At 63.6% G+C, this 57,671-nt stretch carries 50 protein-coding genes and 1 pseudogene (1 of these 51 running past the window's edge); 30 read left to right on the forward strand and 21 right to left on the reverse strand.

Annotation, left to right across the window (positions count from 1 at the left end; all coding sequences use genetic code 11):
* Positions 1-401: 401 nt before the first annotated feature.
* From cobA to BX591_RS24995, 6 genes are all read right to left on the reverse strand, one after another.
* A complete protein-coding gene (gene cobA / locus BX591_RS24970) occupies positions 402-1,157 on the reverse strand; it encodes a uroporphyrinogen-III C-methyltransferase (protein ID WP_111934109.1) in 756 nt (251 codons plus the stop codon).
* A gap of 80 nt (positions 1,158-1,237) precedes the next feature.
* On the reverse strand, positions 1,238-2,554 hold the full coding sequence (locus tag BX591_RS24975; protein WP_111934004.1) for a sulfate adenylyltransferase subunit 1: 1,317 nt from the start codon (positions 2,552-2,554) through the stop codon (positions 1,238-1,240).
* Between the two features lie 22 nt (positions 2,555-2,576).
* Complete coding sequence (gene cysD, locus BX591_RS24980) at positions 2,577-3,539, reverse strand: sulfate adenylyltransferase subunit CysD (RefSeq protein ID WP_111934005.1); 963 nt, start codon at positions 3,537-3,539, stop codon at positions 2,577-2,579.
* A gap of 113 nt (positions 3,540-3,652) precedes the next feature.
* Entirely contained in the window at positions 3,653-4,399 is a 747-nt protein-coding gene (locus tag BX591_RS24985) for a phosphoadenylyl-sulfate reductase (RefSeq protein ID WP_111934006.1), read from the reverse strand.
* On the reverse strand, positions 4,396-4,947 hold the full coding sequence (locus tag BX591_RS24990) for a DUF934 domain-containing protein (RefSeq protein WP_111934007.1): 552 nt from the start codon (positions 4,945-4,947) through the stop codon (positions 4,396-4,398). Before BX591_RS24990 ends, BX591_RS24985 begins: the two co-directional genes overlap by 4 nt.
* A 22-nt stretch (positions 4,948-4,969) precedes the next feature.
* Positions 4,970-6,649, reverse strand: coding sequence for a nitrite/sulfite reductase (locus tag BX591_RS24995; protein ID WP_111934008.1), 1,680 nt, complete (start codon positions 6,647-6,649; stop codon positions 4,970-4,972).
* A 219-nt stretch (positions 6,650-6,868) separates the two neighbouring features.
* On the opposite strand from BX591_RS24995, the gene BX591_RS25000 reads away from it, so the two are divergent.
* The 5 genes from BX591_RS25000 to BX591_RS25020 all read left to right on the forward strand — a co-directional run bounded on the left by BX591_RS25000 (position 6,869) and on the right by BX591_RS25020 (position 14,057).
* Positions 6,869-7,810 (forward strand): CysB family HTH-type transcriptional regulator, encoded by a 942-nt coding sequence (locus tag BX591_RS25000; protein ID WP_030101898.1) that lies wholly within the window; start codon positions 6,869-6,871, stop codon positions 7,808-7,810.
* Between the two features lie 46 nt (positions 7,811-7,856).
* A complete protein-coding gene (locus BX591_RS25005; protein ID WP_111934009.1) occupies positions 7,857-9,026 on the forward strand; it encodes an ABC transporter substrate-binding protein in 1,170 nt (389 codons plus the stop codon).
* A gap of 306 nt (positions 9,027-9,332) precedes the next feature.
* Positions 9,333-10,502 carry an efflux RND transporter periplasmic adaptor subunit gene (locus tag BX591_RS25010; protein WP_111934010.1) on the forward strand — a complete coding sequence of 390 codons (1,170 nt, stop codon included), beginning with the start codon at positions 9,333-9,335 and terminating at the stop codon, positions 10,500-10,502.
* A gap of 15 nt (positions 10,503-10,517) precedes the next feature.
* Positions 10,518-13,712, forward strand: coding sequence for an efflux RND transporter permease subunit (locus BX591_RS25015; protein WP_111934011.1), 3,195 nt, complete (start codon positions 10,518-10,520; stop codon positions 13,710-13,712).
* A gap of 84 nt (positions 13,713-13,796) precedes the next feature.
* Positions 13,797-14,057, forward strand: coding sequence for a hypothetical protein (locus BX591_RS25020; RefSeq protein ID WP_111934012.1), 261 nt, complete (start codon positions 13,797-13,799; stop codon positions 14,055-14,057).
* Positions 14,058-14,095: 38 nt separating this feature from the next.
* Here the strand turns inward: BX591_RS25020 and BX591_RS25025 are convergent, their stop codons facing one another.
* The 6 genes from BX591_RS25025 to BX591_RS25050 all read right to left on the reverse strand — a co-directional run bounded on the left by BX591_RS25025 (position 14,096) and on the right by BX591_RS25050 (position 21,088).
* Positions 14,096-15,247: a Gfo/Idh/MocA family protein gene (locus tag BX591_RS25025; protein ID WP_111934013.1), complete on the reverse strand. Its 1,152-nt coding sequence runs from the start codon at positions 15,245-15,247 to the stop codon at positions 14,096-14,098.
* A 51-nt stretch (positions 15,248-15,298) separates the two neighbouring features.
* Positions 15,299-16,348 (reverse strand): sugar phosphate isomerase/epimerase family protein, encoded by a 1,050-nt coding sequence (locus tag BX591_RS25030; RefSeq protein WP_111934014.1) that lies wholly within the window; start codon positions 16,346-16,348, stop codon positions 15,299-15,301.
* Positions 16,349-16,469: 121 nt separating this feature from the next.
* Positions 16,470-17,432 carry a substrate-binding domain-containing protein gene (locus BX591_RS25035; protein WP_111934015.1) on the reverse strand — a complete coding sequence of 321 codons (963 nt, stop codon included), beginning with the start codon at positions 17,430-17,432 and terminating at the stop codon, positions 16,470-16,472.
* 80 nt (positions 17,433-17,512) lie between these two features.
* Positions 17,513-18,526 (reverse strand): ABC transporter permease, encoded by a 1,014-nt coding sequence (locus BX591_RS25040; RefSeq protein ID WP_111934016.1) that lies wholly within the window; start codon positions 18,524-18,526, stop codon positions 17,513-17,515.
* Positions 18,507-19,994 (reverse strand): sugar ABC transporter ATP-binding protein, encoded by a 1,488-nt coding sequence (locus BX591_RS25045; protein WP_111934017.1) that lies wholly within the window; start codon positions 19,992-19,994, stop codon positions 18,507-18,509. Before BX591_RS25045 ends, BX591_RS25040 begins: the two co-directional genes overlap by 20 nt.
* Before the next feature lie 2 nt (positions 19,995-19,996).
* A complete protein-coding gene (locus BX591_RS25050; protein WP_111934018.1) occupies positions 19,997-21,088 on the reverse strand; it encodes a LacI family DNA-binding transcriptional regulator in 1,092 nt (363 codons plus the stop codon).
* 317 nt (positions 21,089-21,405) lie between these two features.
* Here BX591_RS25050 and BX591_RS25055 point away from each other — a divergent pair, with 317 nt between their 5' ends.
* The 4 genes from BX591_RS25055 to BX591_RS25070 all read left to right on the forward strand — a co-directional run bounded on the left by BX591_RS25055 (position 21,406) and on the right by BX591_RS25070 (position 24,597).
* Complete coding sequence (locus BX591_RS25055) at positions 21,406-22,059, forward strand: protein-L-isoaspartate O-methyltransferase family protein (protein WP_111934019.1); 654 nt, start codon at positions 21,406-21,408, stop codon at positions 22,057-22,059.
* A gap of 99 nt (positions 22,060-22,158) precedes the next feature.
* A complete protein-coding gene (locus BX591_RS25060) occupies positions 22,159-22,482 on the forward strand; it encodes a rhodanese-like domain-containing protein (protein ID WP_111934020.1) in 324 nt (107 codons plus the stop codon).
* Between the two features lie 13 nt (positions 22,483-22,495).
* A complete protein-coding gene (locus BX591_RS25065; RefSeq protein ID WP_111934021.1) occupies positions 22,496-24,025 on the forward strand; it encodes a TolC family outer membrane protein in 1,530 nt (509 codons plus the stop codon).
* 113 nt (positions 24,026-24,138) lie between these two features.
* Positions 24,139-24,597: a DUF2844 domain-containing protein gene (locus BX591_RS25070; RefSeq protein ID WP_111934022.1), complete on the forward strand. Its 459-nt coding sequence runs from the start codon at positions 24,139-24,141 to the stop codon at positions 24,595-24,597.
* 204 nt (positions 24,598-24,801) lie between these two features.
* On the opposite strand, the gene BX591_RS37005 is transcribed toward BX591_RS25070, so the two are convergent.
* The gene (locus BX591_RS37005; RefSeq protein WP_244147109.1) at positions 24,802-25,029 is read right to left on the reverse strand and encodes a hypothetical protein; all 228 of its coding nucleotides are present in this window, start codon (positions 25,027-25,029) and stop codon (positions 24,802-24,804) included.
* Between the two features lie 65 nt (positions 25,030-25,094).
* Between BX591_RS37005 and BX591_RS25075 the strand changes: the two are divergent.
* The 14 genes and pseudogenes from BX591_RS25075 to ureG form a co-directional block, all read left to right on the forward strand.
* Positions 25,095-26,186: pseudogene (locus tag BX591_RS25075) on the forward strand (DUF3443 domain-containing protein); the annotation flags it as partial.
* A gap of 399 nt (positions 26,187-26,585) precedes the next feature.
* Positions 26,586-27,884 (forward strand): urea ABC transporter substrate-binding protein, encoded by a 1,299-nt coding sequence (gene urtA, locus BX591_RS25080; protein ID WP_111934024.1) that lies wholly within the window; start codon positions 26,586-26,588, stop codon positions 27,882-27,884.
* Between the two features lie 246 nt (positions 27,885-28,130).
* On the forward strand, positions 28,131-29,759 hold the full coding sequence (urtB, locus tag BX591_RS25085; RefSeq protein WP_111934025.1) for an urea ABC transporter permease subunit UrtB: 1,629 nt from the start codon (positions 28,131-28,133) through the stop codon (positions 29,757-29,759).
* Positions 29,759-30,943, forward strand: a complete 1,185-nt coding sequence (urtC, locus tag BX591_RS25090) for an urea ABC transporter permease subunit UrtC (RefSeq protein ID WP_111934026.1) — start codon at positions 29,759-29,761, stop codon at positions 30,941-30,943. The genes urtB and urtC overlap by 1 nt, the downstream gene beginning before the upstream one ends.
* Positions 30,940-31,803, forward strand: a complete 864-nt coding sequence (gene urtD / locus BX591_RS25095) for an urea ABC transporter ATP-binding protein UrtD (RefSeq protein WP_111934027.1) — start codon at positions 30,940-30,942, stop codon at positions 31,801-31,803. Before urtC ends, urtD begins: the two co-directional genes overlap by 4 nt.
* A 55-nt stretch (positions 31,804-31,858) precedes the next feature.
* Positions 31,859-32,551 carry an urea ABC transporter ATP-binding subunit UrtE gene (gene urtE / locus BX591_RS25100; RefSeq protein ID WP_111934028.1) on the forward strand — a complete coding sequence of 231 codons (693 nt, stop codon included), beginning with the start codon at positions 31,859-31,861 and terminating at the stop codon, positions 32,549-32,551.
* Between the two features lie 131 nt (positions 32,552-32,682).
* The gene (locus BX591_RS25105) at positions 32,683-33,567 is read left to right on the forward strand and encodes an urease accessory protein UreD (protein WP_111934029.1); all 885 of its coding nucleotides are present in this window, start codon (positions 32,683-32,685) and stop codon (positions 33,565-33,567) included.
* 489 nt (positions 33,568-34,056) lie between these two features.
* Positions 34,057-34,860 carry a transporter substrate-binding domain-containing protein gene (locus BX591_RS25110; protein ID WP_111934030.1) on the forward strand — a complete coding sequence of 268 codons (804 nt, stop codon included), beginning with the start codon at positions 34,057-34,059 and terminating at the stop codon, positions 34,858-34,860.
* Positions 34,861-35,036: 176 nt separating this feature from the next.
* Positions 35,037-35,339: an urease subunit gamma gene (gene ureA, locus BX591_RS25115; RefSeq protein ID WP_011487082.1), complete on the forward strand. Its 303-nt coding sequence runs from the start codon at positions 35,037-35,039 to the stop codon at positions 35,337-35,339.
* A 16-nt stretch (positions 35,340-35,355) separates the two neighbouring features.
* Positions 35,356-35,661, forward strand: coding sequence for an urease subunit beta (locus BX591_RS25120; protein ID WP_111934031.1), 306 nt, complete (start codon positions 35,356-35,358; stop codon positions 35,659-35,661).
* A 55-nt stretch (positions 35,662-35,716) separates the two neighbouring features.
* Positions 35,717-37,423: an urease subunit alpha gene (gene ureC, locus BX591_RS25125; RefSeq protein WP_111934032.1), complete on the forward strand. Its 1,707-nt coding sequence runs from the start codon at positions 35,717-35,719 to the stop codon at positions 37,421-37,423.
* A gap of 3 nt (positions 37,424-37,426) precedes the next feature.
* A complete protein-coding gene (gene ureE / locus BX591_RS25130; RefSeq protein ID WP_111934033.1) occupies positions 37,427-38,140 on the forward strand; it encodes an urease accessory protein UreE in 714 nt (237 codons plus the stop codon).
* Positions 38,127-38,807 (forward strand): urease accessory protein UreF, encoded by a 681-nt coding sequence (locus tag BX591_RS25135; protein WP_111934034.1) that lies wholly within the window; start codon positions 38,127-38,129, stop codon positions 38,805-38,807. Before ureE ends, BX591_RS25135 begins: the two co-directional genes overlap by 14 nt.
* 11 nt (positions 38,808-38,818) lie before the next feature.
* Positions 38,819-39,463, forward strand: a complete 645-nt coding sequence (gene ureG / locus BX591_RS25140) for an urease accessory protein UreG (RefSeq protein WP_111934035.1) — start codon at positions 38,819-38,821, stop codon at positions 39,461-39,463.
* A gap of 37 nt (positions 39,464-39,500) precedes the next feature.
* Here the strand turns inward: ureG and waaA are convergent, their stop codons facing one another.
* From waaA to BX591_RS25160, 4 genes are all read right to left on the reverse strand, one after another.
* Complete coding sequence (gene waaA, locus BX591_RS25145; protein WP_111934036.1) at positions 39,501-40,814, reverse strand: lipid IV(A) 3-deoxy-D-manno-octulosonic acid transferase; 1,314 nt, start codon at positions 40,812-40,814, stop codon at positions 39,501-39,503.
* 85 nt (positions 40,815-40,899) lie between these two features.
* On the reverse strand, positions 40,900-41,784 hold the full coding sequence (locus BX591_RS25150; protein ID WP_111934037.1) for a Kdo hydroxylase KdoO: 885 nt from the start codon (positions 41,782-41,784) through the stop codon (positions 40,900-40,902).
* A gap of 49 nt (positions 41,785-41,833) precedes the next feature.
* A complete protein-coding gene (gene waaC / locus BX591_RS25155; RefSeq protein WP_111934038.1) occupies positions 41,834-42,835 on the reverse strand; it encodes a lipopolysaccharide heptosyltransferase I in 1,002 nt (333 codons plus the stop codon).
* A 221-nt stretch (positions 42,836-43,056) separates the two neighbouring features.
* Entirely contained in the window at positions 43,057-44,451 is a 1,395-nt protein-coding gene (locus tag BX591_RS25160) for a phosphomannomutase/phosphoglucomutase (RefSeq protein ID WP_111934039.1), read from the reverse strand.
* A gap of 302 nt (positions 44,452-44,753) precedes the next feature.
* Between BX591_RS25160 and BX591_RS25165 the strand changes: the two genes are divergently transcribed.
* The 4 genes from BX591_RS25165 to galE are packed head-to-tail and all read left to right on the forward strand — an operon-like array spanning position 44,754 to position 49,063.
* Positions 44,754-46,016, forward strand: a complete 1,263-nt coding sequence (locus BX591_RS25165; RefSeq protein ID WP_111934040.1) for an oligosaccharide flippase family protein — start codon at positions 44,754-44,756, stop codon at positions 46,014-46,016.
* A complete protein-coding gene (locus BX591_RS25170) occupies positions 46,013-46,843 on the forward strand; it encodes a glycosyltransferase (protein ID WP_111934041.1) in 831 nt (276 codons plus the stop codon). Before BX591_RS25165 ends, BX591_RS25170 begins: the two co-directional genes overlap by 4 nt.
* A 36-nt stretch (positions 46,844-46,879) precedes the next feature.
* The gene (locus BX591_RS25175) at positions 46,880-48,028 is read left to right on the forward strand and encodes a glycosyltransferase family 4 protein (protein WP_111934042.1); all 1,149 of its coding nucleotides are present in this window, start codon (positions 46,880-46,882) and stop codon (positions 48,026-48,028) included.
* Between the two features lie 12 nt (positions 48,029-48,040).
* A complete protein-coding gene (galE, locus tag BX591_RS25180; protein ID WP_111934043.1) occupies positions 48,041-49,063 on the forward strand; it encodes a UDP-glucose 4-epimerase GalE in 1,023 nt (340 codons plus the stop codon).
* Between the two features lies 1 nt (position 49,064).
* Here the strand turns inward: galE and BX591_RS25185 are convergent, their stop codons facing one another.
* Positions 49,065-50,624 (reverse strand): methyl-accepting chemotaxis protein, encoded by a 1,560-nt coding sequence (locus BX591_RS25185; RefSeq protein WP_111934044.1) that lies wholly within the window; start codon positions 50,622-50,624, stop codon positions 49,065-49,067.
* Positions 50,625-50,916: 292 nt separating this feature from the next.
* Between BX591_RS25185 and BX591_RS25190 the strand changes: the two genes are divergently transcribed.
* The 3 genes from BX591_RS25190 to BX591_RS25200 all read left to right on the forward strand — a co-directional run bounded on the left by BX591_RS25190 (position 50,917) and on the right by BX591_RS25200 (position 53,808).
* Positions 50,917-52,017, forward strand: coding sequence for an MraY family glycosyltransferase (locus BX591_RS25190; protein ID WP_111934045.1), 1,101 nt, complete (start codon positions 50,917-50,919; stop codon positions 52,015-52,017).
* Positions 52,018-52,105: 88 nt separating this feature from the next.
* A complete protein-coding gene (locus BX591_RS25195; protein WP_111934046.1) occupies positions 52,106-52,396 on the forward strand; it encodes a hypothetical protein in 291 nt (96 codons plus the stop codon).
* Between the two features lie 116 nt (positions 52,397-52,512).
* Entirely contained in the window at positions 52,513-53,808 is a 1,296-nt protein-coding gene (locus BX591_RS25200; protein WP_111934047.1) for an O-antigen ligase family protein, read from the forward strand.
* Between the two features lie 111 nt (positions 53,809-53,919).
* Here the strand turns inward: BX591_RS25200 and BX591_RS25205 are convergent, their stop codons facing one another.
* The 3 genes in view from BX591_RS25205 to BX591_RS25215 are tightly spaced (at most 5 nt apart) and all read right to left on the reverse strand, a layout consistent with a single transcriptional unit that may run on beyond the window.
* Positions 53,920-55,836, reverse strand: a complete 1,917-nt coding sequence (locus BX591_RS25205; protein ID WP_111934110.1) for a polysaccharide biosynthesis protein — start codon at positions 55,834-55,836, stop codon at positions 53,920-53,922.
* Between the two features lie 5 nt (positions 55,837-55,841).
* Positions 55,842-56,906: an MraY family glycosyltransferase gene (locus BX591_RS25210; protein ID WP_111934048.1), complete on the reverse strand. Its 1,065-nt coding sequence runs from the start codon at positions 56,904-56,906 to the stop codon at positions 55,842-55,844.
* Positions 56,873-57,671 carry the 3' portion of a UDP-glucose 4-epimerase family protein gene (locus BX591_RS25215; RefSeq protein WP_111934049.1) on the reverse strand. The gene runs 167 nt beyond the window's last position, so only the last 799 of its 966 coding nucleotides appear in the window; its start codon lies off the right edge, out of view; the stop codon is at positions 56,873-56,875. Before BX591_RS25215 ends, BX591_RS25210 begins: the two co-directional genes overlap by 34 nt.

Consider the following 57,671-nt stretch of genomic DNA (forward strand, 5'->3'; position numbering starts at 1 on the left):
GAGAGGCCACAGTACGTTTCTTTTTCATGATCGGCATATCCATGATATTCATCCTTCATGATATGCCTCGCCCACAAAATCACGGATAGGTCCCTTAGCAGGGGCGGTGCGTGAACAACCGCCGCGGCGCGCGCAGCGCCGCCGGAAGAATGACTGCTGTGTCACGAGCGTGGAGTGTGCGAGAGCCCAGATTCCAGATGCACCACTACCGGACCTGCGCGAGGGACCCGCTTATGAGTTAGCGGTGTGAGCCGCTTTCTTTTGCTTACTTTTCTTTGCGGCAGGCAAAGAAAAGTGAGTGCCGCCCCGCACAGGGGCAACGCCAATAGACCACTAAAAAATCAAGAAAAGGCCAACACCCAAAGAGACCAACCGAACCCGCGCAGCGGACAAAACCCCAATCAAGCCGCCACCAAAACCCCACCCAAAGACCGATCCCGATCCAGGTGCCGATCGGCAAAAGCCTCCCCAACCATCACCAGACTAGGCTGCGCAGCATCAACCCACGCCACTGCCTCACCACAAGCAAGCCCTTCAAGCGTGAGCGTCAAAATCCTTTCCCGAGGCGTACTACAAGCCTCAACAATCGCCACAGGCGTAGAAGCAGGCCGCCCAGCCTCGATCAACTGCTGTGCAATCTCAACCCCACTATCCCGGCCCATATAAAACACAACCGAATCCGCGTTGACCTGCTCACGGATCTCATCGGAGCCAGCAGCCCGACTAAAAGTCGCCAGAGCCACACTCCGGGACACGCCACGCAACGTCAAAGACCGCTTCAAGGAAGCCGCACTAGCCAACGCGGCAGTGATACCAGGCACGACCTCATACTCGATCCCAGCCGCCTCAAGCGCGCGCATTTCCTCATCGGCGCGCCCGAACAACATAGGATCGCCCCCCTTGAGCCGGACCACGACCTGATGTTCGAGCGCAGCGTCCACGATCTGCTTGTTGATGAACTGCTGCGCAGTGGAAAGCTGCCCACAGCGCTTGCCGACAGCAATCCGCCGCGCGTGCGAAGGCGCATAGTCGAGCATGGCCGGCTCGATCAAAGCATCATGCAACACCACATCCGCCGAACCTAAAAGCCGCGCGCCGCGCACGGTAATCAGATCCGCGGCACCCGGCCCCGCGCCGATCAAATAAACCTTACCCATTTGCATCAACCTGTCCGTAAGGGCGCCAAAGGCACACAGCAACCAACCGGCAAAGCCGGCAACGCGTCACCTAACCTTATTTAAGCCGAAAACGCCCGAATCATCCCAGCCGCGACGGTATGGTGCGTCGCCTCGTCGATCAGCACGAACGCCCCCGTCCCCTGATGCGAATCATACACATCGCACACCAGCGGCTTCTGCAACGTCAGCGCAACACGGCCGATATCGTTCATGGCCAGTTCCTTGCGATCGGTCGCCTGCGACAACGTATGCACGTCGAGCACTTCCTTGATCGCGCCGATGCGCGCGAACACCGTATTGGTGGTCTGCTTCAACAGATACTTGCGTTGCGTCGACAGCGGCGTGTCGTCGAACCAGCACAGATCGGCTTCCAGCTTCTTCGCCGGTTCCGGCGCTGCTTCACGCAGCACGAAGGTATCGCCGCGCGACACATCGACATCTTCCGCGAGACGGATCGTCACCGTCTGACCGGCAAACGCGCGATCCACCAGCGCCGTGCCGCCCACCACCGGCGCGATAATCTCGGCCACGGTGGCTTCGCGATTCGCCGGCAGCACGACGATCGTGTCGCCCACCTTCACTTCGCCCGCTTCGACACGGCCCATGTAGCCGCGGAAATCGTCGGCCTGACTGCCGTCCTGACGCGCGACCCATTGCACCGGGAAACGCAGCGCCTGACCCGTCGGAATGTCCACCGGCAACGCTTCGAGCAGGTCGAGCAGCGGCTCGCCCGCATACCACGGCATGCTTTCGCTAGCGGTCACGATGTTGTCGCCCTTCAACGCCGACACCGGCACGAAGCGCACATCGTTCAAGCCCAATTGACGCGCGAGTTCGACATACGCATCGCGAATCTCGTTGAAGCGTTGCTCGCTGTAGTCGACCAGATCCATCTTGTTGATCGCGACGATCGCATGCTGCAAACCGAGCAGCTTGACGATCGCGCTATGACGCTTGGTTTGCGGCAGCAATTGCGCGACGCCATCGATAAACGTGACACGTGTCGCATCGACCAGAATGATCGCGGCGTGCGCGGTCGACGCGCCGGTCACCATATTGCGCGTGTATTGCTCGTGACCCGGCGTATCGGCAATGATGAACTTGCGCTTCGCGGTGGCGAAGTAGCGATACGCGACGTCGATCGTAATGCCCTGTTCGCGTTCGGCTTCGAGGCCGTCGGTCAGCAGCGACAGATCGATTTCGTCGCCCACGGTACGCTTGTTCTTCGCGCGCGACAGTGCCGAGAGCTGGTCGCTCAACACGGCCTTGCTGTCGTACAGCAGACGGCCGATCAACGTGCTCTTGCCATCGTCGACGCTGCCCGCAGTGATGAAACGCAGCACGCCGAGGTCTTCTGGTTGGTGAATACCGCTCATGATTTTGTGGCCTCGTGTGTGCTTAAAAGTAACCTTGCTTCTTACGCTGTTCCATCGCGGCTTCGGACACCTGGTCGTCCATCCGCGTTGCGCCGCGTTCCGTGATTTCGGTCACGGCCGTTTCGGCGATGATCTTCTCGAGATCATCCGCATCGCTTTCCACCGGGCACGTGCAGCTGATATCGCCAACGGTCCGGAAACGCACCAGCGCGGTCTCGCTGGTTTCGCCTTCACGCATCGGCGTGAGCGGCGTAACCGGCACGAGCAGGCCATTGCGACGCACGATCTCGCGCTGATGCGCGTAATAGATCGACGGCAGTTCGAGCTGTTCGCGCGCAATGTACTGCCATACGTCGAGTTCGGTCCAGTTCGAGATCGGAAACACCCGCAGATGTTCGCCGTTATGCAGACGCGCGTTATACAGGCTCCACAGTTCCGGACGCTGCGCCTTCGGATCCCACTGACCGAATTCGTCGCGGAACGAGAAGATACGTTCTTTCGCACGCGCCTTTTCTTCGTCACGACGCGCACCGCCGATCAGCGCGGTATAGCCGTGCTCAGCGATAGTTTCGAGCAACGTCACCGCTTGCGCGGCGTTGCGCGAATCCAGTTCGCGACGCAGACGCACGGTGCCGCGCTTGATCGAATCTTCGACGTGACCCACCACCAGTTCCGCGCCGATCTCTTTCGCACGGCGATCGCGGAAGTCGATCACTTCGTCGTAGTTGTGGCCCGTGTCGATATGCACGAGCGGGAACGGCAGCACGGTTTTGCGATTCGCGCCGATGCCGAACGCCTTCAGCGCCAGATGCAGCACGACGACCGAATCCTTGCCGCCCGAAAACAGCAGCGCGGGCTTGCTGCATTCGGCGACCAGTTCGCGCAGGATATGAATCGACTCGGCTTCGAGCCAATCGAGGTGATCCATCCGGTTTGCCGTATTAGCGAGTGGTGCGTTCACAGTGGAGTCGAGCGTGGTGCTCATGTTCGGTCCTTCGTTGATTCGCCCGGCAAGCGGTGGCTTGCCGACGCGGAAGTATTCAAATCAGTAGATGCGGTGTTCGAACCGGAAGCCAAGGTCCATTCAGACCCAAACTTTCAAGCCGATGCACTCTCGCTGCTATTGAACGGAATCGGGGTGATCGTCGTGATATGCAACCCACATTCCTTCGTATCGCGCGACTCCCACCACCAGCGCCCTGCCCGGCTGTCTTCACCGGGACGGATTGCGCGCGTACACGGCTCGCAGCCAATGCTCGGATAGCCACGCGCATGCAGCGGATTGACCGGCACGTCGAACGCTTTCAGATAGTCCCACACTTCGGTTTCCGTCCAATCGGTGAGCGGATTGAACTTGGCGATGTCGCGCGCGGCGTCGTGCTCTTCCGCATGCAGCTCGGCACGCGTCACGGATTGTTCGCGACGTTGCCCCGTCACCCACGCGCTGACATCCGACAGCGCGCGATTGAGCGGCTCGACCTTGCGGATTTCGCAGCAGCGCTTGCGCAGATCGACGCTTTCATAGAACGCGTTCAGACCGTGCGAGCTGACATAGTCGTCAACCGAAGCCGCCAGCGGATGAAACTGTTCGATGTCGTAGCCATAGCGGTCTTTCACACGATCGAGCATGCCGAGCGTTTCCGCATGCAAGCGGCCCGTGTTCAGCGAGAAGATGCCGATCTTCACGCCGCGCGACAGGATCGCGTGGGTGAGCAGCATGTCTTCCGCCGCGAGGCTGCTGGCGAGCTTCACGTTCGTGTGACGCGCGGCGATCGAATCGAGCAGCGCATTCAGGCGCTCGACCTTCGCAGCGAGTTCCGGCGTGAGCGAGGTGACGATCGTCATGCCGAGGCCTTTTCGGCGGCAGCGGCGGCAGCCGCTTCACGGCGACGAAACCACGGCAGCGGGTTGTCCACCGCGCCCTGGTACTGCACGCTGAATTCGTCGAACGCTTTCAGCGCGTCGTCGAAATCCTTGTCCTCGCGCAGCGCGTAAGCATCGAAACCGCAACGGAACATAAACGTAATCTGATCGCGCAACACGTCGCCGATCGCGCGCAGTTCGCCCTTGTAGCCGTAACGCTCGCGCAGCAAGCGGCCAATGCTGTAACCACGGCCGTCGCGGAACACCTGGAAGTCCACGCCGATCAGCGCGATCTTGTCGAAGTCGGCGACGAGATCCGCCGGTTCGTTATCCGGTGCCAGCCACACGCCGATTTCAGCGGCGCCGCGCGAAGCGGCCAGCGCCTCGCGTTCAGCCTGCCACAGCGCGAGCGGCACCAGCACCTTGCCCGCAGGCAAGTCGTTCACCGCCGGCAGCGAGCCGTCTTCGGCCGGGCGCACGAGCGTCCAGTCGTCGTTGACGATCGCGCGATTCTTGATGATAGAAGCCATCTGTTCAGTATCCTTATCGCGGTTACGCGTGAGCCGGTTGACGCGAGGCGTACACACGCTCCTTGAACGGAGCCATGCCGATGCGGTTATACGTTTCGATGAAACGCTCGCCTTCGTGGCGATGCTCGACAAACGTATCGATCACCTTGCTCATCACGTCCGGCATTTCTTCCGCCGAGAACGACGGGCCGATCACGCGGCCGAGGCTCGCGCCATTCGCACCCGTTCCCTGCTCGCCGCCGAGCGTCACCTGATACCACTCCGAGCCGTCCTTATCGACGCCCAGAATGCCGATGTTGCCGACGTGATGGTGACCGCACGCATTGATACAACCCGAGATATTCAGCGACACGTCGCCGAGGTCGTACACGTAGTCGAGATCGTTGAAACGTTCCTGAATCGCCAGCGCGATCGGAATCGACTTGGCATTCGCGAGCGAGCAGAAATCGCCGCCCGGGCATGCGATGATATCGGTCAGCAAGCCGATGTTCGGCGTCGCGAAACCTTGCGCCTTGGCCTTTTCCCACAGCGCGAACAGGTCGCGCTTCCTGACGTTCGCGAGAATCAGGTTCTGTTCGTGCGACACGCGAATCTCGCCGAGCGAATATTCGTCGGCCCAATCGGCAACGGCTTCCATCTGCGTATCCGTCGCGTCGCCCGGGGCGATCGTGGTCGGCTTCAGCGACAGCGTCACCGACGCGTAACCCGACACCTTATGCGGACGCACGTTACGCTCGACCCAACGGGCGAACGCACGGTTTTCCAGCAGATGCTTTTCGAACGAAGCATCGGTATCGGCCAGCTTTTCGTACACCGGCGGCTGGAAGTACTGCGACACGCGATCCACTTCGGCTTGCGTGAGCGTCGCCGGACCGTCCTTCAGGTGCTGCCATTCTTCTTCGACCTGCGCGGAGAATTTCTCCGGGCTCAGCGCCTTCACGAGAATCTTGATGCGCGCCTTGTAGATGTTGTCGCGGCGGCCATAGCGGTTATACACGCGCAGCACGGCTTCGCAGTACGACAGCAGGTGTTGCCACGGCAAGTCCTTGCGGATGATCGCGCCGATGATCGGCGTGCGGCCCATGCCGCCGCCGGCCAGAATGTCGACCACCAGTTCGCCCTGCTCGTTCTTCTTCAGATACACGCCCATGTCGTGAATCTGCACGGCAGCGCGGTCTTCCTTCGAACCCGAGACGGCGATCTTGAACTTGCGCGGCAGCCACGCGAATTCCGGATGGAACGTCGACCATTGACGCAGGATTTCCGCCCACGGGCGCGGATCGACCATTTCGTCCGGCGCGACACCGGCGAACTGGTCCGCAGTGATATTGCGGATGCAATTACCCGAGGTCTGGATGCCGTGCATCTGCACCGCGGCGAGCTTGCGCAGGATTTCCGGCGTTTCCTCGAGCTGGATCCAGTTGTACTGGATGTTCGAGCGCGTCGAGAAATGGCCGTAACCGCGGTCGTGTTCGCGGGCGATCTGCGCGAGCACGCGCATCTGGTCGCTACGCAGGTTGCCGTAGGGAATCGCGATGCGGTGCATGTACGCGTGGCGCTGCATGTACAGGCCATTCTGCAGACGCAGCGGACGAAACTCCTCTTCGCTCAATTCGCCCGACAAGCGGCGGCGAACCTGATCGGCGTACTGCGCGACCCGTTCATCGACGATGGTCTGGTCGTACTGATCGTATTGGTACATTCGGGGACCCCAATTTTTGCGTGACACACAGCGGTCCGGTTCCGCTGCGCCTTGAATACCTGGTGTTAGTCAGCTGCTGCAAACGAGGGTTTAGACCCATCTCTCATTTGCTTATGACAAATACAGATATCCATATTGAAAAAGATGGACAGATCGTAATAAACTCGCCTTATATTTCAAACGACTAAAAAATTACTTTGATATGCGGAGAGGTTATATATGAACCTGCACCAGTTCCGCTTCGTCCGCGAGGCCGTGCGGCAGAATTTCAACCTGACGGAGGCGGCCAAGGCACTGTTTACCAGCCAGCCGGGCGTTTCCAAGGCGATCATCGAGCTGGAAGACGAGCTGGGCGTCGAAATCTTCACGCGGCACGGCAAGCGGGTGCGCTCGCTGACCGAGCCGGGGCGCATCATTTTGCAGTCAGTCGAGAGGATCCTGCAGGAAGTGGAGAGTCTCAAGCGAGTCGGTAAAGATTACGCAGCGCAGGATCAGGGCAATCTGGTTATCGCCGCGACCCACACGCAGGCGCGCTATTCGCTGCCGGCGGCGATCGCCGAGTTCAAGAAGCGCTTCCCCAAGGTTCACCTTTCGATTCTGCAAGGTAGCCCGACCCAAGTCGCCGAAATGGTGATCCACGACCAGGCCGATCTGGCGATCGCCACCGAAGCCGTCGCCAACTACAAGGAACTGGTGTCGCTGCCCTGCTTCCAGTGGCATCACGTCGCGGTCATGCAGCCGGATCACCCCCTACTCGACCGCAAACTTTTGTCGCTGGATGATCTGACCCAGTATCCGCTGATCACCTACGACAACGCGTTCGCCGGCCGCACCAAGATCAACGAGGCGTTCCGCCTGCGCGGCCTGCATCCGGACATCGTGCTGGAGGCGATCGACGCCGACGTGATCAAGACCTACGTGGAACTGGGTCTGGGCGTCGGCATCATGGCGGATATCGCGTTCAACGCCGAGCGCGACCGTCATTTACGTGCCATGCCGGTCGGCCACCTGTTCGGCAGCAATGTGACGCGGGTCGCGCTGAAACAGGGCGCCTATCTGCGCAGCTATGTGTACACGCTCGTCGAACTGTTGTCGCCGAGCATGAACCGCAAGCTGATCGAACAGGCCTTGAAGGGCGAACACGAAACCTACGAACTTTGACCGCAGTATTTGACAGCAGCACGCTTCCCGCTACGGAGACCTCCCGATGACGTCGCATCAGTCGCATAAAAACAGCATTCGCGGCCTGGCCGCCCTCGGCGCGCTGTTGCTCGCCACCGCCGCGCACGCCGACATCAAGGTCGGCATCGACCTGTCGAGCACCGGCCCGGCGGCCGTGATCGGCATCACCAGCAAGAACGCGATGCTGATGTGGCCCGCCACGATCGCCGGCCAGAAAGCCGACTACATTTTCCTCGACGATGCGTCCGACCCGGGCGTCGCCGTGCGCAACATCCGCAAGCTGATCAACGAGGACCACGTCGACGTGATCGTCGGCCCGAACATCACGCCGGCGGCAATGGCCGCGCTCGATCCGGTCGCCGAAAGCCAGACGCCGATGATCACGCTGATCGGCTCCGCCAGCGTCGTCGAGCCGCAGGAAGGCAAGAAGGTGTGGGCGTACAAAATGGCGCAGACCGACAGCGCGATGGCCGACGTGATGACACGCTACATGTCGAACCACAACGTGAAGACCGTGGGCTTCATCGGTTTCGCGGATGGCTACGGCGAAAGCTGGCTCAACGAGTTCAGCAAGTTCGCGGCCTTGCGTCACATTCAGCTGGTCGCGACCGAGCGCTATAACCGCACCGATGCCAGCGTCACCGGCCAGATTCTGAAGCTGATGGCGGCTAAACCGGACGCGATCCTGATCGCCGGCGCGGGCACGCCGACCGTGCTGCCGCAACGCACGCTGATCGAACGCGGCTATAAAGGCCCGATCTACCAGACGCACGGCATCGCCACACCGGAGTTCATCAAGCTGGGCGGCAAGGACGTGGAAGGCACGCTGTTCCCGACCCAGCCGGTCGTGGTGGCGCGCACGCTGCCGGCCGATCATCCGGCGAAGAAAGCGGCCCTCGCGTTCACCAACGAGTACGAAGCGAAGTACGGCGCGGGCAGCGTGACGCAGTTCGCAGGCGACGCGGCCGGCGTGTACCCGCGCTTGCAGGACGCCGTGGCGCGAGCATTGAAGACGGCGCAGCCGGGCACGCCGGCGTTTCGCACCGCATTGCGCGACGAACTGGAACACGCGCATGAACTGGTGGTGCCGAACGGTGTCGTCAATACGAGCCCGAAGGATCACGTCGGTTTGGATCAGCGCGCCAGCGTGATGGGCATCATCAAGAACGGCAAGTTTGTCTACCTGAGTCAGTGAGCGACGAAGTCAGTCACCCAGTGAGCGGCTGAGCCGCGACACCCGTCGGCATGCGCGGCGAGTTCCGCGCCGCTCATCGCCGCACACGGCACGACGGCCGCATTCCGGCCATCGCGCCCGCCTGCTATTCGCGCAACCCGTTCGGGCGGCGCATCGCACGCACGCTGCGTGTACCATGCTGACGGCCCGCTTGCGTGTGACCGCAGGCTCAGGCCAATTCGCCGATTCCGTGCGAACGCGCGGCGCCTCCCGATCACGAGGCCGCCGGCGCGTTCCGCCAATGCCGTGAAGTCCGTCAGACCGCGCATGCTAAAAACCAGAAAACGTATCGTCATCGCCGCCCTTGTCGTCATCGTGATCCTCGCTATCGCGATTGCCCAGGCTATCAGGAAGCGCGGCGCACACGCTGCCGCCCCGGAAACCGTCTCTTCGGTCGTCGAATTCGCACCCGACGATCTCACCACGGTCAGCCGCCGCACTCTCTCCGAAACCTTGCCGTTGACCGGCTCGCTGCGCGCGATCACGCAGGCCGCGGTCAAATCGAAAGTGGCCGGCTCGGCGCTCGACGTCGCGGTGCGCGAGGGCGACACGGTCAAGACCGGCCAGATCCTGGCCAAAATCGACGCCCGCGATTACGTGGCGCGCGCCGAACAAAGCCGCGGCCAGATGGCGGCCATGGCCGGCCAGCTCGACATCGCCAAACAGACGCTCGACAACAACCGCGTGCTGGTCGAAAAAGGCTTCATTTCGAAGAACGCGTTCGACACCGCGCAAAGCCAGTACGAAATCGCCCGCGCGAACCTGGATGCGGCGCGAGCCGCGCTGGCGTCGTCGAATCTATCGCTCGACGATACGACCGTGCGCTCGCCGCTCGACGGACAGGTCGCTACACGCTCGGTCGAGCCGGGCGAAAAAGTCGCCGTCGACACCAAGCTGTTCGACGTGGTCGATCTGCGCACGCTCGAACTGGAAGCGCCGGTGCCGGTCGGCGAGATCGGCCGCGTACGCATCGGCCAGCCGGTGAGCATCGCCTTCGACGGTATCGATACGCCGGTGCAAGGCGCGATCACGCGGATCAATCCGGCCGCGCAGCCGGGCTCGCGTTCGATCATGGTGTATGTGCAGGTCGCCAATCCGGCGGGCACGTTGCGGGTTGGCATGTTCGGCACGGGCACGATCGCGGTGGGCAGCCGGCAGAACGTGCTGGTGGTGCCCGCCACCGCGGTCCGTACCGACGGCGCGCGCCACAGCGTGTACGCGCTGGTCGGCGGCAAGCTGGTCGAGCAGCCGGTGCAGACCGGTGCGACCGGCGAGGCCGACGGCGACGCGTGGACCGAAATCACCAGCGGACAGTTGAACCTCGGCGAGCAGATCGTGAAGAACAATCTCGGCTCGTTGCGGATCGGCAGTACGGTGCATGTGGTGCAGCCGGCTTCATCGGCGCAGGCCGCGTCGCCGGCCGCCGGCCAGCACTGACCGGAGCCCGCGCCCATGTGGTTCACCCGCATCAGCATCGGCAACCCGGTGCTCGCCACGATGATGATGATGGCGCTGCTCGTCATCGGTCTGTTCTCTTATCAGCGCCTGAAAGTCGATCAGTTTCCCGACATCACCTTTCCGATCGTGGTCGTGCAGACCGCCTATCCGGGCGCCTCGCCGGAATCGGTCGAGTCCGACGTCACGCGCAAGATCGAGGAAGCGGTCAACACGATCAGCGGCATCGACGAAATCACGTCGCGCTCCTACGACGCGCAATCGGTCGTGATCGTGCAATTCGATCTCTCGGTCGACGCGGTACAGGCCGCGCAAGACGTGCGCGACAAGATCGCGCTGATCCGCCCGGACCTGCGCGACGGCGTGAAGGACCCGCGCGTGTTGCGCTACGACCCGGCGGACACGCCGATCGTCACGGTCGCGGTGTCGAACGCGCCGGGCGCCACCCTGTCCACGCGCGACCTCACCACCGTTGCCGATCAGATCGTGCGCAAGCGGCTCGAAACCGTACGCGGCGTCGGCTCGGTGTCGCTGGTGGGCGGCGTCAAACGTCAGGTGCAGATCGACGTGAAGCCGGAAAAACTGCAAGCGTTGTCGATCGGCGTCGATCAGGTGATCCGCGCGGTGCAGAACGAGAATCAGGAAATTCCGGCCGGCCCGCTCACGTCGAGCCATATCGAACAGACCGTGCAGATCAAGGGCCGTTTCGATAAGCCGGACGACTTCAAGCGCATCATCATCGCGCGACGTGGCGCGCAGTCCGCGATTCCCACGGCAAGCTCGGCGACGCAACCGGTCACGCTCGATCAGGTCGCCGACGTGGTGGACGGCCAGCAGGAACCGGACAGCACCGCGCTATTGAACGGCCAGCGCGCGTTGTTCGTGTCGATCATCAAGGCGCAGGGAGAAAACACGGTCGACGTGGCGCACGGCGTGCGTGACGAAGTCGCGCGTTTGCAGCCGCTGCTGCCGCCCGGCGTCAAGCTCGATGTCACCGACGACTCGTCGATCGAAATCGAAGACAGCGTCAACGAAGTGAAACGCACCCTGCTCGAAGGTGCGTTGCTCACCGTGCTGATCGTGTTCCTGTTCCTCGGCTCGTGGCGCAGCACGGTGATCACCGGTCTCACGCTGCCCATCGCGCTGATCGGCACGTTCGCGGTGATGTACGCGTGCGGCTTCACGATCAACGTGATCACGCTAATGGCGCTGTCGCTGTGCGTCGGCCTGCTGATCGACGACGCGATCGTCGTGCGCGAGAACATCGTGCGGCACGTGCAGCTCGGCGCGGACCATCGCACCGCCGCGCTCGACGGCACCAAGGAAATCGCGCTGGCCGTGCTGGCCACTACCTTCTCGATCGTCGCGGTGTTTTTGCCGGTCGGCTTCATGGGCGGCATCATCGGCCGCTTCTTCCACCAGTTCGGCATTACGGTCGCGGCCGCCGTGCTGATCTCGATGTTCGTGTCGTTCACGCTCGATCCGATGCTGTCGTCGATCTGGCCGGACCCCGATCTGCACGACGCAGACACCGGACGCAAGGGCTACCGTTACGGCCGTTTGATCCAGCGTTCGCTGCATCTGTTCGACACGCAGATCGACCGACTCACGGCGTTTTATCAGCGGCTGCTCGGGTGGTCGCTGAAGCATCGCGCGATCACGCTGGTCATCGCGGCGGTCACGTTTTTCGGCAGCCTGTTTCTGGTGCCGTTCGTCGGCACCGAGTTCGTGCCAAACGCGGACTTCTCGGAAACGCAGATCGGCTTGAATACGCCGGTGGGGACGTCGCTCGAAGCGACGTCGGAGAAAGTCAAACAGGTGCAGGCGATTCTCGCGACCTACCCCGAAGTGCGCTTCACGTATGCAACGGTCAATTCGGGCAATACGCAGGGCAAGAACACCGCGCTCATTACCGTCCGCCTGAAAGACCGGCGCGATCGCACGCGCGGCGTGGTCGAACTGAACGAGGCGTTTCGCGCGCGGCTGGCGTCGGTGGCGGGCGTGGCCGTGACCGAGATCGGCATGTCCGACGGCGCGGGCAGCACCAAGGCGATTCAGTTGAGCTTGCAGGGCGACAACATCGACGAACTACGTCGCCTGTCCGACGTGGCTCAGGCGCGCATGGCGAAGATCCCTGGGCTCGTCGATCTGGATTCGAGCCTGAAGGCGGACAAGCCGATCGTCGCGATCAACGTGAAGCGCGAACTCGCCTCCGACCTCGGCGTAGGCGTCGCGGATATCGGCACGGCGCTGCGGCCCCTGCTGTCCGGCGACGCGATCAGCACCTGGCGCGCGCCCGACGACCAGGACTACGACGTCAGCGTGCGGCTGCCGCGCGAGCAGCGCCAGGACGTGGACGATCTCGCCCGGCTGATGATCGCCACCAATCGCACCGACGCGAACGGCGCGCCGGTGCTGGTGCCGCTGCGGCAGATCGCGGACATCGTCAAGACGACCGGCCCCGACGTGCTGAACCGGCGCGATCTGCAACGCGAGGTGGAGTTGTCGGCGAACGTGAACGGCCGCTCGCCCGGGGAGGTCGCCGCCGACGTCGCGAAAACGCTCGACGCGATGCATCTGCCGGCGGGCTATCACTACCGCTTCGAAGGCTCGACCAAGAGCATGAACGAGTCGTTCATTTACGCGGTGGAGGCGTTGGCGCTGGCGGTGATTTTCATCTACATGATTCTGGCGTCGCAGTTCGCGAGTTTCGCGCAACCGCTCGCGATCATGGCGTCGCTGCCGCTCACGCTGATCGGCGTGCTGGTCGCGCTGTTGCTGTTCGGCAGCACGTTGAACATGTTTTCGATCATCGGCTTCGTGATGCTGATGGGGCTCGTGACGAAGAACGCCATTCTGCTGGTGGACTTTGCGAATCAGGCGCGGCGCGGCACGCTGCTGGATGCGTCCGGGAGGGGCCGCAAGATGGAGCGGCGCGAGGCCTTGCTCGAAGCAGCGCGGGTGCGGCTGCGACCGATTCTGATGACCACGCTGGCAATGATCTTCGGCATGCTGCCGTTGGCGGCGGCGCTGGGCGAAGGCGGCGAGCAGCGCGGGCCGTTGGGACAGACGGTGATCGGCGGGGTGATCACGTCGTCGATTCTGACGCTGGTGGTGGTGCCGGTGGTTTATACGGTGCTGGAGGATTGGGGGAGTTGGGTGCGGCGGAAATTGTCGCGCAAGCCGCAGTAAGCGGATCGGGGACTGACGGGATAGACGCGCCGCTTCGGCGAAATTGTTAAAGTAGCGGTCTTTCCCCCACCCGCAGCCCCCACCATGCGCACCACCCGAGCCATCCACGCTGTCGAGCGGCTGAAAACGCGCAGCGGCAATCCGCAGTTCGCCGCGATCAGCCTGTCAGGCGGTTTGTTCTATCTGGTCGACAAGTCGAGCGGATCGGATAAAAAAGTCTCCGACCCGCTCACGCTCGACGACTTCGTCAAATTCGTCGACGCGTACGGCCCGCAGAAACCGCGTAAGGCTAGCAAGCTCGATATCGCGTTCGAAGAGCAGATCAAGAAAAGCAAGGGCGGTTGAGCGGAGGGGTCAGCGCTTTTGAGCGCTCGCAGGCTTTCTCAAGCGCCCCCAATCTCCCGCCACTGCCCATCCGCCGCGCTGCTCGCAAGCATCGCATCGATGAACCGCAGCCCCGCCACACCGTCCTCCACCGTCGTCAGCAACAGGCTTTCCGCCGGCAGCGCGCGCCCCGAGTCCAACGCTTCGATCTGCAACGCCGCGTCTTTGTACAACTGCGCGAACGCTTCCAGGTAGCCTTCAGGATGTCCCGCCGGCACCCGCGTCGCATGCGCCGCAATCGCACTTTTCACCCGCCCGCGTGTCAAGCGTTCAGCCGAACCCGCCAAGGGCGCGAACCACACTTCATTCGGCTGTTCCTGATCGAAGGCGAGATTCGCTTTCGTTCCATACACGCGCAAACGCAGCGCGTTCTCCGCGCCACTCGCCACCTGACTCGCCCATAGCATGCCGCGCGCGCCGTTCGGATAGCGCAGCATCGCCTGCACGTGATCGTCGATGCGACGTCCCGGCACGAAGGTATGCACCTCCGCCGCCAGCGCCGACGGCGTCATCCCCGTGACGAAAGCCGCGAGGTGATAGGCATGTGTGCCGATATCGCCAAGACAGCCCGCCGGACCCGCTAACGCGGGGTCCGTGCGCCAGCCGGCCTGCTTGTTCGTGCCGCTCGTTTCGACCGGTTCCGCCAGCCAGTCTTGCGCGTACTCGACTTGCACCACGCGCAATGCGCCGAGTTCGCCCGAGTCGATCAGTTCACGCGCGTAACGCACCATCGGATAGCCGGAATAGGTATGCGTCAACGCAAACAGCCGGTTCTTCTCGCGCGCGAGTTTCGCGAGCGCCTCGCCTTCCGCCAGCGAAATCGCCAATGGTTTGTCGCAGATCACGTGAATCCCGGCTTCGAGAAACGCGGTCGCGACCGGCGCATGCAGATGATTCGGCGTGACGATCGCCACCGCGTCGATACCGTCGTCGCGGGCGGCTTCGGCGCGCGCCATCTCGCGCCAGTCGGCGTAGCTACGCGCGATGCCCGCCTCGGCCGCGCTGGCCCGCGCACGCTGCGGATCGGACGACAACGCGCCCGCCACTAAGTCGAATCGATCGTCGAGCCGCGCCGCGATCCGGTGCACCGCGCCGATGAACGCGCCTTGTCCGCCGCCGACCATGCCCAACCTGAGCTTTCTTTGTTGCATTGTCTACGCTCCTCGACTCCCGTATGCGGCACTCGCGCCGTACGTGCAACCTCAAATTCCCAGCAGCCGCCTAAGCGCCCCGGCATCCACCCCACTCCCCGCGAAATCATCGAACGCATGCTCGGCCACACGAATGATGTGCCGCCGGATAAACTCCGCACCTTCGCGCGCGCCATCATGCGGATGCTTCAACGCGCACTCCCATTCCAGTACCGCCCAGCCGGGAAAGTCGTACTGCGCCATCTTCGAGAAGATCGCACCGAAATCGATCTGCCCGTCGCCGAGCGACCTGAAGCGCCCCGCGCGTTCGACCCAGCCGTTATACCCGCCGTACACGCCTTGTTTGCCGTTCGGTCGAAACTCCGCGTCCTTCACATGGAACGCTTTGATCCGCTCGTGATAGATGTCGATAAACGCCAGATAGTCGAGCTGCTGCAAAACGAAATGGCTCGGGTCGTAAAGAATATTGGCCCGTGCGTGCTGTTTCACCGCCTCGAGAAAACGCTCGAAAGTCACACCATCGTGCAGATCTTCGCCCGGATGGAGTTCGTAGCACACGTCGACACCGGCGGCGTCGAACGCATCGAGAATCGGCGTCCAGCGGCGCGCGAGTTCGTCGAATGCGGCGTCAACCAGACCGGCCGGACGCTGCGGCCACGGGTACAGATACGGCCACGCCAGCGCACCGGAAAACGACACATGCGTGCTCAAGCCCAAACGCTGTGAAGCTTTCGCGGCCAGCTTCAGTTGCTCGATCGCCCATTGCGTGCGCGCCGCCGGATTGCCTCGCACTTGCGGCGCGGCAAATCCGTCGAACAACGCGTCGTAAGCAGGATGCACCGCAACCAGTTGGCCTTGCAAATGCGTCGACAGTTCAGTGATCGTCACGCCCGCGTTTTCCGCGGTCTCGCGCAATTCATCGCAATAGGTCTGGCTCGCCGCCGCCTGCCCCAGATCGATCAGACGCGGATCGCACGGCACCTGGATGCCTTTGAAGCCGAGACCCGCCGCCCACTCCGCGAGGTGCGCGAGGTTGTCGAACGGCACTTCGTCGCCCATGAACTGGGCGAGAAAGATTGCCGGCCCTTTGATGGTTTTCATCGTACGGTTCCTCGAACGGGAGCGCGCCAGCCGTGCCTTCGCCGTAGAAAAAAACCCGGCCACCGCGCTCCAGATGCTCAGGCCAACATCACACAGCCATCACGCCAACCTCAGCCCGGATTCAGAACGGCGAGTCCGGAAAATAAAATTGCTGCGCGTTTTCCTTCGTGATCAGCACCGACGGAATGATCGTCGTGGCCGGCAGCTTCTCGCCTTTCAGACGCGCCTCGGCGGTAAGCTTGATCGCGTCGTAGATGAATTTCGGCGAGTACGACACGTCGGCCTTGATCATCGGCGCACCGTCCATCACGTTCTTCACCATGCCCTTCGAGCCCGCGCCGCCGAATACGATCTTGACGTCGGTCCGTTTGGCCTGCTCGATCGCCTTCAGGACGCCGACCGCCATGTCGTCGTCGGCGGCCCAGACGGCGTCGATATGCTTGAAGCGCGTCAGGTAATCCTGCATCACCTTGAACGCGTCGTCGCGATTCCAGTTCGCGTATTTCGCGTCGAGTATCTTCATCTCCGGATAGTTCTTGATCACGTTCGTGAACGCGGTCCAGCGCTCGTTGTCGAGCGTCGTCGGAATGCCGCGCAGCGCGACGATGTTGCCTTTGCCGTCGAGCGCTTTCGCCAGGTACTCGGCGGGAATCTTGCCGAACGCGGTGTTGTCGCCGGCCACGTACGCATCTTGTGCGCTGGTGTCCGTCAGCCCGCGATCCACCACCGTCACGTACACGCCTTTCTTCTTCACCTGCGCGACCGGCTGCGTGAGCGACGCCGATTCGAACGGAAAGATCACCAGCGCGTTGATCTTGTTGACCGTCACCAGATCCTGCAACTGGTTGGCCTGCTCGGGCGAGCCCGCTGCCGTCTTCACGATGATCCTGAGATCGGGATGCGCCTTCTCCAGATCGGTCTTCGCCTTGTTGGCCCACCAGACGATGCCGCCCGTAAAGCCGTGATCGGCCGTCGGAATCGCAACGCCCAATACGACCTTGTCGTCGGCGCGCGCCACGCCCGCCGTGCCCAGTATCCCCAACGCCAGCACGCCGGCGCCGACCGCTCGAATGACTTGCTTCATGGTTGTGTCTCCAATGTCGATGAGGCGTTCGTGCGCCCCGCTTCTCGAACCTGCCGTCGTGCCCAGATGAAACGCTAAAACTATCTCCGTCCGCGCTGCACGAACGCGACGAAGATAATCACCACGCCCTGCACCGCCGCGTTCAGATACACGCTGATGATGCTGGTGAGATTCAGAATATTGGCGATCACCGACAGCAGGATCGCGCCGATCACCGTCCCGATCACGCGCCCCTCGCCGCCCTTGAGCGCGGTGCCGCCGACCACGACCGATGCGATCGCCTCGAGCTCCCACAGCAAGCCGGTGGTCGGCGTGGCCGAGCCGAGCCGCGGCACGTAGAGCACGGTCGCCACGCCCACGCAGATGCCGAGCAGCACATAGGTGACGATCTTCACGGTATCGACGCGAATCGCCGCATAGCGCGCGACCTGTTCGTTCGAGCCGATCGCCTGCACGTGACGGCCGAACGCGGTGCGATTGAGAATCAGCGCACCGCCGGCGGCCACCACGAGGAAAACCCAGATCGGCACCGGCACGCCGAACAGACTCGCGTAATAAACCGGGCCATACAGATCGGACAGCGAGTTATCCAGCGTCAACGCGCCGCCATCGGCGAGCCACGTCAGTACCGCGCGAAAAATCCCCAACGTGCCCAACGTGACGATGAACGGTTCGATCCGTCCTTTGGTAATCAGCAAACCATGCGCGCAGCCGAACAGGCCGCCGAGCACCAGCGCGAACACGATCCCGAGCGTGAGAATCAGCAGCGGCGCGAACGTATGCCCGCCGACACCCGCCGCGAGCGCGTTCATCAGCCAGATCATGCTGCCGACGATCAGCGCGGCCATCGAGCCGACCGACAGATCGATACCGCCCGAGATGATCACGAAGGTCATGCCGACCGCGATGATGCCGATGAACGAGGTGCGCGTGAGCACGTTCATCAGGTTGTCGAGCGTGGCGAAATCGCGGTTGAGCAGCGTGCCGACGACGCACAGCAGAATCAGCCCGGCGAGCGGTCCGAGCGCATACAGGCGATGCGCGAAGCGCAGCGCGCGCCCGGATTGCACGGCTTCAGTGGGTGCCGGTCGCATGGGCGATCAACTCCTTTTCGGTCAGATGGTCGAGCGTCAGCGTCGCCTGCAGGCGTCCCGCGCGCATCACGGCGACGCGGTGACACAAGCCGATCAGCTCGATCAGTTCGGATGAAATGACGATCACCGCGCGGCCCTGCGCGGCGAGACGATGAATCAGAAAATAGATGTCGCGTTTCGCGCCGACGTCGACGCCACGAGTCGGTTCGTCGAGCACGATCACCTGCGGGTCGGGTTGCAGGAACTTGGCGAGCGCGAGCTTCTGCTGATTGCCACCGGACAGCATGCGCGCGCGGCTCGCCAGGTCGCCGGTGCGGATGCCGAATTCGCTCACCGCTTTCGTCAAGGCGGCGCGGCCCGCTTTCATATCGAGCAGCGGATGCGCGTAGCGTTCGAGCGTCATCAGCGTGACGTTGTCCTGCAGGCTCAGGTTCACGTGCAGGCCCTTGCCCTTGCGGTCTTCGCTCAGGTACGTGAGGCCGTGGCGCATGGCGTCGCGCGGGCTTTTCAGAGCGGCGGGAAGGCCGGCAATCTCGACGCGGCCCGCCGTGCGCTTGCGCAAGCCGATCAGCGCTTCGAACGCTTCGGTGCGGCCCGCGCCGACCAGTCCCGCGAAGCCGAGCACTTCGCCGGCGCGCACGTCGAAGCTGAGGTCGTCGACCCAGTCGGGCACGCTGAGGCCCGTCACTTTCAATGCGAGCGGTGCGTCGGCGGAGACCGTGAGCTTGTCGGGGAACATGTCGGAGACGTCCCGGCCCACCATCAGATTCGCCATCTGCTGGCGCGCGAGCCCGGCCGTTTCGCCGCGCGCGACGAAGCGGCCGTCGCGCATCACGATCACTTCGTCGGTAATGCGTTCCACCTCGTCGAGCTTGTGCGAGATGTAGATGAGGGTCACGCCGTCGGCCTTGAGCTTTGCCATCAGCGTGAACAGCCGCTCGGTTTCGGACGGCGTGAGCGTGGCGGTCGGTTCGTCCATGATGAGCAGACGCGCGCGGCGCGACAGCGCCTTCGCGATCTCCACCATCTGCTTTTCCGCGACGATCAATTCGCGCACCTTGGTGTCCGGCGCTTTCGCGAGGCCGACCTGTGCAAGGTAACGCGCGGCGTCGCTGCGCATCGCGGCATCGTCCACGAACCAGCCGCGCCGCTTCTCGTGGCCGAGATACATGTTCTGCGCGATCGTCAGATGCTCGGCGAGATTGAATTCCTGGTGAATCAGCACGATGCCCTGCGCTTGCGCGTCGCGCGAGCCGATGAACTGCCGTGCGTGGCCGTCGACCAGCAAGGTGCCCGACGTGGCGGTCTCATAGCCCGCGAGGATTTTCATCAGCGTGGATTTGCCCGCGCCGTTCTCGCCGAGCAGGCCGTAGATGCGCCCCGGCGCAAGCTCGAAACTCACGCCGTGCAGCACGCGCACCGGGCCGAAGTCTTTACGGATATCGTCGAAGCGGATCGCGAGGCTCATGGTCATGCGCTCCCGCGAATCACGAGCCGGTGCGGCAGCAGCACGCCGGGCACGTTCGCCAACGGATTGGCGAGCCGCTGCAGCAACAGACGCGCGGCGGTTTCGCCCAACTCGCGCATGGGCTGGGCGATCGTGGTGAGCGGTGGGTCGATCTGCGCGGCCAGCGAGATATCGTCGAAACCGACCACCGCGACATCGTCCGGCACCCGCTTGCCGACGCTGCGCAAACCGTGGATCACGCCGATCGCGAGCGTATCCGACACCGCGAAAATCGCGCTGGGCGCGTGCGGCGGCAACATCAGCGTGGCGGCGGCGGAAGCGCCCGCTTCGTAGTCGAGGCTGTTCAGGTTCATGCACCAGCGCCCGTCGGGCGTGATGCCCGCTTCGGTCAATGCGTCGAGATAGCCTTGCTGACGCTGCCGCGCGTACAGATAGTCGACGTCGGAATTGATCAGGCCGATGCGCTGGTGGCCGCGCGACAGCAGATACCGCACGGCGTCGCCGGCTGCGCGGTAATTGTCGATGCCCACGTACGGCACGCCCATCGCGGGGTCGAACTCGCAGCACGCGACCCACGGCAGCGCGCTGCTGGCCTCGCCGAGCGCTTGCTGGATGGTCGCCGGATCGAGGCAGATCGCGCCGTCCGCGCGACGCCGCCGCAGCAGATCGAAGTAGCTGCGCTCGCGGCCCGGATCGGCGCCTGTGTCGCACAACAGCATGAAGTAGCCATGCTGACGCGCCACGCTGTCGATGCCGCGCACGATCTCCGCATAGAACGGATTGCCGACGTCCGGCACCATGGTCAGCAGCAGGCGGCTTTCGGCGGTGCGCAGATTGCGCGCGAGTTCGTTGACGCGGTAACCGCTCGCGTCGATAGCGGCGAGGACTTTGTCGCGGGTCGCGGGCCGCACGTTCTCGTGACCGTTCAGCACACGCGACACCGTGGCCACCGACACCCCCGCCTGTTCCGCGACGCTGGCGATGGACAGGCTGTCAGCCGAACCACGCGAGGGCTGGGCGTCGCTCTGAGCGTCGGGCCGGGACCGCGCGCCGGAGGGCGCGGCACGGGCCACTTTGGACGACGGTTTGGACAAGTGAACTCGCCTGCAAAATGTAATCGATTACATTTTTGAGCGATAAAAGCCGGAATCGCAAGGTCGGATCGCTAGGGATTAACACGGGGTTGCGCGGTCTCCGCGCGGTGACGATCACGTGCCCAGGAGGCGCCCGCCGCGCTTGCGCGCGCCTGTCGCGCGGGCCCGGCGCCCTGCCCGCGGCGGCACGTTTCGACGCCGCCATTTGGTACAATCCCGCAGTTACCCTGCCGTGGCCCGCATCGTGAGCGATGCCTTCAGGCCGCCGGTCAGCGGGCAAACCGCCAAACTCGCCCACCCAACCTGCCGAATCCACCATGAACATCGAGCAAGCGCGTTTCAACATGATCGAACAGCAGATCCGCCCCTGGGAAGTGCTCGACCAGGACGTGCTGAATCTGCTCTCGATCGTCAAGCGTGAACATTTCGTCCCCACCGCTTACCGCGATCTGGCCTTCGTCGACTTCGAAGTGCCGCTGCCGGCCGGCCAGCACATGCTGGCGCCGCGCGTCGAAGCGCGCGTGCTGCAGGAACTGGCGGTGAAGAAACACGAAAGCGTGCTCGAAATCGGCGCGGGCTCGGGTTATATGGCGGCGCTGCTCGCGCATCGCGCGCAACACGTGCTGACGGTAGATATCGAACCGGAACTGGCTGAACTGGCCAAGGCCAACCTGATCGCCAACGGCGTGCTGAACGCCGAAGTCGCCACCGGCGACGCATCGCGCGGCTGGGCCAACGCCGCCCCGTACGACGTGATCTGCGTGTCGGGCGGCCTGCCGGTGCTGCCGCAGGAAATCCTCGAGCACCTGAAGATCGGCGGCCGCCTCGCGGCGTTCGTCGGCACCGCGCCGGTCATGAAGGCGCAAGTGATCACGCGCATCGACGAGAAGCAATACCGTATTGCCGATGTCTTCGAAACCTACGTCGAGCCGCTGGTCAACGCCGTGCAGCCGCCGCGTTTCAAGTTCTGATTCGCCTGGCCGGCCGCTCGTCGCCGGGCAAGCTCGAATCACACGCATTGATACGGACGGCCGGCATGGCCGCCGTCCTCTGAACCGGAAGTCCCGCTGATGCAAAATCTGACCGCTCCCGCGCTCGCCGAATGGCTCGCCGACACCTCGCGCCCCGCGCCCGTGCTGCTCGACGTGCGCGAACCGTGGGAAATCCAGACGGCCTCCCTGGCCGGCGCCGTGTCGATCCCCATGCGTGAGATTTCCGCACGCAGCGAAGAACTCGACGACGACGCGCAAATCGTCTGCGTCTGCCATCACGGCGCGCGCAGCGCCCAGGTCGCCATGTTCCTCGAATCGCGCGGCCATAAAAACGTGTTCAATCTGCAAGGCGGAATCGACGCGTGGTCGCGTCAGGTCGATCCGTCGGTTCCCACCTACTGAGCCCACTGCCGCGATGATGCGCCTCCGGGTGCCGGTCTTCGCGGCCGCTCTGGCGCTGGCCGGCACGCTGCCCGCGCACGCTGTCGGCCTGTCCCAACTCTACGACGAAGCGCTCTCCAGCGACGCGCAGCTTCAAAGCGCGCGCGCCGCCCTCGCTGCCAACAGCGAAGAGTTGCCGCTCGCGCGCGCCAAACTGTTGCCGCAGGTCTCGGCCTCGCTGTCCGCGAACCGTCAGAGCACCGACTTCGGCGGCGGCTTTCCGTCTTCGTACGGCAATAGCAACGGCTATACCATTTCGCTCACCCAGCCGCTGATTCATGTGGACAGCTGGTACGGCTATGCGCAGGGCAAGCTCGCGGTGGAGTCGGCGCAAGCCTCGTTCGCGCAGGCTCGCCAGGATCTGATCGTGCGGCTCGGCCAGGCGTATTTCGACGCACTGTCCGCGCAGGACAGCCTCGCGATCGCGCGCTCGCAGAAGGCGTCGATCGCGCAGCAACTGGAATCGGCCAAGCGCTCGTTCGAAGTCGGCAACACCACGATCACCGACACCAACGAAGCGCAGGCCAAATACGATCAGGCGGTCTCGCAGGAAATCGCCGCCCGGAACGACCTCGCGGTGAAGCTGGCGGCGCTGCAGCAGATCGTCGGGCATCCGGTCGAGAAAGTCGACGGGCTGGTTGCCGGCGCGCCGCTACCGCCGCCCGTGCCCGCCGACATCAACCAGTGGACCGATACCGCCAGCGACGCCAACTACCAGGTCGTCATCAAGCAGATCGCGCTGTCCACCGCGCAACGCGAAACCTCCAAGGCCAAGGCCGGCCATCTGCCGACCGTCGATCTGGTCGCGAGCCGCTCGCGCAGCAGCCTCGGCGCGGCCGGCGCGGGCAACTTCGGCGGGAACTTCGGCGGCGGCTTCGGCAGCGGAGCCGAAACGCCCACGGCCGGCACGCCGGCGCTGGCCGCTGAATTGGGCAATCTCGGTTCGTCGTACACGAACAGCACGATCGGCGTGCAGGTCACGATTCCCCTTTTTGCCGGCGGCGCGACACAAAGCCGGGTGCGTCAAACGCTCGCGCTCGAAGACCAGGCCGCCGCCGATCTCGATACCGCGCGGCGCAATGCGGCGCTGTCCGCGCGCCAGGCGTTTCTCGGCGTGGTGAGCGGGCTCGCCCAGGTGCGCGCGTTGCAGACCGCCGAGCGTTCGGCGAACACGTCGCTCGAGTCGAACCTGCTGGGTTATCAGGTGGGCGTGCGAATCAATATCGACGTGCTCAACGCGCAGGATCAGTTGTTCTCCGCTCGGCGCGATCTGGCGAAGGCGCGTTACGACACGCTGATCAATAGCCTCAAGCTGAAGGCGTCGACGGCGGATCTCACCGATCAGGACGTGCTGCAGTTGAGCGCGCTGCTGTCGCCGGTCGACGACGGCGCGTTGACCGCTTTGCCCGCGGTGCCGACGGTGCCGCATCCGGGGATCGCGGCGAAAGGTGCGGCCGGGAAGCTGGGACGGCGGGCAATGCCGAATGCGGCGGGGTCGCAGTAGGAGGTAGCGAGCCTGTCATTGCACCGATTCGCACATTCGTTTCGGACATTTCGTACGGTTTCCTGATCGTTACGCAGGCACCATGCTTCGACCTTTTTTGGGAGAGCATGGTAATGAAACTGATAAAGGCCGCGCTCGCGGCCTCGGCTTTCTGGCCGTTAGCGTCTTACGCCGTGCTGGGCGGTGCGCCCGGCGCCAACGCCGGCGCGACAGCCCGGTCGATGCTGCAGTCCGCAGCGCCTCGCAATACGTCCGCTTCGGCCGCGCCCTACACGATGCACGCAACCGAAGACGCCGACGGCGTGACCATCCACGAATATGCGCTGCCCACCAACGTGGTGTTCGCGGTGAGCTGGCAAGGTCCGGTGCGGCCGGATATGCGGGCGCTGCTCGGCAGTTACTTTCCCGCCTTTGCGAATGCCGGCGCCAGCCAGACGCGCGGCGCCGGCCCACTGGTCGAACACAGCAGCGATTTTCATATCGAATCGGCGGGCCGCCCGGGTCACGCGTTCGGCAAGGCGTATTTACCGCGCCTCGTTCCCGCCAACGTCCGCGTGGATCAACTGCCATGAAACAGCGCGCTGATTCAGCCAACACCCTCGGCATGAAGACGCTCAACAAGGCGCTGTGCGGCGCACTGCTGACAGCAGGCTTAGCGCTGAGCGGTTGCGGCGGCGGTAGCGGCGGTAGCGGCGGCGCCGATGGGAACGATAGCGACAGCGCGGCGAAAAGTAACGGCGCGGTGGTGCCGGTGACGCCGGCGTCGGGTTCCGCAGCTACTGTGTTGCCGAAGCCCACGCCGACGCCAAAACCGGCTCCGACTCCGGCGCCAACTCCAGCACCGACACCAACTCCAATTCCGGCTCCAACACCAACGCCGACTCCGACTCCGACTCCGACACCAACGCCGACGCCGACGCCAACGCCAACGCCAACACCAACACCAACACCAACACCGACTCCAACACCGACTCCGACTCCAACACCGACTCCGACTCCAACACCGACTCCAACTCCAACTCCAACTCCAACTCCAACGCCAACACCCACCCCCGACACCAACACCGCCCCCATCACCGTCGAGCGATGGACAGGCGACTTCGCCAACATGCCATTCGTCACGATCACGATCTGCCTCCCCGGCGTTCAGGGCGGCGATCGATGCGCGACGATCGATCACATCCAGCTCGACACCGGCTCGGTCGGCCTACGCGTTCTCGGCAGTGCGCTGGGCCCGTCCCTCACCGCCCGCCTGCCGGCCCAAACGGGCGCGACCGACGACCCGACCGGCAATGCATCCATCGCCGAATGCGCGGTGTTCGGCTCCGGCTTCACCTGGGGATCCGTGCGCCGCGCCGACGTGACGATCGGCGGTAAGACGGCGGGCAATCTACCGCTTCAGTTGATCGCCGGCGGCAAGGACGCCACCCCGCCGGACTGCCAGTCGCGCGGCGGCACCGAGCTGGGCACCGTCGATCAGCTCGGCGCCAATGGCGTGCTCGGCATCGGCCCGGCGCAGCGCGACCACCCGGCCGCCGCGCAATACGTGCTGCCGTCCGGCTACTACTACTGCTCCTCCACGACGTCTTGCACCAACACCCGCGTGCCGCTCGATACCCAGGTCATGAATCCGGTCGCCGACTTCACGTCGGACAACAACGGCACGCTCATCCGCTTGCCGGCGTTGCCCCCAGGCGGTCAGGCAAGCGTGGCCGGTACGCTGGTGTTCGGCATCGGCACCCGGCAGAACAACGCGCTGCCGTCGAACCCGAACGTGCTCGTGCTCGACCAGTACGGCTATTTCCCGACCACCTACAAGGGCACCCGCTACACCAGCGCGATCGACAGCGGTTCCAACGCGAACATCTTCATCGATACGACGGTCCCCTATTCAGGCCCGTGGTACATGCCGGCCACGACGCTCAGTCTGTCCGCGATCCTGAGCGGCATCGACAAGGCCGCGTCGCCGGTCACGGTGCCGTTCTCGCTGGCCAACGGCTGGAGCTTGCTGGCAAACCGCCATGCGGCCTACGACAGCCTCGGCGCGCCATCGGGCGGCATGTTCGTCTGGGGCCTGCCGTTCTTCTTCGGCCGTAACGTGTACACGGCCATCGACAACGTGACGGTCGGCAAACAAACCGCGCCATTCATCGCCTTCTGATCGAAAGCGGCACGTCCCGTCGAGCCATGCAAAAGGCCAGCGCCGCAAAGCGCTGGCCTTTTTTATGCATGGGCAACCGTTGGTTGCGTGCACAACCGCGCAGCGGCCATGCACCGCCAACGCCCGCTGGCGGATACACACGCTTCGTCGCGGCGCGACGCGCACCCGAACGAGGCGCGGCGCAGGATCGTGCACCAGTTTTGCGCCGCATCCCGCGTTCATTACGCATAACTGACTGCCGTCGCAGCCGCGCCGCAGCGCGCAAACCGCGAAGCACAAGCCGAATTTACAGCATGGCATGTGGCTTGCAGTACACAAACGGCAAGTCATGCGGGATAAGCCCTGCTGGCTGAAATCGACGCCCATAAACAGTCACCATCTAATGGCAAGGGGATACACATGAAACGTCGCAGTCTGTTGAAGTTCGGCTCCATGTCGGGCGCGCTCGCGCTGGCAGGCCAGGTTCCGTTCGCGCAAGCGCAGTCCGACAGTGGTCCGATCAAGGTGGGTATTCTGCATTCGCTGTCCGGCACCATGGCGATCTCGGAGACGTCCCTGAAAGACACCGCGTTGATGACCATTTCGGAAATCAACAAAAGCGGTGGCGTGATGGGACGTCAGATCCAGCCGGTGGTGGTCGATCCGGCGTCGAACTGGCCGCTGTTCGCCGAAAAAGCACGTCAGCTGATTACCCAGGAGAAGTGCGCGGCGGTGTTCGGCTGCTGGACCTCGGTATCGCGCAAATCGGTGCTGCCGGTGTTCGAGGAACTGAACGGCCTGCTGTTCTACCCGGTCCAGTACGAGGGCGAGGAAATGTCGCGCAACGTGTTCTACACGGGCGCCGCGCCGAATCAGCAGGCGATTCCCGCGACCGAATATCTGATGAGCGCGGAAGGCGGCGGCGCCAAGCGCTACTTTCTGTTGGGCACCGACTATGTGTACCCCCGCACCACCAACAAGATTCTGCGCGCGTTCCTCAAATCCAAAGGCGTGCAGGACGCCGATATCCAGGAGGTCTACACGCCGTTCGGCCACAGCGACTATCAGACCATCGTCGCGAACATCAAGACCTTCTCGCAAGGCGGCAAGACCGCGGTGATCTCCACGGTGAACGGCGATTCGAACGTGCCGTTCTACAAGGAACTCGGCAACCAGGGGCTGAAGGCGACGGATGTGCCGGTGGTCGCGTTCTCGGTCGGCGAGGAAGAACTGCGCGGCATCGATACGAAGCCGCTGGTCGGCAATCTCGCGGCGTGGAACTACTTCATGTCGCTGCGCAATCCGGAGAACACCAAGTTCAAGGCGATGTTCGCCAAGTGGGTGAAGGACAACAACCTGCCGGGCGGCGACAAGCGCGTGACGAACGACCCGATGGAAGCCACCTTCGTGGGCATTCACATGTGGAAGCAGGCGGTCGAGAAAGCGAAGAGCGCCGACGTCGACAAGGTGCGCGTGGCGATGATCGGCCAGACCTTCAACGCGCCGTCGGGCTTCGTGCTGACCATGGACGGCAATCACCATCTGCACAAACCGGTGATGATCGGCGAAGTACGCGCGGACGGCCAGTTCAACGTCGTGTGGCGCACCAAGACCGCGATTCGCGCGCAGCCGTGGAGTCCGTTCATTGCCGGCAATTCGAGCAAGCCGGATATCGTCAGCTCGATCCCGGCATTCCTCAAGCGCTCGCGCGTGGCGTAATGGAACGGCTCGCCGCGAGGGCGTTTCCGATCCCGGCGTGGCGAGTTCGAATTGGGCTCATGGTAAACGCATCGATACGCCCGTGAGTTCGGATTGTTTGCCGGCGCTGGCGCCCGGCGTTTGCATGTGCGCTTGCATTTGCAATGGCGTGAGCGCCTCGACCTCGGCGGGTGCCGCAACCCGGCAGCGCGGCAGCGGTTGCACACCCCGCGCCCCCGCCTCGCCGGTTTTTCTCCAAAGGCCACCATGGCGTTTTCACTCCTTAGATCCGTGCGGCGCTGCATCGGCAGCGTGGCGCTCGTGCTGCTCGCCGGCACGCCGCTCGCCGCGTTCGCGCTGACGCAGGCCGATGTCGCACCGCTGGCCGGCGACGACTTCGACGCCAAATCGGCGGCCATCGACAAGCTGATCGCCAATCACGACAAAGAATCGATGGCGGTGCTCAAAGCGCTATCCGACGACAGCGCGCTCGCCACCGACGCGGGTGCGGTGTTGCTGCAGGATGGCGACACCACGCGCGACGCGGTCACCGGCAAAACCGTCACCGCCGGCAGCGACGCGCAACCGGTCACGCTGAACAATCTGCTGCGCTCGAAAGTAGCCGGCGCGTTGTCCGGCCTGCAACTCGACTCGCCGGACAAGGCAACGCGCGACGCCGCCGTCAGCGCGCTGCTGCAGAATCCCGATCCATCGATCAAACCGCTCGTCGACGCGGCCCGCGCGAAGGAGACCGACCCGGCGCTGAAGAAACGTCTCGACACGCTATGGGCCATGACCGCCCTGCACGACGCCGACCCGGTCAAGCGTATCGAGGCCGTGCAACTGGTCGCCGCGCGGCATGACCTCGACATGAACGAACTGCTGCGCCCGCTCGTCGCGAAAAAGCCGGACGGCAGCTTCGCCGAGCCCGACGATCGGGTGCGCGCCGCCGCGCAAAGCGGCATCGACGAACTCGACGCGATCCAGCGCCGCAGCCAGATCGCCGGCACGCTGTTCGCGGGCCTGTCGCTCGGCAGCGTGCTGCTGCTCGCCGCGCTGGGGCTGGCCATCACGTACGGGCTGATCGGCGTCATCAACATGGCGCACGGCGAATTCCTGATGATCGGCGCGTATGCCACCTACGTCGTGCAGAACCTCTTTCAACGTTTCGCGCCGGGCGCGTTCGACTGGTATCCGCTGCTCGCGGTGCCGGCCTCGTTCGCGGCGGCGGGGCTGGTCGGCATCGTGCTCGAACGGCTGGTGTTGAAGCATCTCTATGGCCGTCCGCTGGAAACGCTGCTGACCACCTTCGGCGTCAGCCTGATCCTGATTCAGGCGACCCGCATGCTGTTCGGCGCGCAGAACGTGCAGGTGATCAACCCCTCGTGGATGAGCGGCGGCGTCACCGTGTTGCCGAATCTGATCCTGCCGTACAACCGGCTCGCGATTCTCGCGTTCTCGCTGATCGTGGTCGGGATCGCCTGGGCGGTGTTGACGAAGACGCGCCTCGGCCTGTTCGTGCGCGCCGTCACGCAGAACCGGCGTATGGCCGCCTGTGTCGGCGTGAAGACCGCGCGGGTCGACTCGTACGCGTTCGCGTTCGGCGCGGGCATCGCCGGGTTGGGTGGCTGCGCGCTGTCGCAGATCGGCAATGTCGGGCCGGACCTCGGCCAGAGCTACATCATCGATTCGTTCATGGCCGTGGTGCTGGGCGGCGTGGGTCAACTGGCCGGCACGGTGATCGGCGGCTTCGGGCTCGGTCTCGTCAGCAAGGCGATCGAACCGTTCTGGGGCGCCGTGCTTGCGAAGATCGCGGTGCTCGTGCTGATCGTGCTGTTCATCCAGAAGCGTCCGCAGGGCATGTTTGCCCTCAAGGGACGTAGCGCGGAGGCATGATGACGACTGCTACTTCACCCTCCCATGTCGGCGCAAGCGGCGCCGCCGCAGCGGCCGAACGCGAGCCGCAGTCCGGTTTCGCACTCGGCTTGCCGCCGCGGCCCGCGCTGTTGTCGCGCCGCGCGTGGCTCGCGCTGATCGCGTTGATCGTCGTGTTCGGGCTCGGCGTGCCGTTCGCCACGCTGGTCGTGCCGGAAACCAGCGCGTTCCATCTGTCCGCGTACGCGATGACGATCACCGGCAAGTTCATGTGCTACGCGATCGCGGCGCTGGCGCTGGATCTCGTGTGGGGCTACTGCGGCATTCTGAGCCTCGGCCACGCGCTGTTCTTCGCGCTGGGCGGTTACGCGATCGGTATGTACCTGATGCGCGCCATCGGCCACGAGGGCAAATACGGCAGCGATCTGCCGGACTTCATGGTGTTTCTCGACTGGCACCAGTTGCCGTGGTACTGGCAAGGCACCCAGCATCTCGGCTACGCGTTGCTGCTGGTGGTGCTGGTGCCGGCGGTCGTCGCGTGGGTGTTCGGCTTCTTCACGTTCCGCTCGCGCGTGAAGGGCGTGTATCTCTCGATCATCACGCAGGCCATGACCTTCGCCGCGATGCTGCTGTTCTATCGCAATGAGACCGGCTTCGGCGGCAATAACGGCTTTACCGATTTCAAACGGATCGGCGGCTTTCCGATCACGCATCCGGGTACACGTACGGCGCTTTTGCTGATTACGTTCGCGGTGCTGGTACTCGCGTTCATCGCCGCACGGGCGATCGTTACGTCGAAACTCGGCCGCGTGGTGACCGCTGTGCGCGACGGCGAAACACGGCTGATGTTCCTCGGCTACAGCCCGCTCGCGTACAAGCTGTTCGTGTGGACCGTATCGGCGGTGCTGTGCGGTATTGCCGGCGCGTTGTATGTGCCGCAGGTCGGCATCATCAATCCGGGCGAGATGTCGCCCGGCAACTCGATCGAAATGGCGATCTGGGTCGCGGTGGGCGGACGCGGCACGCTGATCGGGCCGATCATCGGCGCGTTCGCGGTGAACGGCGCGAAGAGCTTCTTTACCGCGAATTTCCCTGAATACTGGCTGTTCTTTCTTGGCCTGATCTTCGTGCTGGTTCCACTGCTGCTGCCCAACGGCATCATGGGCCTGATCGAACTCGTGACGCGCAAGAGGAACCGCTCATGAACGAAAACCCGATGGTGCCTGATCTGGCCTTACCCGAAGAACCCGCTGAAACGTCATTGAGCGGCGTCGCCAGCATGGGACGCGCCGTTACGCCGGGCGAGATCGACGTGTCGCACGGCACGATTCTCTACCTCGAAGACGTGACCGTGAGTTTCGATGGTTTTCGTGCGTTGAACGCGCTGACGCTGACGATCGATGCCGGCGAATTGCGCTGCATCATCGGTCCGAACGGCGCCGGCAAAACCACCATGATGGATGTGATCACAGGCAAGACCGAGCCGGATTCCGGCAAAGTGTTTCTCGGCCAGTCGATCGACCTGACGCGAATGAACGAGCCTTCCATTGCGCGCGCGGGTATCGGTCGCAAGTTCCAGAAGCCGACCGTGTTCGAACAGCATCCCGTGTGGGAAAACCTCGAACTGGCCATGAAGGCCGATAAGGGCTGGTGGGCCTCGTTACGCGCGCGGCTGGATCGCGAGGCGCAGGCGCGGATCGAAGAGACGCTCGCGTTGATCGGACTCGAAAGCGAAGCGCGGCGTCTGGCCGGCGAGCTCTCGCATGGACAGAAACAGCGGCTCGAGATCGGCATGTTGCTGATGCAACAACCGGCGTTGCTGCTACTCGACGAACCCGCCGCCGGCATGACCGACGACGAAACCATGCAGCTCGCCGAGTTGCTCAATCATCTGCGCGGCACCTGTTCGATGATGGTCGTCGAGCACGATATGGAGTTCGTCGCGGCATTGTCGGGCGAGACCGGGAAGGTGACCGTGATGGCCGAAGGACACGTGCTCGCGCACGGTACGCTCGATCAGGTCAAGCGGGACGAGACGGTGATCGAGTCTTACCTGGGTCGGTGAAGCGATCTATCAAGCGGTCTATCAGGCGGTCTATGACTCAAAGGGTCGAACGGATATGCTCGAAGTAGAAAACCTCAACCAGTATTACGGCGGCAGTCACATTCTGCGGGATGTGAAGCTCACTGTGCCCGATGGCAAGCTCACGGTTCTGCTGGGCCGCAATGGCGTGGGGAAGACCACGTTGTTGCGCTGCCTGATGGGTGTCGTGCAGACGAAAAGCGGCTCGATTGCGTGGCGTGGCGCGCCGATTACAAAACTGCCGACCTACTCCCGTGTGGAAAAAGGCCTGGCGTATGTGCCGCAAGGGCGCGATATTTTTCCGCGCCTGACCGTCGAGGAAAATCTGCTGGTCGGCGCGGCCAGTAAAAAAGCGCCGAAGAAGATTCCCGATCGCATTTACGAACTGTTTCCGGTTCTGAAGGACATGCGCACGCGCCGCGGCGGCGATCTGTCGGGCGGTCAACAGCAACAGCTCGCGATTGGCCGCGCGCTGATGAGCGACCCGCAACTGCTGATTCTCGACGAACCCACCGAAGGCATTCAGCCGTCGATCATTCAGGATATCGGCCGCACGCTGCGCCAACTGGTCGAGGAGATGGGCATGACCGTGCTGCTGGTCGAGCAGTACTACGACTTCGCTAAAGATATCGCCGACCGGTATTGGGTGATGAGCCGTGGAGAAATCGTCGCGGGCGGCGAAGGGGCGAATATGGATGCGGACGGGGTGCGGGCATTGATTGCGGTTTGATGCGCCCGGCGCGGTTCGGCGCGCGGACCGTGCGTGCTATTCTCGCCGCATCCCGTGGCGGCGCGGTTCGCGCGTTGCCCAACGCGCTCCGGCACGTTCCGTCCTAACACGTCGATCGTTCGTTCATTCGCATGTCGCTTCACGAAAATCACAACACGCTCGCTACTGCTGCACACGCCGGTACGCATTCGCAATGGCGCGCGCGGCTCGAACTCGGGTTCGTCGAACATGATGGGCGGACTACGCTCAGGCATCGACTGCATGAGGGGCCGCTGCGCGTGCAACGGCCGCTGTTTCCGGAAGGTCAGGGGATCTGTCATGCGGTGATCGTGCATCCGCCGGGTGGCGTGGCGGGTGGGGATCGGCTGGATATCGATGTGGAGGTTGGCGCGGGCGCGCATGCTGTTGTCACTACGCCCGGCGCGACCAAGTGGTACAAGTCGAATGGCGCCGAGGCTCGGCAGCAGATCGCCGTGCGGGTGGGGGAAAACGGCAAGCTCGACTGGTTGCCGCAGAACAATATCGTTTTTGATCACGCTAACGCGGGGCTTGAGTTTTCGTTGACGATGGCTGAAGGTGCTACCGCTTTAGGTTGGGATGCCACCCAACTTGGCCGGCAGGCTGCCGGTGAGCGGTGGTCGGAAGGGAGCTTGCGAGCTGTGTCGCGGATCGTGGGCCCTGACGGTAAGTTGCTTTGGCTTGAGCGAGCCAATCTCGCTGCAAGCGATTCGTTGCGGGAGGCCGCGCAAGGGTTGGCGGGGTTTCCGGCTTATGGGACGCTGTGGGCGGTTGGGGAGGCCTGTGATGATGCTCTCGCTGAGGTGCTGACGGCGCAGCTGCCGTTTGATGATTCTTTGCGTGGGGCGGCTTCTTGTGTCACCCAAGGGGTGATTGTCGTGCGGGCTGTTTCGCGGTCTATGGAGTTGCTGCAGAGGGCTCTTACTCAGTGCTGGTTGGAGTTGCGGCCTGTTGTGCATGGGGTTCGGGGGGTGCCTTTGCGGATTTGGAATACGTAGGGTGGTTTTGTCTGTATCCATGCGGTTTTGGCCTTTCCTTGTTGGCGCGGTGGTCTATTGGCGTTGCCCCTGTGCGGGGCGGCACCTACTTTTCTTTGCCTGCCGCAAAGCAAAGTAGGCAAAAGAAAGCGGCTCAACCCGCTAGCTCATAAGCGGGGCCCTCGCGCAGTTCCGGTAGTGGCTCATCTGGAATCTGTGCGCTCGCACACTCCGCGTTCGTGGCACAGCAGTCATTCCTCCGGCGGCGCTGCGCGCGCCGTGGCGGTTGTTCATTCTCGTGGGTGCTTTCACCTTCGTAAGATCAGACGCACCACTCCGGCGCAGTGCGTCGCCCAGCTTTGGTGCATTTGTCCCTTCCTTCCCTTCCTTCCCTTCCTTCCTTTGCTCGCCTTTGCTGCGCCGGCATGGCACATACCTTGCGTCGGTTTCGTTACGATGCTGCCGCGTCCTTGACGGCAGCCGGTCCGCTCGACAACACGCTCACACACCATGAATCGATCCACTCTTCGCCCCGCGCGTCGCGCCTGGCTCGCCGCTCTTCTGCTGTCGCCGGTTCTTGGCGTCGTCGCACCCGCGGCTCACGCGGATACGCTCGATAACATCGCCAAGGCGGGGGTGCTCAAAGTGGCGGTGCCGGAAGACTATCCGCCGTTCGGTTCGGTCGGCGCGGACATGAAGCCGCAAGGCTATGACATCGATACGGCGGCGTTGCTCGCGAAGTCGATGAACGTGAAGCTCGAACTGGTGCCGGTCAATAGCGCGAACCGTATTCCGTATCTGCAAACGGGTAAGGTCGATCTGGTCATCTCGTCGCTCGGTAAAACGCCCGAGCGCGAGAAGGTCATCGATTTCTCGGCCACCTACGCGCCGTACTACCAGGGCGTGTTCGGTCCGGCGGATATCAAGGTCTCCAGTCCCGCCGATCTCACCGGCAAAACCGTCGGCGCGACGCGCGGCGCGCTGGAAGAAATCGGTCTCACGCAAATGGCGCCGAATGCCACCATCAAACGCTTCGAAGACAACAACGCCACCATCGCCGCGTTTCTCTCGGGGCAAGTGCAACTGATCGCCGCCGGCAATATCGTCGCCGCGGCAATCCTCGCGAAAAATCCGCCGCGTCGGCCGGAGCCGAAGTTCGTTATCAAGAACTCGCCGTGCTTCGTCGGTATGAACAAGAACGAGCCGCGTCTGCAGCAGAAAGTCAACGCCGCTATCGCGCAGGCGAAACAGGACGGCACGCTCAACGCGATGTCGAAGAAATGGTTCGGCGCGCCGCTGCCCGCCGACCTGTAAGCGCATCGTTAGCCCAGCTTGATACTGTGACCGGCTTATCCGGCATTGCACTCGTCGTGGCTGCATCCCGTGCCCGGCACGCGATCGTAGTCATGACGCGCAGCGCCTAACATCGTCGTAGCCGGTCCTGCCACAGGGCCGCCGCCGCGGCCGTCACCACCCTACGCACACATTCGATGAAGCTGACACCTCGCGAGAAGGACAAGCTGCTGATCTTCACCGCCGCGCTGCTCGCCGAAAGGCGCCGCGCCCGCGGCCTCAAACTGAATTACCCGGAAGCGATCGCGTTCATCACCGCCGCGCTGATGGAAGCGGCCCGCGACGGCAAAACCGTCGCCGAGGTCATGCACTACGGCACCACGCTGCTCACCCGCGACGACGTCATGGAAGGCGTGCCGGAAATGATCCCGGACATCCAGGTCGAAGCCACCTTCCCCGACGGCACCAAGCTCGTCACCGTGCATCATCCGATCCCCTAATCACGAAGGCAGCCCCATGATCCCCGGCGAACTCATCACCGACGACGGCGAACACGAGCTCAACGCGGGCCGCGCCACCGTGACGGTCCTCGTGTCGAACACCGGCGACCGGCCCGTGCAGATCGGCTCGCATTACCACTTCTACGAAGTCAACGAAGCGCTCGCCTTCGACCGTGAAGCGGCCCGCGGCTTCCGGCTGAATATCGCGGCGGGCACCGCCGTGCGTTTCGAGCCCGGCCAGGAACGCACCGTCGAGCTGGTCGAACTGGCGGGCGACCGTATCGTCTACGGCTTCAACGGCAAGGTGATGGGCAAGCTGTGATGCACCACGCGCGCGCGCTCGCCTGAACCGCCCTGCTCATTTCCGGACCCACACCATGACCTTACGCATTGGCCGCCGCGCTTACGCGGAAATGTTCGGCCCCACCACCGGCGACCGCGTGCGCCTCGCCGATACCGAGTTGCTGATCGAAGTCGAACGCGACTTCACCACCTACGGCGAAGAAGTGAAATTCGGCGGCGGCAAAGTGATTCGCGACGGCATGGGCCAGTCGCAGCGCGTGCATGCCGACGTGGTCGATACCGTCGTGACGAACGCGCTGATTCTCGATCACTGGGGCATCGTCAAGGCCGACATCGGCATCAGGAACGGCCGCATCGCGGCGATCGGCAAGGCGGGCAATCCCGACATCCAGCCGAACGTGACGATCGCGATCGGCGCGTCCACCGAGGTGATCGCCGGCGAAGGGCTGATCGTCACGGCGGGCGGGATCGACACGCATATTCACTTCATCAGCCCGCAGCAGATCGAGGAAGCGCTCGCGAGCGGCGTGACGACCATGCTTGGCGGCGGCACGGGTCCGGCCACGGGCACCAACGCCACCACCTGCACGCCGGGTCCGTGGCATCTCGAACGCATGCTGCAGGCCGCCGACGGTTATCCGATGAACCTCGGCTTTCTCGGCAAGGGCAACGTGAGTCAGCCGCAGCCCGCGCTGGAACAGATCGCCGCGGGCGCCATCGGTCTGAAACTGCACGAGGACTGGGGTACGACGCCGGCCGCGATCGACAACTGTCTTTCCGTCGCCGACGACACCGACACGCAGGTCGCGATCCACACGGACACGCTGAACGAAGCGGGTTTCGTGGAAGCGACCGTGGCCGCGTTCAAGGGCCGCACGATTCACACGTATCACACGGAAGGCGCAGGCGGCGGCCACGCGCCGGACATCATCAAGGTCTGCGGCGAAGCCAACGTGCTGCCCTCGTCGACCAATCCGACGCGTCCGTACACCGTCAATACGCTCGACGAGCATCTCGACATGCTGATGGTATGCCATCACCTGGACCCGTCGATCGCGGAAGACATTGCGTTCGCCGAGTCGCGGATTCGCCGCGAAACCATCGCGGCGGAAGACATCCTGCACGACCTCGGCGCATTGTCGATGCTGTCGTCGGATTCGCAGGCCATGGGCCGCGTCGGCGAAGTCATCATCCGCACGTGGCAGACCGCGCACAAGATGAAGGTGCAACGCGGCGCGCTGCCCGAAGACAACGCGCGCCACGATAATTTTCGCGCGAAGCGCTACGTCGCCAAATACACGATCAATCCGGCGATCACGCATGGCATCTCGCATGAAGTCGGCTCGATCGAGCCGGGCAAGTGGGCCGATCTGGTGTTCTGGGAACCGGCGTTCTTCGGCATCAAGCCGTCGCTGATTCTGAAGGGCGGCATGATCGCGATGGCGCAGATGGGCGACCCGAACGCGTCGATTCCCACGCCGCAGCCGGTCCACTATCGCGAGATGTTCGCCACGCGCGGCGGTGCGTTGGGACGCACGTCGCTGACCTTCGTCTCGCAGCTCGCCGCCGAGGCGAACGTGGGCGAACGTTATGGACTGAGCAAACGTATCGTCGCGGTGAAGCACTGCCGCAACATTTCGAAGGCCGACATGATTCACAACGCGTGGCGCCCGGCGATCAGCGTCGATCCGGAGACCTACCAGGTGATCGCCGACGGCCAGTTGCTGACCTGCGAACCGGCCACCGTGCTGCCGATGGCGCAACGTTACTTCCTGTTCTGAATCATGCGCACACTCGACAAACTGATTGCGCCGCATCTGAAGCTGGCACCCGTGCTGGTGAAGCGCGCGCCGACGTTGACGCTGGCGTTCGACGACCGCCGCAAGAGCCGGCTCGCGGCCACGCTGGATAGCGGCGAAGAGATTGCGTTGCTGTTGCCGCGCGGCACGGTGCTGCGCGACGGCGACGTGCTGGTTGCCGACGACGGCGCTCTGGTGCGCGTGGTCGCCGCGCCGGAAGCGGTGCTGGTGGTACGCGCGAAAGACGCGCTGACGCTGACGCGCGCCGCTTATCACCTCGGCAACCGTCACACGCCGGTGGAGGTTGGCGCGGATTATCTGAAGCTCGAATACGATCCGGTGCTGGCCGATATGCTCAAGCGCATCGGCGCGACGGTCGATCAGGTGTCGATGCCGTTTCAGCCGGAGTCCGGCGCGTACGGCGGCGGTCATAAGCATGGGCATGACGAGACGTTCGCCGAGGACTATGCGCTCGCGCAACAGGTGTTTGGCGAACATCATGGTCATGGGCATTCACATGAGCAGGGTCATGACCACGCTCATGGGGACGCGCACTCGCACGACCATGGTCACGAGCACAGTCATGCGCACGGCCACTCGCATGATCACGACCACGCTCACCCGCACGACCACACCGCCCCCGACCATGTCCACGACGAATCGTGCGGCCACGGCCACCACCACCATGCGCATCGCTGAACTCACCGCGCTGCTGCATCTCGCGTCGCCGGCACTGCCGATCGGCGCGTTCAGCTACTCGCAAGGCCTCGAAGCGGCGATCGAAGCGCAACTGATCACCGATGCCGATTCCGCCCGCGCCTGGATCGCAAGCGGTCTCACCGACGTGCTCGCGCACGGCGAACTGCCGTTCATCGCGCATCAGATGGAACGCTGGCGCACGCATGACGCGTCCGGTCTCGCCGAAGCCAACAGCGAATTCCTCGCCAGCCGCGAGTCCGCGGAACTGCGCCGCGAAACCGAGCAGATGGGTTGGTCGCTGCGGCAACTGTGCGTCTCGCTGGAATGGGGCGACGCCGCCCGTCGCGCGACGCTCGCCGTGCTCACGCCGCTCGCGCAACCCACGGCCTTCGCCTTCGCCGCGTATGCACACGACGCCGCGCTCGACGCCGCCCTCGCCGCCTACGCGTTCAGCTGGGTGGAGAACCAGGCGGCCGCCGCGTTGAAGGCCGTACCGTTGGGACAACTCGCGGGACAACGCATCATCGTCGCGTTGCGCGAGCCGATCGACGCCGCCGTCACGCGTGCGCTAGCCACACCGCCGGAACACATCAACACGTTCGCGCCGCAACTCGGTATTCTGTCGGCGCGCCATGAGTCGCAGTATTCGCGGCTTTTTCGCTCATAAAACGATCCATCATGAACGCACCTCATCATCCCGCCCTGCGCACCAGAAAATTGCCGCCGCTGCGTGTCGGCGTCGGCGGCCCGGTCGGCTCGGGCAAGACCACACTGCTCGAAATGCTCTGCAAGGCCATGCGCGACCGCTACGACCTCGTCGCGATCACCAACGACATCTACACGAAAGAAGACCAGCGTCTGTTGACGGTGGCGGGTGCGTTGCCGGCCGAGCGGATCATGGGCGTCGAAACCGGCGGCTGTCCGCATACGGCGATTCGCGAAGACGCGTCGATCAATCTCGAAGCGGTGGACCGCATGCTGACGCGTTTTCCCGATGCGGATATCGTCTTCATCGAATCGGGCGGCGACAACCTCGCGGCGACCTTCAGCCCGGAGCTGTCGGACCTGACGATTTACGTGATCGACGTGGCCGGCGGCGAGAAGATTCCGCGCAAAGGCGGCCCGGGCATTACGAAGTCGGATCTGCTGGTGATCAACAAGACCGACCTCGCGCCGATGGTCGGCGCGAACCTGGAAGTGATGGCCTCCGACGCGAAGAAAATGCGCGGCGAACGGCCGTTCGTGATGAGCAATCTGAAGGCGTTGGACGGCCTTCAGGAGGTGATTGCGTTTATTGAAAAGAAGGGGTTGTTGAAGGTGTGAGACCGGTGGGCCGAGGGCGCTCAGCGCGCCCCCACGCCTACTCCGGCAACAACGCCATCAACACATCCACCGTGCGCGCGGTCGCGCCGCGATGGCGCGCGGCAAACGCCGACGCGGCGCCACCCATCGCCAACCGCCGGGCCTTATCGCCGAACAGTTCGCGCAAGGCCTTCGCCAGTTCGGCGGGGTCCTGCACCTGCACCGCGGCGCCTGCCGCGACCGCGTCGGCCGTGGCTTGCGTGAAGTTGAACACGTGCGGGCCGATCAGCACCGGCACACCGACCGCGCATGCCTCGATCAGATTCTGTCCACCGAGCGGCAGCAAGCTGCCACCGATAAACGCGAGATCCGACGCCGCGTAGTAAGCGCCGAGTTCGCCCATCGAATCGCCCAGCAGCACGCTCACGCCGGACGGCAACGCCGCCAGCCCACCGCTCGCCGCCGCGGCCGCCGACGCGCCTTTTGCCCCCGGCGCCCAGTTCGAACGCCGTTCGAGCCGCATGCCCAGGCGTTCGACCAGCGCAGCCACTTCGTTGAACCGCTGCGGATGACGCGGCACCAGGATCAGCAAGGCATCGTCCACATTCAGCGCCGCGAACGCCTGCAACACCAACTCCTCTTCGCCTTCGCGCGTACTCGCCGCCACCCACACCGGCCGCGCGCCGATCGCCGCCCGCCATGCATGGCCGCGCGCCGCCAACTCAGGCGGCGTGCTCATGTCGAACTTCAGATTGCCGAGCACCGCGACATTGCGCGCGCCGAGCGCGGTCAACCGCTCCGCATCCGACGGACTCTGCGCCAGCACGCGCGCAAAGCCACCGAACACGTCTTTGGTCGCGCCGCCGAATTTGGCCGCCCGCTTGAACGAGCGCGCCGACATCCGCGCATTGGTCAGCACCAGCGGCACCTCCGCGCGACGGCATTCGTCGATCAAGGTCGGCCACACCTCGGTTTCCATCACCAGACCGAGCGACGGCCGCCACGTCCGCAAAAACCGCCGCACCGCATGCGGCATGTCGTAGGGCAGATAGGCGCGCAACACCCGGTTGCCGAAAATCTGCTCGCCGGTCGCGCGGCCGCTCGGCGTCATGTGCGTCAGCAGAATGCGTGCGTCGGGACGCGCCTTGATCAGCGCGTCGATCAGCGGTTGCGCGGCGCGCGTCTCGCCCACCGACACCGCATGCACCCAGATCAGCGGCGCGTTGTCTTCGGGTAGCCGGCCGCGCGCATAGCCGAAGCGCTCGCCGATATGCTCGCGATAACCGCGCTCCTTGCGCGAACGGACCCACAGACGCAGCACGGCCAGCGGCGCGACGATCCACCAGAGCGCGTTATAGATCACCCTCAGCATCGGGGCTCCGTGCCAGCGAGCGCACGAGCCGGCGCATCTCGAGCATCCGGCCGGCGCGCGCAATGCCCCCCATGGACCGCGGCGCTCAAACCAGCGCCCTGCCCTTCAGGCGCTCGAGAATGCCGAGCGGCGCGCATTCGGGTTGCGCCATCGCCTTGACCGGCAGGAAGAAGGTCTGCTCCAGCATGAACTGGCCGGACATCACCGCGTGCGAGGTCTGGTCCGAGAAACACACCCACACGCTGCCCGGCGGAAACGGCATGGTCTCCTGCGGGCTCGACTTCTGATAGTCGAGGTCGGCCTTCATGCCGTCGTGCAGATTGAGCATCAGATGGTCGTACTCGCTGCGCGGCGATTTGGTCACGTGCAGCAGATTCAGCAGCCAAGCGGCGCCCGGCATTGGCGGTTTGATGCGCGGCAGGAAGCGTTTGGCCATGTCCTCGAACGGTTCGCCGACGCGCCACACGCGCGGCGATCCATGCGGATTGACGTTGGTGAACACGCGCAGAATCCGCTCGCCGTAGTTCGGCCGCGACGGAAACGCGTCGACATGCAGACGGCTATCGTCTTTTCGCCACGACGTTTCGCGCGTTTCCACCTGATGCAGCCGCAGGCTGGTCGGCGCGACCCGCAGCCGGCCGTTGTATTCGGGAAAGAGACCGTCCACCAGCGTGCGCGCATTGGCCTGATAACGCGCGATCAACGCCCGCACCGCCGACTGCGTGACGGCGTCGCCGGCCACACCGTGCAGCGCGCCGCCGTTCGGTTCGAGACTGATGTTCTTGCGCTTCGGATCGGCGAGCGCGGGATCGAGCAGTGCCTGTTCGCCGCCTTCGATCGCGAAACGCAGGTTCGGGAAATACAGCACTTTGCCGCGTTCGACGCCGGCGAGCAGCGTCTCGCGCGGCACGGACAGGCTGCGTCCGTGCCAGTCGGCGTTCGCTACTTCGATGATCTGGGTTTCGTTCATGGTCGCCCTTGAAAACGGATGGAGCTTAAGGCGAAGCGCACCGCACGGGCTACAGCAAGCCGAATCCGGCCAGCGCCGACTTCACCTGTTGCAGCGTGGGCGGCTGCCCGGCGGTGCCGAGATTGATCACGTTCGGCGACCAGTAGCCGCCGGTGCGCCACGCGGTGGCGAAATTGTACAACTCGACTGTCGGGCGCTTCAGCGCCGCCGCGATGTGGACTAGACCTGTATCAACCCCCACCGTCGCGGCCGCGCCTTCGATCAGGCCGACCACCGCGGGCAACGACAGCTTTGGCGGCACGATGGCCGCCGCGCCGAATTCCTTCGCCAGCCGCTCGCTGGTGGCGCGCTCTTCTTCGCTGCCCCACGGCAACACGATCGACGCGCCACGCCGCACCAGCGACTGCCCAAGATCGATCCACGCGGTATCGGGCCACTGCTTGTCGGCGCGCGAGGTGGCATGCACGAACACCACGTACGGCACCGGCAGATTCAGATCGGCCTGCGACAACGCCAGCGCGGCGCGTTGCGTGTCGAGGCCGAAATCGATCTCGTCGGTCGGTTGCGGCGCCGGGTCGTTCAATGCCGCCGCCACCAGTTGCCGCGTGCGCTCCACCACATGGGTACGCGGCTCGATCGGCACGCGCTTGTCGTAGAAGAACCGCACCGGCCACTCGAAGCCGGCGCCGTCGGTCCGGTTCGCCAGGCCGACCAGCGGTCCGCGCGCCATGCTCGCGACCCACGCGGTCTTGATGAGCCCCTGGCAGTCGATCACCAGATCGTAGTTCTCGGCGGCGAGCGCGCGGCGAAACGCGCCGATCTCGCGCCAGTTCTCCGCCGACAGCAGACGCTTGCGCCAACGCCGTAGCGACACGGGAATCGCGCGCCGCACGCCGCTCACGAGCTGCACCAGCCCGACGAAGCTTTCTTCAACGAGCCAGTCGATCTGCGCCTCGGGATGGCGGCGCCGGATATCGGCGATCACCGGCATGTTGTGAACGACGTCGCCCAGCGACGACACCCTCACGATCAGTATCTTTTGCACGCTCAAGAGTGGGAAAACCGGCTATCCGGCCCGAAGATGCGTTGAAAGAGCCCCAAAGGGCGGAGAAAACACGGCGGTCCCGGTCGTCTCACGAGGACGGCAATTCTAGCGCGTCGCCTGTCATTTACATGAAAAAACGCGGCGCGGTAAGTCCAACCCGCGCCGCGTTCGACGACGGCGGCGATTCGGGTCGCAGCGCGACCCGCAGCGCCCCGCCGCTGCCACGTTTAGAACGGCAGCTTCGCGTCCGCCTTTTCCGCGAGGATCACGCGGCGGAAGTCTTCCTGGATGCGCTTGAGCGCGGCGTCGTTGTCGGCTTCGAAACGCATCACCACGACCGGCGTGGTGTTCGACGAGCGCGCCAGACCGAAGCCGTCCGGATACTCGACGCGCAGGCCGTCGATCGTCACGACGTCGTCCGCGCCGGTGAACTTCGCGTTCTGCTGCATACGCGCGATCAGTTCGAAGTTTTCGCCTTCCTCGAGCTTCAGTTGCAGTTCCGGCGTGGAGTGCGAGTTCGGCAGCGCATTCAGCAGCGCGCTCGGGTCCGCCACCCGCGTGAGAATTTCGAGCAGGCGCGCGCCTGTGTACAGGCCGTCGTCGAAACCGTACCAGCGGTCTTTAAAGAACACGTGGCCGCTCATTTCGCCCGCCAGCGGCGCGCCGGTTTCACGCAGCTTCGCTTTCACCAGCGAGTGGCCGGTCTTCCACATCAGCGGCTCGCCGCCTTTTTCCTTGACCCACTTCGCCAGGTTGCGCGTGCACTTCACGTCGTAAATGATCTGCGCGCCCTTGTTGCGCGACAGCACTTCTTCGGCGAATAGCATGAGCTGCCGGTCCGGGTAGATGATCTGGCCGTCTTTGGTGACCACGCCGAGACGGTCGCCGTCGCCGTCGAACGCGAAGCCGATTTCGGCGTCGGTTTCCTTCAGGGCGCGGATCACGTCCTGCAGATTTTCCGGGTGCGCCGGGTCCGGGTGATGGTTCGGGAAGTTGCCGTCGATCTCGGTAAACAGTTCGACCAGTTCGCAGCCGAGCTTCTTGAAGAGCTTCGGCGCGAGACCGCCGGCCACGCCGTTACCGGTGTCGACCACGATCTTCATGGGACGCGCGAGCTTGATGTCGCCGGCAATGCGCTCGAGGTAAATATCCGCGATGTCGTATTCGGTGTAGGTGCCGCTGCCTTGCGAGAAGTTGCCGTCGACGATGCGCTGATGCAGCGCGAGAATCTGTTCGCCGTAAATGGCCGCGCCGCGCAGCACCATCTTGAAGCCGTTGTAGTCCGGCGGATTGTGGCTGCCGGTCACGACGATGCACGAATCGACGCGACGCTCGCCGCCTGCCAGTTGCAGGGGCACGCTGGCGGCGAAGTAGCCGACCGGTGTGGGCACCATGCCGACGTTGACCACGTCGACGCCCGCTTCACGCAAACCGTCCGACAGCGCCTGAATCAGTTCGGGACCCGACAGGCGGCCGTCACGCGCGACCACCACGGCGTCGCCGCCTTGCGCCCGCACTTCGCTGCCGAATGCGCGGCCGATGGACCGCGCGGCGTCGGCGTCGAGCGTCTTGCCGATTACACCGCGAATGTCATACGCCTTGAAAATAGATTTGGAGATCATGTTGGCTCACTTGCGTGCAATGGAAAATTTTGACTGGCGCATCGGCTAACGATCGGTAAAACATAGCCGTGAAGCATTGCGATGCGCCCTTGCCGGAAGCGATCCGGTTCCAACTTATAATCGCGTTTTTCGGACTTGCCTGATTACGCCATTCTAATGCTTAGACGCTCTCCATTTGTAAAGTTGCCGCGACGGCCAGCCCGGTGGGGAGAGCGGCAGATCACCGTGGCGCGCGGCGCGTCTGCATTGCCCATCATGCAAGTCAACCCGTGCGAGCAGGCGGACCGCCACGCGGCCATCGCATGCTGACACTCAAACGCTTCACCAATCCGGACGTCACGCGCGCCTTCACGAATATCGTCTGGCTAGGCCTCGAACGGCTCACGCAGATCGGCGTGGCGATTGCGATCAGCGGCATGCTGGCGCGTTACTTCGGGCCGGACACGTTCGGCAAGTGGCAATACGCGAACACGCTGCTGCTGGTGCTGTCGCCGATCACCTGGGTGTGCGGCGCGGAAATCCTGGTGCCCACCATCGTCGCGCGACCGCCCGCGCAACTCGGCACCGTGCTCGGCAGCGCCTTCGCGCTGCGTTTTTCGGCGTCGGCGGCGGCCTTGCTGCTCACCTGGCTCGGCATTGCGCTGCACTTCTTCGACCCGCTGGTCGGGGCCATGCTCGCGGGCCTCGCGGTGACCATGCTGTTTCGCGAGCCTTTTGTCGGCGTGATCAACGCGTGGCTGCAAAGCATGACCTATAGCAAGCCGCAGTTGCTCACCAGCATGAGCACCGCCGTGCTCAAGGCGGGCTTCGTCTATCTGCTGGTGCGCGCGGCGGCCACGCCCGCGCGCTTCGGCTGGCTGTGGGCGCTCGAATCGGCGGCGATCGGCGCGGTGCTGCTGATCTATTTCATGCGGCGCCATGACGGCACGCTCGGCTGGCACGTCGAGCGTTCGCTGTTCAGGCATTTTGCCAGCGCGGGCACCGTGTTCTGGATCGGCCTGATCTGTATGTACCTGTTCCTGAAACTGGACCGGCTCATGCTCGAACGCGCCATTTCGTTCGCCGACCTCGGGCGCTATTCCGCCGCCCAGCAACTGAACGAAAACTGGATCACGCTCGCGCTGATGCTCGCGCAGACCATCGCACCCGCGTTCGTCTACCGGGTGCAGGATGCCGCGCAACTGCGCCGCAACATGTGGCGGCTCACCGCGATGACCGCCGCGCTGATGGTGAGCGGCGCGCTCGTGCTGGATCTGCTCGCCGGACTGATCATTCGCCGCGTGTTCGGACCGGACTTCGAAGGCGCGATCGAGATCTTTCGTTGGGCAGTGTGGTTGTCCGTGCCGGCCGGCATCGAGGCGATCGGCAATCTGATCGTGCTCAAGTATCAGGCGCGCTTCGTCCTGCTCGCCAAGTGGGTGCTCGCGCTGGCCGTCGCGTTCGTGGTGAATCTGCTGGCGATTCCGCGGCTGGGCGCCTACGGTGCGCTGGTCGGCCTCGCGGCCGGCTATCTGGCCGCCGCGTCGGTTAATCTTTATTACATCCGTTTCAAATTGCGCCCATGACGAACTCATCCGCCGCCGCGCAGATTCCCCTCGACGACGTCGCGGTGCTGCTGCCCGCGTTCAACGGCCAGGCCGACGTCGATCTGACGCTCGCGTCGTTCAGCGAAACCGCGCCGATCCACGTGCTGATCGTCGACGACGGCAGCACGCCGCCGATCGTCGCGCCGCGCATCGCCAACATGAAGATCGAGGTGCTGCGCATGCCGCGGAACGGCGGCATTGAACGTGCGCTGCAAACCGGCATCGACACGCTCGCGCAGCGCGGCTTTCGCTACGCGGCCCGCATCGACGCGGGCGACCGCAGCGTGCCGCAGCGGCTCGCCAAACAACGCGTGTTCATGGAACTGCATCCGCGGGTGGCCGGCCTCGGCATGTGGACGCAAGTCGTCACGCGCGCCGGCAAGCCGCTCTTCATGCTGACGCCGCCGCCCGAGCCGAAGGCGATCCGGCGCATGCGCTTTTTCCGCGCATGCCTCGCGCATCCGTCGATGATGCTGCGTATCGACGCCGTGCGCGAAGTCGGCAACTACCGCGCCGAGTATCGCTCCGCCGAAGACCTCGATCTGTTCGTGCGTCTGATGCAACGCTACGATTGCGCGAATCTGCCGGAGCTCGGGCTCTATTACGAGCTGAACGAAGGCGGCATCAGCGCGACCAAACGGCGCCGCCAGGTGAGCTCGACGCTGCGCTTGCAATTGCGCTACTTCAACCCCGTCAATCTGTACGACTGGCTTGGCCTCGCCAAGAATCTGCTGCATCTGGTGACGCCGTACCGCGCGCTGCAGCGGATCAAACGCCTGCTGCTCGCGCCGCGCGCGAGCCGTTGATCGACCTCTCCCCATTCACCGCCGAGCCCGTTCCGCATGAAGCCTGCCTTGAAGTCGACGCCCGCGTTGCGCATTACACTCGTCTGTAATACCGCCTGGGCAATCTATACCTATCGGCAAGGGCTGATCCGTATGCTGGTGGGACGCGGCGTCGACGTGACGGTGCTGGCGCCGCGCGACCGCACCTTCGACTTGCTCACCGCGATGGGCTGCCGCTGTATCGAACTGCCGATGGCCTCGAAGGGCACCAATCCGCGCGACGACCTGCGCACGCTGTGGGCGCTCTACCGCCAATACCGCGCGATCCGCCCGCACGTGGTGTTCCACTACACGATCAAGCCGAATATCTACGGCTCGATCGCCGCGAAGCTGGCGGGCGTGCAATCGGTTGCGGTCACAACCGGACTCGGTTACGTGTTCATTCAGGCCAGCCGCGCCGCTCAGGTCGCCAAAAAACTGTATCGTTTCGCGTTCCGTTTCCCGCGTGAAATCTGGTTTCTGAATCGCGACGACCAGGCGGCCTTCGTCGAGCAGAATTTGCTGGTGCATCCGGAACGCGCGCGGCTGTTGCATGGCGAAGGTGTCGATCTCGAACAGTTCGCGTTCGCGCCGTTGCCCGAGCGCGCGGACTTCCGCTTCGTGCTGATCGGCCGGCTGTTGTGGGACAAAGGCGTGGGCGAATATGTCGACGCCGCGCGGCGTTTGCGTGAACGTTATCCGCAGGCGCGGTTCCAATTGCTCGGTCCGGTCGGCGTCGACAATCCGAGCGCGATTACGCGCGAAGAAGTGGCGGCGTGGGAGCGGGAAGGCATCATCGAGTATCTTGGTGAGGCGCACGACGTGCGGCCTTTTATCGTCGATGCGGATTGCATCGTTTTACCGTCGTATCGCGAAGGCGTGCCACGCACGCTGATGGAAGCCTCGGCGATGGGCCGGCCGATCGTCACGACGGACGTGCCGGGCTGCCGCGAGGTCGTGAAGGACGGCGTCAACGGCCTGCTGTGCGAAGTGCGCAATGCAGACAGTCTGGCAGCGAGCCTCGCGAAGATGCTCGACATGAGCAACACCGAACGCCGGGCCATGGCGGAACGCGGCCGACAGAAAGTCGCGGAAGAATTCGACGAGCGCGTGGTCGTCGAAACGTACAAAGACCTGGTGCAGAAAATGACGGGCGTTCTACTTTAACGGAGCAACAGCATGACCACGAAGGGCACGATTCTGGTAACCGGCGGGGCAGGCTTCATCGGCTCGCACACCTGCGTCGAATTGCGGAACGGCGGTTTCGACGTCGTGGTGATCGACAATCTCGTGAACAGCAACCGCGAGTCGTTGCGGCGGGTGGAGAAGATCACCGGCAAGGCCGTGACCTTCCACGAAGCCGACGCCTGCGACAACGCGGCGCTCAACCGCATTTTCGACGCCCATCCGATCAGCGGCGCGATCCACTTCGCCGCGCTCAAGGCGGTCGGCGAATCGGTGACCAGGCCGATCGAGTACTACAGCAATAACGTCGGCAGTTTGCTGAGCCTGCTCGGCGTGATGCGCGATCGCAACGTGAAGCAGTTCGTGTTCAGCTCGTCGGCCACGGTGTATGGCGTGCCGAAGAGCTCGCCGATCGACGAGTCGTTTCCGCTGTCGGCCACCAACCCGTATGGCCAGTCCAAGCTGATCGCCGAGCAGATTCTGCGCGATCTGGAAATCGCGGACCCGTCCTGGCGCATTGCCACGCTGCGCTACTTCAATCCGGTCGGCGCGCATGAGAGCGGCCTGATCGGTGAAGATCCGGCGGGTGTGCCCAACAACCTGATGCCGTATGTCGCGCAGGTGGCGGTCGGCAAGCTGGAGAAACTGCGCGTGTTCGGCGGCGACTACGACACGCCCGACGGCACCGGTGTGCGCGATTACATCCACGTGGTGGATCTGGCGCGCGGACATCTGGCCGCGCTCGACGCGCTGGTTCAGCGCGACGCGAGCTTCGTGGTGAATCTCGGCACCGGTCAGGGCTACAGCGTGCTGGACGTCGTGCGTTCGTTCGAGAAGGCGTCCGGCAAGCCGGTGCCCTACGAGATCGTGGCGCGCCGTCCCGGCGACGTCGCTTCGTGTTTCGCCGATCCGGCCGCGGCCGAGCGGATCATCGGCTGGCGTGCGCAGTACGGCATCGAGCGGATGTGCGCGGATCACTGGCGCTGGCAGTCCACCAATCCGCAAGGTTTTGCGTGAGTTAGGCCGCCATTCCCTCGAGGCGGAACACCGAGACCGCGTCACGCAGCGCCACCGCGTGTTCCTCCAGCGATTTCGCCGCCGCCGCCGCTTCCTCGACCAGTGCCGCGTTGTGCTGCGTGACTTCGTCGATCTGCGACACCGCCTTGTTGACCTGCTCGATGCCGTCGCTCTGCTCGAGCGCCGACGCTTCGATCTCGCTCATCACGCCGGTCACGCGCTGCACCGCGCTCATCGCTTCGTGGATCGTCTTCTGCGCGTCGGACACGAGCGACGCACCCTGCTCCACCTTGGCCGCCGATTCGCCGATCAGTTCCTTGATCTCCTTCGCGGCCGCGCCGGAGCGCTGCGCGAGGCTGCGCACTTCCGAGGCCACCACCGCGAAGCCACGCCCCTGCTCGCCGGCCCGCGCGGCTTCGACCGCCGCGTTCAACGCCAGAATGTTGGTCTGAAACGCGATACCTTCGATCATGCCGATGATCTCGGCCACCTTGCGCGACGACGCGCTGATTCCATCCATCGTTTCGGTTACGCGCGACACCACCGTGCCGCCTCGCGTAACCGTATCCAGCGCGCCATGCGCGAGCCGGTTCGCCTGTTTCGCGTTATCGGCGTTCTGCTTCACCGTGGCCGATAGCTGCTCCATGCTGGCCGCGGTCTGCTGCAGCGCGGCCGCCTGTTGCTCGGTACGGGCCGACAGGTCCGCATTGCCCGACGCGATTTCGTTGGCGCCCTGCGTGATGGCCGTGGTGCTGCCGCGCACCTTACCCACCGTTTGCACCAGACCGTCGCGCATGTTGGTCAGCGCGCCCAGCAACTGACCCATCTCGTTGCGCGACTTGACCTTGATAGCCACCGTCAGATCGCCGGCGGCAATCCGCTCGAAGTGCTTGACGGTCGCGTTGACCGGCTTGATCAGCGCCGCCGACAACGCAACCCGCGCCGCCACGCTGATCACGATCGCAATCGCACCGATCGCGCCGAACAGCAGCGTGGCCAGTTGAAAGCGCTGCGCGGCGGTCGCCGCCTGCTGATGCTGGCTCTCGATCTGCGCATGCTCGAGCGCACCGATCGCCTTCGAATAGACCGCGTAGAAGCCGTTCGCGGTTTCGCCCTGAATGTTGCGGAAGGTATTGAAGTCGAAGTCGTTGAGCGCCTTGAACTCCGGCTCGATGGCTTTCTCGACCAGCGCGCTGCGCGCCTGTTCGACGCTCTGCGCAAGGCGCTGCTCTTCGGCGCTGGCGAACGGACCGGCCATGTAATTGCGGAAATCGTTGTTCGATTCGACCAGCACCTTGTGCGCGGCCGGCAGCAGGTCGTCGGTCTGCTTGCCGACGCTGAACAGCGTCTGATACGAACCCACCGCCAGTTGCACCTGCAACAGCTTCTCGGAACTGGCCTTCAGATGCGATAACGCGACGGCGCTGCGCTGGGTATCGTCGAGACTGCTGTTGGCGAGCTTGAGCGCGCCATAGCCGACGGCGATCACCGTCAGCAGGAAGGCGACGAACACGCTGATCAGCAGCGTCAGGCCGCCACGAATGGTGAGGTTGTTTAGCATTGGGTCTCCGGAGCGTCTTGTCGAGCGGCGGCGAAGCAGGCCGGCCTAAGTGGGGGCCGTGTTTTCGTACTGGACTCGTGTCGCATGTGTGCTTCTCTTACACTTCGCCGCATCCAGGTTAACGACCGCGCCGGGCCTTCGTTAAATAGGTGGAATCCATGACTGGCAAGGCTTTGCGGGACGTTTTCGAGCCACTATCTGGGATTTCCCGCTGCTTGCGCGCCCAGCGCGCTTTTCCGGAGTCGTCGCGTTTCGTTTGTATAATTCGGCGTCTTCGCTCAGGCCCACTTTCATGCTTAGTTTTGCGCTCGGCTTCCTCGTTTCACTGCTGATCACGCTGTTGATCGTGCGCTATGCGCATCTGCATGAAAAATTCTCCACTGACACCGACTTGTCCGGCGTGCAGAAATTCCACGTGCATCCGGTGCCGCGCATCGGCGGCGTGGGGATTCTGCTCGGGCTGATCGCGTCCGCCGTGCAGTTGCATCACGCGTATCCGGCCGTGTCGGGCGGGATTCTCGGCTTGATCGCGTGCGGCATGCCGGCCTTCGGCTCGGGCATGATCGAAGATCTGACCAAGCGCGTGTCGCCGCTCGCGCGCCTTGTCTGCACGATGGGCGCCGCCGCGCTCGCCTACTTTCTGCTGGATATCGCCGTCACGCGAATCAGCGTGCCGCCGCTCGACTTCCTGCTGTCGTACGCGGTGATCTCCTGCGCGGTCACGGTGCTCGCCGTGGCCGCGCTCGCCAACGCGATCAATATCATCGACGGCTTCAACGGGCTGGCCTCGATGGTCGCGTTCATGATGTTCGCGTCGCTGGCCTACGTCGCGTTCCAGGTGTCCGACCCGGTCGTGCTGTCCGCGTCGTTCATGATGATGGGCGCGGTGCTCGGCTTCTTCATCTGGAATTTCCCGGCGGGGCTGATCTTTCTCGGCGACGGCGGTGCGTACTTCATCGGCTTCATGCTCGCCGAACTGTCGATTATGCTGGTGATGCGCAATCGCGACGTCTCCGCGTGGTATCCGGTGCTGCTGTTCATGTACCCGATCTTCGAGACCTGCTTCTCGATCTATCGCAAGAAATTCATTCGCGGCATGTCGCCGGGCATTCCCGATGGCGTGCATCTGCATATGCTGGTTTATAAGCGCCTGATGCGCTGGGCGGTGGGCGCGCGCACCGCGCGCGAATTGACGCGGCGCAATTCGCTGACTTCACCCTATCTGTGGCTGCTGTGTCTGATCGCCGTCGTGCCGGCCACGCTGTTCTGGCGGCATACGCTGCATCTATTCTGCTTCGTGGTCGTGTTCGCGGCGACTTACGTGTGGCTGTACGTCAGCATCGTGCGCTTCAAATCGCCGCGCTGGATGGTGGTCAGGAAAGCCAAACGCTAGTCGGTAAGCATAAAGTCAGCACTTTGTTTGCAGGACGCAGGGCGCACGCATATCATCGGACGAATTCGATAACTAGAAAGAGGCCGTTATGAAGTCGAAAGTCCATTTCGTCGCGCTCGGTTTGCTCGCGGCAAGCCTGCCGGTGTTGGCCAATACGGCGTCGGACAACGTCGTCTGGAGCGCGCGGCCGGTCGCGGCGACGAGCGCGCAGCCCGAGTGCACGGCCTATACGGGCCGGCCGATTGCGAACCCTGATGCCTCGACGGATCCGCTGACCAGGACATTGAAGGTGGCCGGCACGATGGCAGCCGTGGGGGCCGTCAGCGCCGCAACGAAAGCTGGCGGTCAGCCGGGACCGAATCCCTGTGCCGGGCTCTGAGGTGGTCTTAGGCAACGGTGTAGCCAGATAGGAAGAAGGTACAATCATGGGCCAGTAGATACGGCCCAACACGGCGCACTTCGACGTCGTGACGGCCGTCTAAAGTTAAAAAAGACATGTCGACGCCCGTTACCCCTTCGTCCTTGAGCGTCAGCCGCCGCAGCCTGTTGCCCGCGTTTCTCCTGCTTACGTTCCCTGCGCTTACCTTGCTGCTGCAAGGCGGAGCGAGCGCCGTATCGATCGCGGCCTCGGTCATTTCGCTGGTGCTGCTGCTCGGCCCTCGATCCTGGAGCGGTCTCGCGCCGTTGCGGTGGGACCAGGTGGACGCACGCTTGTGCATTGCGATGGCCTGCCCGCTCGTGGCCGTGCTGATCAGCGAACTCTCGCACGCCAAGGTGGTGCCCAATACGCTTGACTCGCCGGCGCGCTTCCTCGCCGCGATGCCGCTTTTTCTGGTCTTGCGACAAGCGCTGCCGCGTACGCTGGCGTGGAGCGATCTGTCGTTTGCGTTGGGGGCGCTGGCGTCGCTGGGGATTTTGTTGGTCGCGCCGCAATACTCGGGCATTGGGCGAGTCAGCAGCCGGTTTCTGAATCCGATCCACTTCGGCGACATCGCGCTGATTCTCGGCGTGCTGTCCATTCTTTCGCTGAACTGGTGGCGCAAGGACAGTTTGCCGGTGCGGATACTCAAGATCGCCGGTTTGCTGGCCGGCCTGGCCGCGTCGGTGCTGACCGGTTCGCGCGGCGGCTGGGCCGCCGTGCCGGTGGTGGCGGTGCTGATTCTTTATATGCGTGGTCGCGGCAAGTCGCGCCGCTGGAAAGTACTCCTGCCGCTAGCGATCATCGCGATCGTGGCAGGCGTGTTTGTGTTTTCGAGTTCGGCGCGGGAACGGTTCACCATCCTGAAGTCGGATGTGATTCACTACGAGGAAGGCCAGCGAGATACGTCCCTTGGAATTCGCCTGCAGTTGTACGAGACCGCGCTGAAGATCGTCGAAAACCATCCGCTGCTCGGCCTGGGCGCGCATGGGTTTCGCGACAGCATGCAGTCGTTCGAGGATGCGGGCATGCTCACGCCGTTGGCCGCACAAAACGGCAAAGGCGAGACACACAACCAGTTTTTTGCGTATTTGACGGACTACGGGATGCTCGGCGGCTTTGCCCTTCTGTGCATCTACGTGGCGCCGGGCGTGCTGTTCTGGCGGCGCCTGAATGCGCCGAACCCGCCGGCCCGCAGCGCTGCGCTGATGGGGTTGACGTTCGTGCTGTCGTTCTGGATTTTCGGGCTGACGGTCGAGACGTTCGATCTGAAGATGACGGTCGCGTTTTACGCGACAATGGTTGCGATACTGGCGGCGTTGGCCAGCTATGCGGACAAGGCCAGCGATCGCACCGGAGTTGCACCTCGATAACATCGCAGTAGCAGCAGGCGCCATGCCGGATCAGGCGTTCGGCGCGCTGCCATCTAATGGTTAAATCCCGCTTCCGTGGCAGCGGCGCATGCCGCGGCCTTTCCTAAGCGATCACGCACCATCGTTTTGCGGGCGTTGTGTTGCACTCGATACAGCGGACGGACGCGTGGTCGGTATGCTTTGCAGCACGGGCTTCATGGTGGTTTGATACTCCGGCACCCAGCGGCGCAGATCGCGCCGCACTTCCTCGTCGGAAAGCACACGCCGCTGCATCAGCCATGGCAACAACTCGTCGAGCAGATGGTCGGGCACTTCGCGCGCGCGCGCGATGCGCAGCTTTGGGTGCGGCGTACGTGTCGTGGTCTCGTCATCCGCGAGCAACTCCTCGTAGAGCTTTTCGCCCGGCCGCAGCCCAGTGAAAACAATTCGAATCTGATCCTCAGTGTAGCCGTGAAGACGAATCAGATCGCGCGCGAGGTCCGTGATCCTTACCGGCTCGCCCATGTCCAGAATAAATATCTCTCCGCCGCACCCCATGCTGGATGCTTGCAGCACCAATTGAGACGCCTCTGGGATCGTCATAAAGAAACGCGTGATCTCAGGATGAGTCACAGTGATGGGACCACCTTTACCGATCTGCTCTTCGAACTTCGGAATCACGCTGCCCGCGCTGCCAAGCACATTTCCGAACCGTACTGTTTCAAACTGCGTGTTTGCGCTCGTTTGTTGCAGGGCCTGACATGTCATTTCCGCGAGCCGCTTACTCGCGCCCATCACGTTAGTCGGGTTGACAGCCTTGTCAGTCGACACCAGCACAAAATGCCTGACATCGTGGCGAATTGCCGCACGCGCCACGCGATAAGTGCCGAGTACGTTGTTGCGAACCGCTTGCCATGCGTTGAGTTCTTCCATCAGCGGCACGTGCTTGTAAGCCGCAGCATGGAAAACAATGTGCGGCGTGTGTCGCGACATCACCTGATCGAGGAGCAGCGAGTCTTTCGCATCGCCGATCACAGGAATTACAGGCACGCCCGGAAACCGTTCGTGCAACTCTTCCGTGAGTCGGTAAATCGCGAACTCAGAGAGGTCATAGGCAATGAGTTGAGCCGGCTGGAAACGTAAAATCTGGCGGCAGAGTTCGGAACCGATAGAGCCACCGGCTCCCGTAACCATGGCGACACGATCGCGCAGCAGCGCTTCGACATGAGGCGTATCGATGTTGACCGCATCCCGGCCTAGCAAATCTTCCAGATTGATCTGCCGCACGCGCGACAAAAACGCCTGACCTTGCGTGACATCGGTCAGCGCAGGGAGCACAAGGGCGCGCACGCCGGCGCGCACACACAGGGTGGCGACACGTCGCTGCACGTCCACCGATGCAGAAGGCATGGCAATAATTGCGTAGTCGGTCTTCAACTCCTCGGCCATTTGCGGCAACTCACTGATCGATCCAAGCACTTTGTAGCCGTAGATTTCACGGCGGTGCTTGGAGACATCGTCGTCGAGCAGTCCGACCAGACGCCATTCGCTGGAGCGCGACAGTTCGCGGGCGAGGCTTGCGCCCGCGTTGCCAGCACCGAGCACCACAACAGGCTTACCCTTGCCGACAAGGCCCCCGTAAAGATAGAACTCTTTGGTCGCGCGATACAGCGCGCGCGAACCGCCCATGGCAAGGAAAAGAAACAGTGGAGAAACCAGCAGTACAGAGCGCGGGATGATCGGATGAGGTTGCAGCATCACCGAAACGACCATCGTAACAATAGCGCCTGCCACGACCGATTTTGAGATCCGCATCAGGTCCGGCAGGCTGGCGAAGACCCACATGCCGCGATACAAACCAAAGATGCGGAACATCACGCCGTACACCGGCAACACCCAGCATAGCGAGTACAACGCACCTTCCCTGAACTCGGTCGGGACAGAGCCGTTGAATCGTATGACATAAGAACTCACCCACGCGGCCGCAGTCGCAAACATGTCGAAAAGGAAAGCGCTGAGGGAAAGCCAAGAGGCCTTATTTCTTAACATCAGCGTCATACCTCGGTGAATTGCTTGGCTATTGTTGACTGGACGCGGCGCCAGCGCAGGTCGACTGCGATAGCCATCAAACAAAGAATGATCAACCACGTAAAGACAATGCACCATTGAACCGGTGGGGAGCGGTCAAGTGCAAAGAGAGCAAGCATTATGCCTGCTGCCATCACCATATACCAAACACTCGCCGTTCTGGCGTGGCCGATGCCCGAACGCACCATACGTTGATAGTAGTGCTCCCGATGGGCTTGCCAAAACTTCTCACCGCGCAACAGCCGCCGGCCCAGCGTGATGGACGCGTCGGTGATAAACGGAGCAAACACCAGCAGCGGAAACCAGAGCGGCCAGACGCCATGCAGCCAGCCCCAGTAACCCAGCCCGCCGGCCAGGAAACCCAGCGATATCGAGCCGGCATCGCCGAGGAAAATCCTCGCCGGATGAAAATTGAACAACAGAAAGCCGAATGCGGCCCCCGCCACTGCCGCGCATGACAGCGCGAGTTCGGGCAGCGGGTGGCCGCTGAGTAGCGCCCCAATCGCATAGCCACCGAAACCAAAAAGCGCCATGCCGCCCGCCAGCCCGTCCGCTCCATCCATGAAGTTATAGAGATTGACCAACCACAGCATCAGAAACGCCAGGATCGCGAGTGCCCACCAGCGAACCGACGCGGGGAAAAGCACGACCAAAACCACTACCGCGATCAGATGCGCGGCGAACCTGACGCGCGCGGGCAGTCCGCGCCGGTCGTCGATCTGCGACACCGCCGCGAGGAACGCAGCCGCAACGGCCACAAACCATAGGCTTGGCGCCAGCAAGAGGGTCGCCGCGACGCAAACTGGCACAAGACCCCAACCGCCCACCCGCGGCGTAGGGCGCGTGTGCAGCGAACGATCGTTCGGAATATCGGTAGCGAGGCGCCACGCCAAGCCAGTTTTCAACAGTACCAGCAGTATCAGTGCGCACACACTGGCGGCAACCGCGGCGATAAGCGCTGCAGTTGTCCATGGGGATGCCGCGAAAACGTGCGCGATCACGACTGGTCTCCGTGCGTCGCTCGGTACCATCCGGCCGTAGCTGCCAGACCTTCGTCGGTTGAATGCGGCGGACGCCAGTCCAGCACTGCGCGAATACGCGTGGTGTCGATCCGCAAGCTGCCGATCATACGTTCAACTTGAGGCGTTCGGCCCGTCAGGCGGCCAGCCACGCGAAGCCAGCTTACGGGCAGCGGCACGAGCCTCGCCGGCCTATGCAAATGACCGCCGATGGCCCGTGCAAGTTGAGCAACCGTTTGATCGTCGCCGTCAGCGACGTGAAAACATTGACGCGCAGCGCGTGGATCGGTCGCGCAATACGCGAGCGCGTCGGCCAGATTATCGACGTACACGAGGCTGCGCTTCGCGCCGACGGCGGCCAGCGGCAACGGCACGCCCTTCCAGACGGCGTCCAGAAGGCGCAGGAAATTAGCGCGCACCTGCGGACCATAAACCAGCGGTGGCCGGACGATCACGACGTCGAGTCCGGTCTCGTCGCCATAGCGAATCAATGCCTGCTCCGCCTCGAATTTAGAGCGCCCATAAGCATCTTGCGGAAACGGGGTATCGCTCTCGCGAAGAGGGTGTCCCGAATCGGCCTCGCCCACCGCCTTGATGCTGCTCACAAACACGAAGCGTTGAGCACCGTTGCGCCAAGCCGCTTGGGCGACTCGCAACGTTCCCTCGACGTTCGTCGCGCGAAAAGCAGCGTCAGGGTCAAGCGCATCGTCGCGCATCACGTGTACGCGCGCCGCGAGATGCACCACGCATTGCGGTTTCAACCCTTGCGGCCACGCG

The organism is Paraburkholderia bryophila (genome assembly GCF_003269035.1).
In the GTDB taxonomy this organism is placed as follows: domain Bacteria; phylum Pseudomonadota; class Gammaproteobacteria; order Burkholderiales; family Burkholderiaceae; genus Paraburkholderia; species Paraburkholderia bryophila.

Coding starts and splice junctions, on each gene's coding strand:
- urtE (WP_111934028.1), top strand. CDS start 31,859: ATGCTCGAAGTAGAAAACCTCAACCAGTATTACGGCGGCAGTCACATT.
- BX591_RS25035 (WP_111934015.1), bottom strand. CDS start 17,432: ATGAAGCAAGTCATTCGAGCGGTCGGCGCCGGCGTGCTGGCGTTGGGG.
- waaA (WP_111934036.1), bottom strand. CDS start 40,814: ATGCTGAGGGTGATCTATAACGCGCTCTGGTGGATCGTCGCGCCGCTG.
- BX591_RS25005 (WP_111934009.1), top strand. CDS start 7,857: ATGACGTCGCATCAGTCGCATAAAAACAGCATTCGCGGCCTGGCCGCC.
- BX591_RS25160 (WP_111934039.1), bottom strand. CDS start 44,451: ATGATCTCCAAATCTATTTTCAAGGCGTATGACATTCGCGGTGTAATC.
- BX591_RS25110 (WP_111934030.1), top strand. CDS start 34,057: ATGAATCGATCCACTCTTCGCCCCGCGCGTCGCGCCTGGCTCGCCGCT.
- BX591_RS25070 (WP_111934022.1), top strand. CDS start 24,139: ATGAAACTGATAAAGGCCGCGCTCGCGGCCTCGGCTTTCTGGCCGTTA.
- BX591_RS25055 (WP_111934019.1), top strand. CDS start 21,406: ATGAACATCGAGCAAGCGCGTTTCAACATGATCGAACAGCAGATCCGC.
- BX591_RS25205 (WP_111934110.1), bottom strand. CDS start 55,836: ATGTTAAGAAATAAGGCCTCTTGGCTTTCCCTCAGCGCTTTCCTTTTC.
- galE (WP_111934043.1), top strand. CDS start 48,041: ATGACCACGAAGGGCACGATTCTGGTAACCGGCGGGGCAGGCTTCATC.
- BX591_RS25165 (WP_111934040.1), top strand. CDS start 44,754: ATGCTGACACTCAAACGCTTCACCAATCCGGACGTCACGCGCGCCTTC.
- urtB (WP_111934025.1), top strand. CDS start 28,131: ATGGCGTTTTCACTCCTTAGATCCGTGCGGCGCTGCATCGGCAGCGTG.
- BX591_RS25065 (WP_111934021.1), top strand. CDS start 22,496: ATGATGCGCCTCCGGGTGCCGGTCTTCGCGGCCGCTCTGGCGCTGGCC.
- BX591_RS24990 (WP_111934007.1), bottom strand. CDS start 4,947: ATGGCTTCTATCATCAAGAATCGCGCGATCGTCAACGACGACTGGACG.
- BX591_RS25015 (WP_111934011.1), top strand. CDS start 10,518: ATGTGGTTCACCCGCATCAGCATCGGCAACCCGGTGCTCGCCACGATG.
- BX591_RS24975 (WP_111934004.1), bottom strand. CDS start 2,554: ATGAGCGGTATTCACCAACCAGAAGACCTCGGCGTGCTGCGTTTCATC.
- urtA (WP_111934024.1), top strand. CDS start 26,586: ATGAAACGTCGCAGTCTGTTGAAGTTCGGCTCCATGTCGGGCGCGCTC.
- ureC (WP_111934032.1), top strand. CDS start 35,717: ATGACCTTACGCATTGGCCGCCGCGCTTACGCGGAAATGTTCGGCCCC.
- BX591_RS25185 (WP_111934044.1), bottom strand. CDS start 50,624: ATGCTAAACAACCTCACCATTCGTGGCGGCCTGACGCTGCTGATCAGC.
- BX591_RS25045 (WP_111934017.1), bottom strand. CDS start 19,994: ATGAGCCTCGCGATCCGCTTCGACGATATCCGTAAAGACTTCGGCCCG.
- BX591_RS25020 (WP_111934012.1), top strand. CDS start 13,797: ATGCGCACCACCCGAGCCATCCACGCTGTCGAGCGGCTGAAAACGCGC.
- BX591_RS25010 (WP_111934010.1), top strand. CDS start 9,333: ATGCTAAAAACCAGAAAACGTATCGTCATCGCCGCCCTTGTCGTCATC.
- BX591_RS25000 (WP_030101898.1), top strand. CDS start 6,869: ATGAACCTGCACCAGTTCCGCTTCGTCCGCGAGGCCGTGCGGCAGAAT.
- BX591_RS25040 (WP_111934016.1), bottom strand. CDS start 18,526: ATGCGACCGGCACCCACTGAAGCCGTGCAATCCGGGCGCGCGCTGCGC.
- BX591_RS25135 (WP_111934034.1), top strand. CDS start 38,127: ATGCGCATCGCTGAACTCACCGCGCTGCTGCATCTCGCGTCGCCGGCA.
- BX591_RS25120 (WP_111934031.1), top strand. CDS start 35,356: ATGATCCCCGGCGAACTCATCACCGACGACGGCGAACACGAGCTCAAC.
- BX591_RS25190 (WP_111934045.1), top strand. CDS start 50,917: ATGCTTAGTTTTGCGCTCGGCTTCCTCGTTTCACTGCTGATCACGCTG.
- BX591_RS25170 (WP_111934041.1), top strand. CDS start 46,013: ATGACGAACTCATCCGCCGCCGCGCAGATTCCCCTCGACGACGTCGCG.
- BX591_RS25060 (WP_111934020.1), top strand. CDS start 22,159: ATGCAAAATCTGACCGCTCCCGCGCTCGCCGAATGGCTCGCCGACACC.
- BX591_RS25195 (WP_111934046.1), top strand. CDS start 52,106: ATGAAGTCGAAAGTCCATTTCGTCGCGCTCGGTTTGCTCGCGGCAAGC.
- BX591_RS25025 (WP_111934013.1), bottom strand. CDS start 15,247: ATGCAACAAAGAAAGCTCAGGTTGGGCATGGTCGGCGGCGGACAAGGC.
- ureA (WP_011487082.1), top strand. CDS start 35,037: ATGAAGCTGACACCTCGCGAGAAGGACAAGCTGCTGATCTTCACCGCC.
- ureG (WP_111934035.1), top strand. CDS start 38,819: ATGAACGCACCTCATCATCCCGCCCTGCGCACCAGAAAATTGCCGCCG.
- BX591_RS25105 (WP_111934029.1), top strand. CDS start 32,683: ATGTCGCTTCACGAAAATCACAACACGCTCGCTACTGCTGCACACGCC.
- BX591_RS25210 (WP_111934048.1), bottom strand. CDS start 56,906: ATGGTACCGAGCGACGCACGGAGACCAGTCGTGATCGCGCACGTTTTC.
- BX591_RS24995 (WP_111934008.1), bottom strand. CDS start 6,649: ATGTACCAATACGATCAGTACGACCAGACCATCGTCGATGAACGGGTC.
- urtD (WP_111934027.1), top strand. CDS start 30,940: ATGAACGAAAACCCGATGGTGCCTGATCTGGCCTTACCCGAAGAACCC.
- cysD (WP_111934005.1), bottom strand. CDS start 3,539: ATGAGCACCACGCTCGACTCCACTGTGAACGCACCACTCGCTAATACG.
- BX591_RS25175 (WP_111934042.1), top strand. CDS start 46,880: ATGAAGCCTGCCTTGAAGTCGACGCCCGCGTTGCGCATTACACTCGTC.
- BX591_RS25200 (WP_111934047.1), top strand. CDS start 52,513: ATGTCGACGCCCGTTACCCCTTCGTCCTTGAGCGTCAGCCGCCGCAGC.
- urtC (WP_111934026.1), top strand. CDS start 29,759: ATGACGACTGCTACTTCACCCTCCCATGTCGGCGCAAGCGGCGCCGCC.
- cobA (WP_111934109.1), bottom strand. CDS start 1,157: ATGGGTAAGGTTTATTTGATCGGCGCGGGGCCGGGTGCCGCGGATCTG.
- BX591_RS24985 (WP_111934006.1), bottom strand. CDS start 4,399: ATGACGATCGTCACCTCGCTCACGCCGGAACTCGCTGCGAAGGTCGAG.
- BX591_RS25030 (WP_111934014.1), bottom strand. CDS start 16,348: ATGAAAACCATCAAAGGGCCGGCAATCTTTCTCGCCCAGTTCATGGGC.
- BX591_RS25150 (WP_111934037.1), bottom strand. CDS start 41,784: ATGAACGAAACCCAGATCATCGAAGTAGCGAACGCCGACTGGCACGGA.
- ureE (WP_111934033.1), top strand. CDS start 37,427: ATGCGCACACTCGACAAACTGATTGCGCCGCATCTGAAGCTGGCACCC.